Below are 56578 nucleotides of genomic sequence, written 5' to 3'. Positions count from 1 at the left end.
CGCGCCGGACGCCCTCGCCGACCGCGCCCTGGAGGGCGCCGAGGGCGTCGCCGCGGTGCGCGCCGAGCTCGGCCTCGGCGCCGTCGACCTCACCCCCGTCCCGCCGCTCACCACCGAGGAGCCCGCCCATGCCGGTTGAGCACGCGCCCGCCGAGCCCGCCCTCGACCCGACCTTCGGCGACCCGGACGCGCGGCGCTTCCAGGCCGCGCTGCGGGCCGGCGACCGCGGCACCGTCCGCGACGTCCTCGCCGCCGCCGGCGCCGACGGCCGCCCCTTCCTGCTGCGCCTGGTGACCGAGCTGCCCGGCCGGCCCTCCTGGCTGGACGCCTGGGTGGACGCCGACGGCACCGCCGACGCCCACCTGGCGCGCGGCGCGCACGGCATCGGCTGGGCGTGGGCGGTGCGCGGCACCGCGCGCGCCGAGCACACCAGCCGCGAGCAGTTCCAGGGGTTCTTCGAGCGGCTCCGCGCCGCCGAGGCCGACCTGGAGAAGGCCGCCGAGCTGGCCCCGGACGACCCGGAGCCGTGGGCCCAGCGGGTCATCACCGCGCGGGGCCTGCAGCTCGGCCACGAGGAGCTCGCCCGCCGCTTCACCCGCGTCATCGAGCGGCACCCCTGGCACCGCCGCGCCCACACCCAGATGGTGCAGGGCCTCGCCGCCAAGTGGAGCGGCTCGGACGAGCTCATGCTGAACTTCGCGCGCGAGCGCGCCGCCGCGTCCCCGCCCGGCCGTGCCGTCGCGGCGTGCGTCGTCGAGGCCCACATCGAGATCAGCCTGACGCTCGACGACGACGACACCGCCCGCTACTTCGCGGCCCCGGCGGTGCTGGACGAGCTGCGCGCCGCCGCCGCGCACTCGGTCGACCACCCGTCCTGGCCGTCCGAACCCGACGCGGTGCGCGCCGACAACCTGTTCGCCTACGCCTTCACCTTCGCCGGCGACAGCGCCGCGGCCGCGCGCCGCTTCGAGGCGATCGCGGGACGCGTCACCGAGGAACCGTGGAACTACGTCGACGACGACGCGGTGAAGGGGTTCCAGCGGTTCGAGAAGCGTGTGGCGCGCAACGTGCGGTGACCGTCAGATCCGGCGCAGGCGGACGCGCTGGACGGCGTGGCCCTCGCCCTTGTGCAGGACGAGGGTCGCGCGGGCCCGCGTCGGCAGGATGTTCTCCACCAGGTTGACCTCGTTGACCTCGCGCCAGACCCGCAGCGCGAACTCCTCCGCCGCGGCCTCGTCCCGCTCGGCGTAGCGGTGGAAGTAGGAGCGCGGGTCGGCGAACGCGGTGCGGCGCAGCGCGAACAGCCGCTCCACGTACCAGCGGCGGACGTCCTCCACCCGGGCGTCCACGTAGATCGAGAAGTCGAAGAAGTCGGCGACGCCGAGCTGCCCCGGCGGCGGGGCCTGCAGCACGTTCAGCCCCTCCACGATGAGGATGTCGGGGCGCCGCACCGTCTGCCGGGCGCCCGGCACGATGTCGTACTCCAGGTGCGAGTACACCGGGATGGTCGCCTGCTCCGCGCCCGCCTTCACCGACGACACGAACCGCACCAGCGCCCGCCGGTCGTAGGACTCGGGGAACCCCTTGCGCTGCATCAGCCCGCGCTCGGCGAGCACCGCGTTCGGGTACAGGAAGCTGTCGGTGGTGACGAGCGCCACGCGCGGATGCTCGGGCCAGCGCGCCAGCAGCGTCCGCAGCACCCGGGACGTCGTGGACTTGCCGACCGCGACGCTGCCCGCCACGCCGATCACGAACGGCGTCGGCTGCACCCGCTCGCCGAGGAAGGCGCCGACGGTGTCGCGCAGGCCGCCGTCGGCCAGGAAGAACAGGTTCAGCAGCCGCGACAGCGGCAGGTAGACCTCCTCGACCTCGGTGATGTCGATCGGGTCGCGCAGGCCGCGCAGCTCGTCCAGCTCGGCGGGCGTGAGCGGCAGCGGAGCGCTCTCGCGCAGCGCCCGCCAGGAGGCGCGGGAGAGTTCCACGTAGGGGCTGGGCACGCTGCTGCATCCGCTCTTGAGGTCGTCCACAATTCACCGGGCGTCCACGTTATAACCCGGCCAAGCGGCCCGTCGCAGGTAGGTCGGCGGGGTGTGGAGCGCATAGGCTGCACGCCATGTGCGGAATCGTGGGTTACGTCGGCTCCAGGCCGGCACTGGACGTCGTGGTCGAGGGCCTGGCGCGGCTGGAGTACCGCGGGTACGACTCGGCCGGCGTGGCGCTGCTCGCCGAGGACGGCACGCTGGCCACCGCCAAGCGCGCCGGGAAGCTCGTCAACCTCCGGGAGGCGCTCGCCGAGGAGCCGCCGCCCGCCGGGACGCTTGGCATGGGCCACACCCGCTGGGCGACGCACGGCGCGCCGAACGACCGCAACGCCCATCCCCACACCGACTGCGGCGGCACGATCGCCGTGATCCACAACGGCATCATCGAGAACTTCGCGGCGCTCCGCGCGGAGCTGGAGGAGGGCGGACACAAGCTGGCGTCCGACACCGACACCGAGACCGTCGCGCACCTGCTGGAGGACGAGCTGAAGTCCGGCGGCACCCTCGCCGACGCGATGCGGGCCGTCTGCCGCCGCCTGGAGGGCGCCTTCACCCTCGTCGCGGTGCACGCCGGCGACCCCGACCTCGTCGTCGGCGCCCGCCGCAACTCCCCGCTCGTCGTCGGCGTCGGCGACGGCGAGAACTTCCTCGCCTCCGACGTCGCCGCGTTCATCGAGCACACCCGCGACGCCCTCGAGCTCGGCCAGGACCAGGTCGTCGAGCTGCGCCCGTCGGGGGTGACCGTCACCGACTTCGACGGCGCGCCCGCGACCGTCCGCGAGTACCACGTCGACTGGGACGTGTCGGCCGCCGAGAAGGGCGGCTACGACTACTTCATGCTGAAGGAGATCGCCGAGCAGCCGCGCGCCGTCGCCGACACCCTGCTCGGCCGCATCGGCGCCGACGGGCGGCTCTCCCTCGACGAGATGCGCATCTCCGACCAGGCGCTCCGCGAGGTCGACAAGGTCGTCATCGTCGCCTGCGGCACCGCCAACCACGCCGGCCTCATCGCCAAGTACGCCATCGAGCACTGGGCGGGGCTGCCCTGCGAGGTCGAGCTCGCGCACGAGTTCCGCTACCGCGACCCGATCCTGTCCCGCAACACCCTGGTCATCGCGATCTCCCAGTCGGGCGAGACGATGGACACCCTGATGGCCGTCCGGCACGCCCGCGAGCAGCACGCCAAGGTCCTCGGCGTCTGCAACGTCAACGGCTCCACGCTGCCGCGCGAGTGCGACGGCGTCCTCTACACCCACGCCGGGCCGGAGATCGCCGTCGCGTCCACCAAGGCGTTCCTCACCCAGCTCGTCGCGGTCTACCTGATCGCCCTCTACCTCGCGCAGGTGCGGGGCACCAAGTGGGGCGACGAGGTCTTCGCCATGATCCAGCTGCTGGCGCAGATGCCGGACAAGGTGGAGAAGGTGCTGGAGACCATGGGCCCGGTCCGCGACCTGGCCCGCTCCCTGGCGGACGCCCCGTCGGTGCTGTTCCTCGGCCGCCACGTCGGCTTCCCGGTCGCCCTGGAGGGCGCCCTGAAGCTGAAGGAGCTCGCCTACATGCACGCCGAGGGCTTCGCCGCCGGCGAGCTGAAGCACGGCCCGATCGCGCTGATCGAGGAGGGGCTGCCCGTCATCGTCGTCGTCCCGCCGCGCGCCCGCGCCGTCCTCCACGACAAGATCGTCTCCAACATCCAGGAGATCCGCGCCCGCGGCGCCCGCACCATCGTCATCGCCGAGGAGGGCGACGACGCCGTCCGCCCGTACGCCGACACCCTGATCGAGGTCCCGGCCGTCCCGACGCTGCTCCAGCCGCTCGTGACGACCGTCCCGCTCCAGGTCTTCGCCTGCGAGCTGGCCACCGCCAAGGGCCACGACGTCGACCAGCCCCGCAACCTCGCCAAGTCCGTCACGGTGGAGTGACCGCACACGGACGCCCTCCCGCACGTGAGCGCGGGAGGGCGTCCGCACGTCCAGGCCGGCTCAGGAGTCGAGCTCGCCGGCCTTGATCTTGCTGAGCAGGCGGTCCCACGAAGTGGAACCGATGGACAGGACGGGCGCGGACTCGCCGAGCCCGCCGTCGCGGACACCGATGTCCGCGCTGTGCAACCGAGTGACCTCGATGCACGCCGTGTTCGAAGCGCAGCGACTGCTCTTCGCCCAAGGGCGTGCGGATGCGTTGCCGACTCGCATCCCACCTCCTATGGCGCGGTGATAGGGGATGGATGGCGCCGGTGCCGCCTAGGGGTGTACCCAGGCGGGGTGAAGAGTATGGGCGGTGCGGGCCTCGAATTGATCAACGGGCCGAAAAAATTCCGGGCCGTCGCCCGGAAAGAGGGAGAAGTGCTACGGTGGTGGCCTTCTCCGGCAATTCGTTCGCTGCTTCGCCCATGTCCATCGGGCGACCGGATCGCGGTCGGCGGATGGCGGGTGAGAAGTAGGTCCTACAGGTCCGCGCTCATGTCGTAGGCGCCCTCTTTCGTGCGCTGGACGAAGGCGTTCCAGGCCGTAGCGCTGAAGCGGAGAATCGGTCCTGTCGTTCCTTGCTTGGTGTCACGGGTGCCGATGCTTCCCGGTGAGAGTGCGGCGACCTCGACGCACGTCGTGTTGCTCCCGCAGCGGGCGCTCTTGCGCCAGTTGGGAGAAGAAGATGTTCCTTCGCGGGGAACGTCGGCTTGCGCGACAAAAGGCAGCACTGCGCACCTAACGCTTTCTGTGTCCGGTTTCGAGCGCGCAGCAGGGATCGCAGTGGGCGTGAGAGTGCCGAAAAGCGAGGAGCCTCCCCTGCGCGCGGCACGAAGAGATGGGCGGAACTGTAGTCCATCAAAGGGTGCTGAGCGAGGTGCCAGGGGATAGTTCCCCGATCCGCCGTGTCATGGCGGATCGTGCCCTCATGTCGCCTTCTGGCTTCTCTCCTGCCATTGGGCGTGCATGTCCTCCAGGAAGGCGAGGGACGGCGCGGGCGGCAGCGCCTTCTTCCTGAGGGCGGTGAAGGAGAGATCGTACTGGAAGGTCTCCTTCTCTTCGTGGACGTAGACGAAGCTGATGCTCTCGGTGTGCACGATATCGGGGAACGACGTTCCGTACTTGCGCTCGAACCTCATCAGCGTGAAAGGGGGGCTGGAGATCGGCTGCACTTCGTCCAGGGGGAAGACCCTGATCTCGATGTTGGGCCGGTTCGCCATTTCCACCAGATGGGCCAGCTGGTCGGTCATGACCTTGTCTTCCCCGACTTTCCGGCGGAGCACGGCCTCGTCGAAAATGACGTCCATGTGCAGGGGGGTTTCACTGTCGAGCACCTTCTGCCGTCGCATCCGCACGTCCACCCAGCGCTGGATCTCCCGTTCGTGCGTGGGTTTCAGGACGTTCCATCCCCGGCTGAGGGAGAGGGCGTACTCCCTTGTCTGGAGCAGGCCGTGCACGACCAGGTTCTCCCAGCACAGGGCGGTGCTGGCATCGCTCTCGATCGCGATGAGCTCGGCGTAGGCCGGGTTGACGGACGGGTAGTCCTCCCACCAGCCGCGCTCCGTGGCGGATTCGGCCAGTTTGACGAGGTCGTCGCGCCGGTCGCCGGTCACGCCGTACAGCTTCAGCAGCTCGACCACGTCGTCGACCCGTGCGCCCGTTCTCGCGTTCTCCAGGCGGCTGACCTTTGCGGTCGACCAGGAAAGGCGGTGCGCCACCTCGTCGCCTTTGAATCGCATGCCCTCGCGAAGCGCGCGCAGCTCGGACCCGAGGCGGCGCTGGCGGACGGTGGGGCCTCGTGAGCTGCTCATGGCTGCCGACCTCTGCTGGAGGGGCTCACAGATTGTGGGGGGTGATGGCCAGGGATCGTCACCAGGGTCACCCTTTGATCCTGGCATGGGCAAGGGGCGCGCACGGACAGGTCAGCGGGAGTGTGAAAGTTGCAGAGCCATTTACGTTAGCGCACCTATGGTGGCAAGGCCATGGTTCTGCGGGGCTGTGCGGGGAGAAGCGCTGTGGTCGGCGACCTGAGAAGCCAGAAAGGTTCTTTTTCTTCGTCTGAGCAGAGGATGGCCGCTCGATCGTCACCTTCGCTCGGGTGCGTTCTGGTTGCTCTCCGTGTTCGCGGGTGGCATGGGTGGCGGGGTGCGTTGGCCGCGGGGCGTCGGTATGGCCTTGGGGATAAGGGTTGTCTGGCTGCGTGAAACTTGCATGGATAGTTGCGTTCGCGCACACTCCTGGTAGCGGCCAGAGCGACTGGAACCCCTGAGCGAACGACCGCGCCGTTCCGCGAGGCGGCGCGGCAGCGGCATGTGCGCGCGGCCCCGACGGTGTGGCGGCGGGCGTTCTCCGGCCACGCGGCGGCGTGGCCTTCTGCTGGCGGCCTGTCCGCGGGACAGGTGGACCGACCCCGGCGGGGGCCGGGAGATTACGGAGGGTCCGGTGGACCTGCTTCCCCTGCACCGGAGCATCATCGCCGTCGACATCGAGGGGTCGACGAGCCCGCTCCGCACCGATCCGATCAGGGGCGACCTGCGGCGGGCCGTCCACGCGATGCTGTGCGCCGCGCTGGAGCGGGCCGGGGTCGGGCCCGCGCGGTGCGAGCCGTTCGAGGACCGGGGGGACGGCGCGCTGGTGCTGGTCCGCCCGAGCGACGAGGTGCCGAAGACCTACCTGCTCAGCCGGTTCGTGCCCGAGCTGCACCGGCTGCTGGCGGAGTACGACCGCGCGCTGCCGGCCGAGGAGTGGCCGAGCCGGGGGCTCCGGCTGCGGGCCGTCGTGCACGCCGGGGAGGTGCACCGCGACGAGTTCGGCTACTTCGGCGAGGCGCTGGACGTGGCGTGCCGGCTGCTGGACGCGCGGCAGCTCAAGCGGCGGCTGCGGTGCGCGGCGGGGCCGCTGGCGGTGGTGGTGAGCGACGAGATCTACCGGTGCGTCGTCCGGCACGGGTACGAGGGCATCCCCTGCGACGGGTACCTGCCGGACGTGCGGGTGCTCGTCGGCGGGCGGCGCCGGCAGGGCTGGGTGCACGTGCCGGAGGCGCGGGCGCTGGAGGCGGCGCCGGTGCTGCGGGCGGTGCCGGCGGGGCCGCCGGCGGCCTGACGGGTGAGCGGCGTGGCACCCTGGGTATGTGATCGTGGGTGTGGGGATCGACGTCGCGGACATCGCCCGGTTCGAGCGGTCGCTGGAGCGCACTCCGGGGCTGCGCGACCGGCTGTTCACCGCGGCCGAGCGCGGGCTGCCCGGACGGTCGCTGGCCGCCCGGTTCGCCGCCAAGGAGGCGCTCGCCAAGGCGCTCGGCGCGCCGCGCGGGCTGCTCTGGACCGACGCCGAGGTGCGGCGCGCGGAGGGCGGCCGGCCGGTCCTGCACGTGCGGGGGACGGTGGCCGCGGCGGCGGCCGCGCGCGGCGTCACCCGCTGGCACGTCTCGCTGAGTCACGACGGCGGCATCGCGACGGCCGTCGTGATCGCCGAGAGCCTTGAGGGGTAGGGCGCGATGCGGTTCGCACACGAGGTCGGCAAGGTCAGGGCGGCCGAGCAGGCCCTGATGGCACGGCTGCCGGACGGCGCGCTGATGCGGCGCGCCGCGGCCGGTCTCGCCGCGGTCTGCGTCAGGCTGCTGCCGCGCGTCTACGGCGCCGAGGTGGTGCTGCTGGTCGGCGGCGGCGCCAACGGCGGCGACGCCCTGTACGCGGGGGCGCGGCTCGCCCGGCGGGGCGCCCGGGTCGGCGTGGTGCGGGCGGCCGACACGGTGCACGAGGGCGGGCTCGCCGCGCTGCGCGCCGCGGGCGGCCGGGTGCTGGACGACGCCGCGGGCGCCGTCGCGCGGGCCGACCTGATCATCGACGGGCTGACCGGCATCGGCGGCACCGGCGCGCTGCGCGAGCCGCACGCGACCCTGGCGCGGCTCGCGTCGGCGGCGGAGGGCACCGTCGTCGCCTGCGACGTGCCGAGCGGCGTGGACGCCGGCACCGGACGCGTGGACGGCGAGGCCGTGCACGCCGACGTCACCGTCACGTTCGGGACCTACAAGCCGGGCCTGCTGATCGATCCGGGCGCCGACCGCTGCGGCGTCGTCGAGCTCGTCGACATCGGGCTCGGCGCCGACCTGCCCGACCCGGACGTCGTCGCGGCGCGGCCGTCGGACGTGCTGGTGCCCGAGCCGGGCGCCGAGTCCGACAAGTACCGGCGCGGCGTCGTCGGCATCGTCGCGGGGAGCGACCAGTACACCGGCGCGGCGGTGCTGAGCACGGGCGCCGCCGTGCACGCGGGCGCCGGGATGGTGCGGTTCGCGTCGGTGGAGCACCCCGTCGAGCTGGTGCGGCGGCGCTGGCCGGAGGCCGTCACGACGGTGATCGAACCGGAGCCGAAGGCGCTGGCGGGCGTCGGGCGGGTGCAGGCGTGGGTCGTCGGCCCCGGCCTCGGGACGGGGGAGGCCGCCGAGGAGCTGGTGACCCAGGCCCTCGCCACCGACGTGCCGGTGCTGGTGGACGCCGACGGGCTGACCGTCCTCGCGCGCCGCCGCGACCTGCTGGCGCGGGACGCCCCGACGGTCCTCACCCCGCACGCCGGGGAGCTGTCCCGGCTGATCGGCGTGGACCGCGACGTGATCGAGGCGCGCCGCCTGGAGCACGCCCGCCGCGCCGCCGCCGAGCTGGGCGCGACGGTGCTGCTGAAGGGCTCGACCACGCTGGTCGCCGAGCAGGACCGGCCGGTCCGGGTGAACCCGACGGGGACGCCGCGGCTCGCGACGGCCGGCACCGGCGACGTCCTGTCGGGGCTGGTCGGGGCGCTGCTGGCGGGCGGCATGGCGGCGCTGGACGCGGCAGCGGCGGGCGCCTACCTGCACGGCCTGGCCGCCCGCATCGCCGCGGCGGGCGGGCCCGAGGAGTACGGGCAGGCGCCGATCAGCGCGTTCGACGTGGTCACCGCGCTGCCGCGGGCGTTCCGCACCCTGGACTGAACCGGGCGGCGCGGCGGGCCGTCCAATCGGGACGAGGCGGCGCCACCGGGCGCTCCCTGCTCCGTGCACCGCCCGCGGGCGGGCACACTGGGTGACCATGAGAAGTCCTGCCGAAGCGCGCGTCGACCTGGACGCCATCGCCCACAACATCGCCCTGCTGCGCGAGCGCGCCGGGGGCGCCGCGGTGATGGCGATGGTGAAGGCCGAGGCGTACGGTCACGGCCTGGCGCCGGCGGCGCGCGCCGCGCTCGCCGGCGGCGCGACCTGGCTCGGCGTCGCCAAGGTCGCCGAGGCGCTGCGGCTGCGCGCCGAAGGCGTGGCGGGCGTGCCGATCCTCGTCTGCATCGGCGTGCCGGGCGAGCCGTACGGGGAGCTGATCGCGCAGGACGTCGACGTCACCGCCGGTTCGGCGGTGCTGCTCGCCGAGGTGGCGGCCGCCGCCCGCGCCGCGGGCCGCCCGGCCCGCGTCCACCTGAAGGCCGACACCGGGATGAGCCGGGGCGGCGCCGGGCCCGCCGACTGGCCCGCGCTGGTGGACGCGGCGCTCGCCGCCGAGGCCGAGGGGACCGTCCGGGTCGCCGGGATCATGTCGCACCTGGCGTGCGCGGACGAGCCCGAACACCCCGCCAACGACGCCCAGCACAAGGTGTTCACCGAGCTGCTCGCGCACGCCGAGCGGGCCGGGCTGCGGCCCGAGGTGCGCCACCTGGCGAACTCGGCGGCCATCCTGACCAGGCCCGACGCGCACTACGACCTGGTGCGGCCGGGCATCGCCACCTACGGCCTCACGCCGGTGCCGCAGATCGGCGGCTTCGGGCTGCGGCCCGCGATGACGCTGGCGGCCGAGACGGCGCTGGTGAAGCGGGTCCCGGCGGGCAGCGGCGTGTCGTACGGCCACACCTACACGACCGAGGCGGAGACGACGCTTGCGGTGGTCCCCGCCGGGTACGGCGACGGCGTCCCCCGGCACGGGTCGAACCTGCTGGAGGTCCTCGCCGGCGGGCGGCGCCGCCGCATCGCCGGGCGGGTGTGCATGGACCAGTTCGTCATCGACCTCGGGGACGACCGGCTCGCCGCGGGCGAGGAGGTCCTCCTGTTCGGGCCGGGCGACCGGGGCGAGCCGACCGCGCAGGACTGGGCGGACGCGCTCGGCACGATCTCCTACGAGGTCGTCACCCGGATCGGGCCGCGCGTCCCCCGGGTCTACACGGGGCGGCTCGCCGCGGCGGAGCGGGGCGAAGGGAACGGGGATGGACGGCAGGCGTAAGCGGACGATCATCGCGGGGGCGGTCGCGGGCGCCGGCGCGGCCGGCATCGGCGCGGCCGTCGGGCTGCGGCACCTGGCCGTCGGCCGGGTCCGGCTGCGGCCCGACCCCGACCGGGACGAGCCGTTCGGCGAGCTCACCGGGCGGCCCGTCGAGGTCGTCGCCGACGACGGCGTGCCGCTGCACGCGGAGGTCGACGGGCCGGACGACGCGCCGCTCACCGTCGTGTTCTGCCACGGCTACACCCTCACCCGGCACACCTGGCACTACCAGCGGCGCGACCTGCGCGGCGAGCCGGGCCTCCGCGCGGTGTTCTGGGACCAGCGGAGCCACGGCGACTCGGGGCGGAGCGACCTGGCGCACGCCACCGTCGACCAGACCGGCGCCGACCTGGCCGCGGTGCTGCGCGCGACCGTCCGGCCGGGGACGCCCGTCGTGCTCGCCGGGCACTCCATGGGCGGCATGACGATCATGGCGCTGGCCGAGCGGCACCCCGAGCTGTTCGGGACCCAGATCGTCGGGGTGGTGCTGGTGAACACCTCGGCGGGGGACATGCGGGAGATGACGCTCGGGCTGCCGCTCGTGCTCGCCAAGGCGATCCGGCCGTTCACGCCGGGGACGCTGCGCGGTCTCGGCCGCCGGCACGAGCTGGTGGACCGGGCCCGCGGCCTCGGCGCCGACCTGGCGTTCGTGGTGACGCGCAAGATGGCGTTCGCCGACAAGCGCGTCAGCCCGAGCGTGGTCGGGTTCCTGGAGGGGATGATCCGGCGGACGCCGATCGACGTGATCGCCGAGTTCTACCCGACGCTCGTCGCGCACGACAAGGCCGCAGCGCTGCCGGTCGTCGGTAGGGTGCCGGTCAGCGTGCTGGTGGCGGGGCGGGACCGGCTCACCCCGGCCGAGCACGGCCGGCGCATCGCCGCGGCGCTGCCGGACGCCGAGCTCACCGAGATCGACGAGGCGGGGCACGTGCTGCCGCTGGAGTATCCGGGCGTGGTGACCGGGGCGGTGCGGCGGATGGCGGAGCGGGTCCGGCCGGGCGCCCGGGAGCGGACGGCGTGACGGGCCCGGCGGAGCGGGAGCGGGGGGAGCGGCCGGTGGAGCGCGAGCGGGGGGAGTGGCCGGTGGAGACGACCGTGCCGACGGCGGAGGACATGCGGGCGCTCGGCGTCCGGCTGGGCGGGCTGCTGCGCGCCGGGGACCTGGTGGTGCTGACCGGCGACCTCGGCGCCGGCAAGACCACGCTGACGCAGGGGATCGGGGAGGGGCTGAAGGTGCGCGGGCCGGTCACCTCGCCGACCTTCGTCATCGCGCGGGTGCACCCGTCGCTGGCGGGCGGCCCGGCCCTCGTGCACGTGGACGCCTACCGGCTGGGCGGCCACGCCGAGCTGGACGACCTCGACCTGGACGCCTCGGTGGACGCGTCGGTCACCATCGTGGAATGGGGGGAGGGCCTCGCCGAGGCCCTCACCGAAGATCGTCTGGAGATCGTCATTTCGCGGGGCGGGGCGGACGCGGGCGAGGAGCGCACCGTCCGGCTGACCGGTGTCGGTCAGCGCTGGGCCGGCGCGGCCGCCGACCTGCGGTAGAAGACGAAAGTTCTTCGTAAATTTACGTAAGTGTGATCCGACCAGATTACGGCGACATGTCGTACTCTTTGCCGGAGCGAACCTCACCTTCGCGGCATAACTGATTGCTCTAGGCATAGGAGTGCAATCCGGTGAGTGGCAGCCACCGCGGCGGGAGCGACCGCACGGACAGCTACGGCGGTCGTCCCCTCTCGGGCGGCGGCCCCTCGGCGGGTGGGCCGGGCAGCACGGAGGGGTACCGAATGGACGAGGGCGACCGCGGGCGTCCCCGCGACACCGGACCGTACTCCGGCGGCCCCTACTCCGGCGGCCCCTACACCGGCGGCTACGGCGACCCGCTGACGTCGGGCCCGCAGGAGCCCTACCGCCCCGCCGGGTACCGCACCGGCGAGTACCGGTCCAGCGACGACCGGGTGTCCGGCGGGTACCGGGCCGGCCGCGACCCGGGCGCCGCCGCGGGCGCCGGGCGGAGCGACGCCTACCGGGCGAGCCCCTACGGCGCCGGGTACGACAGCGGCGAGCACGCCTCCGGCGGGTACCGGACGGGCGAGCGCCGCGCCGGCGGGCCCCCGCGATCGGGCGGGCGCCGGAGCGCGTCCGGCAGCCACCGGGTGCGCGAGCGGCGCCGCGGCGGCGGCCTGTTCGTGCTGCTCGGCGGCCTCGTCGCGGCGGTCGGCGTGTGCGTGCTCGCGGCGTTCGCGATCCTGCGCGGCGTCGGCGGCACGGGCGGGCACGACGCGGGCCAGGTCGTCGGCACCGGCGCCGCCGAGAGCAGCCCGTCGGCCAAGGGCGAGCGGTCGCTGATGCCGGACGCCTGCGCGACGCTGCCGGCCGCGATCGCGGGCCGGCTCGCGCCGGGCGCCGACCGCACCCAGGCCGACAACTACCAGAGCAACGACCGGCAGAACCAGTGCGTGTGGGGCGCCTACACCGGCGACCACAAGCGGCAGCTCACCGTGGAGCTGCGCTCCGTCGCGGGCACCTCCGCCGACACCCCGACCGAGGCGGCCCGCAAGGCGTTCACCGGCGAGCGGACGGCCGACGAGTCGGGCAAGGCGCTGCTCGCCGGCCAGGAGATCGCCGAGAAGAAGCCCCTGGACGGCCTCGGCGACGAGGGCTACGTCGTCTACAGCGTGGACCGGGGCGAGGAGTCGGGCGAGGCCGTCGCCAACGTCCGGCTGGCCAACGTGCTGATCACCGTGCACTACTCGGGCGGCGACGGCGGCGAGGACGGCACCCCGCTGAGCGCCGGGAAGGCCATCGGCGGCGCCACCGAGGCGGCCCGCGGCATGGTGGACGCGCTGAACAGGTCCTGACCGGGCGGTAGCACGCCCGCACTCGGCTAGGCTTCCGTGGCGTGCTGGTCTTGGCTTTCGACACCGCTACGGCGGCCGTCACGGTGGCGCTGTACGAGTGGACCCCCGGCGAGGGCGTGCGCTGCCGCGGCGCCGTCGAGGAGGCCCGCACCCGCAAGCACACCGAGCTGCTGGTGCCCGCCGTCGCGGGCGTGCTCGCGGACGCGGGCGCGGTCCCCGGCGACCTGTCGGCCCTCGTCGTCGGCACCGGTCCCGGCCCCTACACGGGCCTCCGCGTCGGTCTCGCCACCGCGCGCGCGATGGGCGACGCGCTCCGCGTCCCGGTGCACGGCGTCTGCTCGCTGGACGTGATCGCCTGGGCGTCCGGGCGGGACGCGCCGTTCGCCGTCGCGACCGACGCGCGCCGCAAGGAGGTCTACTGGGCGCGCTACGCCTCCGCCGCCGTCCGCACCGCCGGCCCGGCCGTCGGCCCGCCCGCCGACGTCCGCGCGGGCGTGCCGGACGGGCTGCCGGTCATCGGCGAGGGCGCGGCGCTCTACCCGGAGGTGCTCGGCGGCACCGGGGACGGCTTCGCGCCGCTGCTGCCGTCGGCGGCGGCGCTCGCCGAGCTCGCGATCGTCCGGCTGTCGGGCCGCAAGGGCCCCGACCTGACCGCGCCCGAGCCGCTCTACCTGCGCCGGCCCGACGCCAAGGAGCCGGGCCCCCGCAAGAAGGTCACGCCCGCGTGAGCGGCGACGGGCCGCGCCTGCGCGCGATGACCGAGGCCGACCTCGCCGAGGTGCACGCCCTGGAGACGCGGCTGTTCCCCGAGGACGCCTGGAGCCTCGGCATGCTCCAGGACGAGCTGGCCGACCAGCCCCGCACCCGGCACTACGTGGTCGCCGAGCTGGGCGGGGAGATCGTCGGGTACGCGGGGCTCGCCGCCGCCGCCGACCAGGCCGACGTGCAGACGATCGGCGTCCGCGCCGACGTGCGCGAGGCCGGGATCGGCACGCTGCTGCTGACCGACCTGGTCGAGGAGGCCGGGCGGCGCGGCGCGGACGAGGTGTTCCTGGAGGTCCGCGCCGGCAACGACCCGGCGATCCGGCTCTACGAGCGGTTCGGGTTCGAGCGCGTCGGCCTCCGCAAGCGCTACTACCAGCCGTCCGGCACGGACGCGATCGTGATGCGCCGCCGCCGCGCGCCGCGCGCCGCCGGGTTCGGCTTCACCGGGGGGAACTCGCAATGATCAAGGATTCGGTGCCGCTCGTCCTCGGGATCGAGACCTCCTGCGACGAGACGGGCGTCGGGATCGTGCACGGGCACACGCTGCTCGCCGACGCGATCGCCTCCAGCGTCGACCAGCACGCCCGGTTCGGCGGCGTGGTGCCCGAGGTGGCGTCCCGCGCGCACCTGGAGGCGATGACCGCGACGGTCGACCGGGCGCTGGCCGACGCCGGCGTCGCCCTCGCCGACGTGGACGCGTTCGCCGTCACGGCGGGCCCCGGCCTGCCCGGCGCGCTGATGGTGGGCGTCGCGGCGGCGAAGGCGTACGCGCTCGCGCTCGGCAAGCCGCTGTACGGGGTGAACCACCTCGCCGCGCACGTCTGCGTCGACCAGCTCGAGCACGGGCCGCTGCCGAAGCCGTGCGTGGCGATGCTGGTGTCGGGCGGGCACTCCTCGCTGCTGCTCGTCCCCGACGTCGCGACCGACGTGCGGCCGCTCGGCTCGACCGTGGACGACGCGGCGGGCGAGGCGTTCGACAAGGTCGCCCGGGTGCTGGACCTCGGCTTCCCCGGCGGCCCGGTCATCGACCGGCGGGCCCGCGAGGGCGACCCGGCCGCGATCGCGTTCCCGCGCGGCAAGTACGCCGACGGCACCTACGACTTCTCGTTCTCGGGCCTGAAGACGGCCGTGGCGCGCTGGGTGGAGGCCCGGGAGCGGGCGGGCGAGCCCGTCCCGGTCGCCGACGTCGCCGCGTCCTTCCAGGAGGCCGTGGTGGACGTGCTGACGCACAAGGCGCTGAAGGTCTGCAAGGACAGCGGCGTCGACCACCTGCTGATCGGCGGCGGCGTCGCGGCGAACTCGCGGCTCCGCGCGCTCGCGCAGGAGCGCTGCGACGCGGCGGGCGTGACGCTGCGGGTGCCGCGGCCGAAGCTGTGCACCGACAACGGCGCGATGGTCGCGGCGCTCGGCGCCGAGCTCGCCGCGGCGAACCTGCCGCCGTCCGACCTGGCCCTGCCCGCCGACTCCAGCCTCCCGGTCGACCTGGTCACCCTCTGACCGGGTGGTCATGAGAGGTCGAGATGCGGCGTGTTGGCCTGTTGAATCGATTCAACAGGCCAACACGCCGCATCTCGACGGATGGTGACCGGGTGGTCATGGGGCGAGGTCGGCGAGCAGCCCGGCGAGGTAGTCCTCGTAGAGGGGGACGTGGACCTCGTCGAGGGTGCGGCCGCCGGTCTCGGGGAGCAGGTCGAGCAGGGCCCGCAGGTCCCAGTACGGGTCGTGCTCGTAGCCGCCGGACACCTGGTCGAAGCAGCGCAGGAAGGCGTCGGCGGCGGGCGGGCCGTACAGCAGCGCGAGGCTGAGCCGCATCGCGGCGATGTCGACGGCGGCCGGGCCGTAGGAGGCGTCCGACCAGTCCACGACGCCGGTCAGCCGCCCGTAGGACCAGAGCGTGTTGTCCGGCTGGTAGTCGCGGTGCACGAAGCAGGACCGCGCGGGCGGCGCGGGCCGCGCGGCGGCCTCGAACGCCCGCTCCCACAGTCCCGGACGGAGCGCGTGGCGCGGCGGGACGCGCACGTCGAGCCGGTTGTAGGGCATGTACGGCGGCATCGACGCCGCGCCGCGCAGGCCGTGCACCGACAGCAGCGCCGCGGCGAGCTGGATCAGGTACTCGGGCAGGTCGTCGCGGGACGGCCGCGGCGGGTGCCCGTCGAGCTTGGCGATGAGCAGCGCGGGCGCGTCGCAGTAGGCGCCGGCCGGGTCGGCGGCGACGAGCGCGGGCGTGCGGACCTCGGCGCCGGCGAGCAGCGCGAGCGCGGCGATCTCGCGCTCGGGCGAGAACTCGGCGGCGGCGAGGCTGTGGTCGCCCGGCAGCCAGCGGCGCAGCACGAGGTGGTGCGGGCTGCCCGCCCGGCTCTCCACCAGCACCTCGTGGTTGGCGTGCGCGGTGCCGCCCGCGAGCGGCCGCACCGTCCGGACCCGCGCGCCCTTGCCGAAGCACTCCTGGACCCAGCGCAGCGCGGACGCGGCGGGCGGGGTCGCGGGGGCGGGGGCGGAGGCGGGCGCGGCGGCCGGGAAGGGTGCGGGCGAAGTGGTCACGACCAACATCCAAACCGATCGGAACGGCGATTGAGAGTGATTTTACGAAGACCGAACGTAACGAAGAGCACGTCATCGCCGTCGTTCCGACGGTCGCGAGGGGGGCGGGACAGGCGGAAAGGGGCGCCCGGCGAGACCGCCGGGCGCCCCTTTCCGACGACCGCTCCTACTCCTTGCCCTCGCGGCGCGGGCGCAGCAGCGCCTCGGCGAGCGCGAGCATGGTCTCCTCCAGCGTGGACAGCCGCTTGAGCACGTCCTCGTGCACCGCGGTGACCTGCTTGGAGACGTCGTCGTGGACCGCGTCCACGCGGCGCCCGACCTCGTCCTGCACGTCGTCGAAGCGGCCGCCGAGCGCGGCCTGCACGGCCTCGGCGCGGCGCGCGACCTCGTCCTGCACGTCGTCCACGCGGCGCCCGAACTCCTCCTGGATGCGGCCGAACTCCTCCTGGACGCCGCCGACCTGGCGGGTGACGTCCTCCTGGAGCCCGCCGACCTGGCGGGACACGCTCTCGCTGAAGGTGTCGACCTGCTTGGTGACGTCGCCGTGGACCTCGCCGATGCGCTTGGACATGTCGTCGTGCACGCCGTTGACCTGGCGGGACACCTCGTTGTGCACCGACTCGACCTGCTTGACGACGTCGACGTGCACCGACTCCACGCGGCGGGAGACGATGTCGACCTGGGTGGTGAACTCCTCCAGGGCGTCGTCGACCTTGCGGGTGACCTCCTCGTGGATGCCCTCGATCCGCTGGCGGACGGTGTCGTGCACGTCCTCGAAGCGGCGGGAGAACTCCGCCATCCGCTGGGCGACGTCGCCGGCGGCCGACTCGGCGATCAGCGCCATGGTGGCCTGCACCTCGTCGCGGTCGGGGCGGGCGCGCAGCTCGGTGACGAGCGGCTCGACGGCCTCGCCGACCCGGCGCTCCAGCGCGTCGAACCGGTCGCTGTGGTCGATCTGCGGGCGCTCGGCGATCTCGGTGAGGCGGTCGCGCAGCGCGTCGATCTCCAGGGTCGCGGGCAGCTCGCCGACGCGGCCGTCCAGCGCGGCGAGGCGGTCGCGCAGGTCGGTGATCTCCAGCGCGGCCGGGAGCTGGCCGATCCGCTCCTCCAGCGTGGAGAAGCGGCCGTCCATGCCGCTCAGCCGGCGGTGCAGCTCGCTGATCTCCAGCGTGGCGGGGAGCTGGCCGATGCGGTCGTTGACCCCGTCGATGCGGTCGTCGACGCCCTCGAAGCGGCCGTCCAGGCCGTCCAGCTTGCCGGCGAGGCCCTCCAGCCGCCCGTCGAGGCCGTCCAGCCGGCCGCCGACGCCCTCGACGCGGCCGTTGACGGCCTCCAGGCCCTGCTCGACGCGCTCGGCCATCTCGCCGAGCGACTGGTCGACCCGGGTGGTGATGCCGTTGACCGAGTGGTCCAGCTTCTCCGAGCGGTGCCCGAGCTCGGCGAGCGACTTGTCCAGCCGGTTGAAGCGGACCGACGCCGCCTCCATGCTGCCCTGCAGCTTGTCGAGGCGCTTGGCCATCTCCGCCATGCGCTGCGACGCCTGCGCGGTGGCGTCGGTGATGTGCTGCGCGGAGTCCAGGACGAGCTGGATCCGGTTGAGGCCCTCGTCGACGTGCTCCGAGACGACGCCGACGTCGGCCCACAGCGCGGGCAGCTCGGCGACGGGCTTCACCCGGTCGCTCACCGCGTCGATGTGCTCGGCGAGGCTCTCGGCCCACTCCGGGGGCTTGCCCGACAGCTCGTCCACCACGCCCCGGACGCCGTCGAGCTGGCCGGTGAGGCCGGTGAGCTCGCGCTCCCGCACCTCGCGCAGCAGCCACTCCATGCCCTCCAGCCGCTGGCGGATCTCGTCCAGCACCTGGCCCTGGGAGCGCTGCTCATAGACGTGGTCCTGCGCCGCACGGGCGAGCAACTCCCGCATCCGGTCCGAGACCGGTTGACCCCCCGTCTGCAGGAAGTTGTGATTCGTTTCCACCCGATGCTCCTTCGTGTGCCGACGCGTCGAAATGGCGTGCGGCATTGAATCGTGAACGCCTCACTGTAGACGCTCCCGGGAGCGCCATAAGTCGGAACAGGGAACATGACGAGTTCTGCGGAATGCGCTTGATATCCCACAGGTGCGGGACGTGGGCGATGGTCCGCCGGGGCGGTGATCTGCCGGTTTCGGCGGTGATCGAAGCTCTTGGGGGCGGGCGTCCGTCCGGTCCCCGCGGCGCCGCGCCGGACCGGCCCGCGCGGGCCGCCCGAACTGCCGGTACATGTCCCGCGAGATGGGCAGTTGGCGACCGGGGGACGGCGCCGGGCGCGGCGCCCGCCGGCAAGATCGCATTTCTCCGCCGCGCCATTTCCGCGACGAATTTCGGCAGCCGCCGGTCACCCGGGCACCGGGTGGAGGTCATGTTCGGCAGATCATTTCAGGGATTGCCGGAGGCGGCCGAACGGAGGCCGCGGATTGGTGCCGGGGATACGACCTTGCCGGACCGCCGGAATCTGTGGTGAAGGCAATGCCGAAAGGCGGCGCGATTTACGCGGACGTGGCGCGCGGCGCCCGTCCCCTTGGGATCCGGGCGGTCAGGGGAGATCTTTGGAATCGGCGGCCGGGGACCGGCGCAGCGGGGTCGCCAGCAGCGCCACCGGGGCGTCCCCGACGCGGGTGAGCAGCAGCGTCAGCGGCGGGGCTCCGCGCGGCGCCCGCCGCGCGTAGCCGAGGTCGCGGCGGACCTGGTCGACGTCCAGCGCCGATCCGCGCTTCTTCACCGTCAGCGCGCCGACGCCGCGGCGGCGCAGCTCGGCCTTCAGCCGCTTCAGCGAGAACGGCAGCACGTCCTCGATCTCGTAGCCCGCCGCGAACGGCGTCTCCACCGGCGCGTCGGACGTGACGTAGGCGATGCGCGGGTCGGCGAGGCCGCCGCCCACCGCCGCGGCGACCTCGGCGACCAGGTGCGCGCGGATGACGGCGCCGTCCGGCTCGTACAGGTAGCGGCCCCAGCCGCGCACCGGCGGATCGCCGAGCCCGGGATCGGGCACGAGGGTGCGGACGGCGCCGCCGTCGATCAGGGTGGCGCGGCGCCGGACGTCACCGGCGAGGCCGCCGAGCCAGAGCGCGGCCTCCTTCACCTCGCCGCCCGCCGACACCCACTCGGCCTCCGCGCCGTCCGGGACCGCCTCGTGCGGGATGCCCGGCGCGACCTTCACGCACGCCGCCGGGGCGCGCCCGGCGAGCGCGAGGACGGTGTCGAGCGGCGGCTCGTAGGAGCGCGGGTCGAACACCCGGCCGCGCGCGGTGCGCCGCCCCGGGTCGGCGAAGACGGCGCCGTGCCCGGCGGGATCGGCGCGGGTCGCGTCGCCCTCGCGGACCCGCACGGACGCGTCCAGGCCGAAGGCGGCCACGTTCGCGCGGGCGACCTCGGCGGTCAGCGGGTCCAGCTCGACGCCGGTGCCGCCGAGCCCGGCCCGGCCGCGGGCGAGGAGGTCGCCGCCGACGCCGCAGCCGAGCTCCAGCACCGTCCCGGTCACGCTCTCGGCGAAACGGCGGGCCCGGTGGGCGGCGACGGGGGCGCGGGTGGACTGCTCCAGGCCGGCCGGGGTGAAGAACATGCGGGCGGCGTCGTCGCCGAACTTGGCGCGGGCCCGCTCGCGCAGCCTCACCTGCGTGAGCGCGGCGTTCACGAGCTCGGCGGGGTACCGCCCGCGCAGCCGCGACGCGGTCGCCAGCAGGGCGTCCTCGCCGACGTCGGAGCCCGCCGCCTCGGCCAGCGCCGCGCGCCCCCGCTCCGTCAGCAGTCCCCGGAACCCCTCGATGTCCATACGCTGGAAGTTATCCACCGCGAGAGAGCGCGCGGGACGGCCGCCGGAGCCGGTCGTGTCCGTGTTGACGGGGCACCGGACGCGGCATAGTGTCCATGACTGGCACTCTCCACGGTAGAGTGCCAACCACGCGACAAAGGTTCGGTCTGGCACCCGCGACGACAGGCCGGTCCAGGGTCGCCTTCTCTGTCACAGTGCCGGCCGGCCTGAAGGCCGGCCGAGGACCAATCGAAGGGGAGGTCAGATCATGACGACCGCCACCAAGGTTGTTCTCAAGCCGCTCGAGGACCGCATCGTGGTCCAGCCGCTTGAGGCCGAGACCACCACCGCGTCGGGTCTGGTGATTCCCGACACCGCCAAGGAGAAGCCCCAGGAGGGCACCGTCCTGGCCGTCGGGCCGGGCCGCGTCGACGACAAGGGCGACCGCGTGCCGCTCGACGTCGCCGTCGGCGACGTCGTCCTGTACTCCAAGTACGGCGGCACCGAGGTCAAGTACAACGGCGAGGAGTACCTCGTCCTCTCGGCCCGCGACGTGCTCGCGGTCATCGAGAAGTAATCACCGAGACGTGATGCGCCGCCCCGGCTCCGCCCACCGCATGGGGGCGGGTCCGGGGCGGATCGCGTGAACAAGGAGTTTCCTCTCATGGCGAAGATCCTGGAGTTCGACGAGGGTGCCCGCCGCTCCCTGGAGCGCGGCGTCAACGCTCTCGCGGACGCGGTCAAGGTGACGATCGGCCCGCGCGGCCGCAACGTCGTCATCGACAAGAAGTTCGGCGCGCCGACCATCACCAACGACGGCGTCACCATCGCGCGCGAGGTGGAGCTGGAGGACCCCTACGAGAACCTGGGGGCCCAGCTCGCCAAGGAGGTCGCGACCAAGACCAACGACATCGCGGGCGACGGCACCACCACCGCGACGGTCCTGGCGCAGGCGCTGGTCCGCGAGGGCCTGCGCAACGTGGCCGCCGGCGCCTCGCCGCTCAGCCTGAAGCGCGGCATCGACCAGGCCGCGCAGTACGTCTCCGACCAGCTGCTGAAGTCGGCCCGCGAGGTCGGCGAGAAGAGCGACATCGCGGGCGTGGCGACCATCTCCGCGCAGGACGCCCAGATCGGCGAGCTCATCGCCGAGGCGTTCGACAAGGTCGGCAAGGACGGCGTCATCACCGTCGAGGAGGCCCACACCATGGGCCTGGAGCTGGAGTTCACCGAGGGCCTCCAGTTCGACAAGGGCTACCTGTCCCCGCACATGGTGACCGACGCCGAGCGCATGGAGGCCGTCCTGGAGGACGCCTACGTGCTCATCGTCGACGGCAAGATCGGCAACGTGCAGGAGTTCCTGCCGATCGCCGAGAAGGTCGCGCAGACCAAGAAGCCGCTGCTGGTCGTGGCCGAGGACGTCGAGGGCGAGGCGCTGGCGCTGCTGGTCGCCAACAAGATCCGCGGCACCTTCGTGTCGGTCGCGGTGAAGGCCCCCGGCTTCGGCGACCGCCGCAAGGCGATGCTCGGCGACATCGCCGTCCTCACCGGCGCGCAGGTCGTCTCCGAGGCCATCGGCCTGAAGCTCGACGGCGTCTCGCTGGACGACCTCGGCCAGGCCCGCCGCATCACCGTCACCAAGGACGCCACCACCATCGTGGACGGCGCCGGCGAGCAGGCGGAGATCGACGGCCGGGTCAACCAGATCAAGGTCGAGATCGAGAACAGCGACTCGGACTGGGACCGCGAGAAGCTCCAGGAGCGCCTCGCCAAGCTGGCCGGCGGCGTGTGCGTGCTGCGCGTCGGCGCCGCCACCGAGGTGGAGCTGAAGGAGAAGAAGCACCGCCTGGAGGACGCCATCTCGGCGACCCGCGCGGCCATCGAGGAGGGCATCGTGTCCGGCGGCGGCTCCGCCCTGGTGCACGTCGCCAAGGAGGGCTTCGACGCCCTCGGCCTGTCCGGCGACGAGGCCACCGGCGCCGAGGCCGTCCGCCGCGCGCTGGTCGAGCCGCTCCGCTGGATCTCCGAGAACGCCGGCCAGGAGGGCTACGTCGTCGTCTCCAAGGTCCAGGAGCTGGACGCCGGGCACGGCTACAACGCCGCCACCGGCGAGTACGGCGACCTGGTCGCGCAGGGCGTCATCGACCCGGTCAAGGTCACCCGCTCGGCGGTCACCAACGCCGCGTCCATCGCGGGCATGCTGCTGACCACCGAGGCGCTGGTCGTGGAGAAGCCGGAGGAGCCCGAGGAGGGCGCCGCCGGCGGCCACGGCCACGGGCACGGCCACGGCCACTGACCCGTCAGGGCGCCGGTCGGGCCCCCGCTCCCCGGTCCGCCGGGGGCGGGGGCCTTTTCCGTTCCGCGGGCCGAGCCGGAAAGGAACTTTCGCGATCCAGCGGGCCTTATATAGCCCTTTGGTGCGCGATGTCGCTGTTCCTGGGAGCGTTGGGGGACGGTCCGGTCGCAGCGCGTCATCTCCGGGGCCGCCGGCGGGCACTGTGACCATTCCGTGTCCGAGTACGGTGCAGACAGGCCCGGTGGCGCTGGGCATCATGCATTCGTGACCGAGGGACTTTTTGTCGGGACGACGGCGACCGCGACCGACCCCTCGGAGGGGCACGATCCTCCGAAGCCGCCGGACGCGCGCCGGGTGCGGCTGCTCCGCTCCGCCGAGCGGGAGCGCGCGGGCGGGGACGGCGGCGGCGACCTGAAGGAGCTCGCCCGCCTCGCCGTCGCCGGCGACGGGGACGCCGTCGAGGTGCTGATCGGGCACGTGCGGCCCATGGTGGTGCGCTACTGCCGGGCCCGGCTCGGCCGCGTGTCGGGGCAGTACCACATCGCCGACGACGTGGCGCAGGAGGTCTGCATCGCCGTCCTGTCGGCGCTGCCCCGCTACCGCGACATGGGCCGCCCGTTCGCGGCGTTCGTGTTCGGCATCGCCGCCCACAAGATCGCCGACGCGCTGCGCAGCGCGGTGCGCGCGGCCGTCCCCACCGAGGACCTGCCCGACGGCCCGGACGACCGGCCCGGCCCGGAGGAGACGGTGGTCCGCTACATCGAGGCGCAGCGCGCCCGCGACCTGCTGACCCGGCTGCCCGAGCACCAGCGCGAGCTCGTGCTGCTGCGGGTGGTGGCCGGGCTGTCGGCGGAGGAGACCGGTAATGTACTGGGCATGTCCGCGGGGGCGGTACGGGTCGCGCAGCACCGGGCGCTCGCCCGGCTCCGGGCGATGGCCGGAGAGGAGTCGATCGCTTGACGGAGCGGAGCCACGGGGCCCCGGATCCGGCCGGGCGCGCGCACTCCGGAACCGGGCCCGAGCCGGCGGACCCCGCCCCGGACCCGGCGGAGCTGTCCCGCACCGATGCGCTCTTGGACGCCCTCGCGGCGGGGCGGCCGGTTGAGCAGGACGCGGGCGACCCCGCCGTCCACCTGCTGCGCGCCCTGGTCGCCGACACCTCGGCGGCGCCCGCGCTGCGGCTGCTGAAGGGCGGCGGCGACGACCCCGGCCCGTCCGGCGGCGCCCGCCGGCGGCGCGGCCCGCGCACCATCGTCGCGCTCGGCGTGGTCGGCGCGGTGCTCGCCACGACCGGTGTCGCGGCGGCCGGCAGCGGCCTCGTCGCGACGGACGCGGCGTCCCCGCGCCCGGCCGCCGAGGACCGGCACCCCACCCCAGTCGTCGTCACCCACCCCGCCGGCGGCGCGCCCGAGCGGACCGTCGCGCGGCCCAGCGCGCCCGAGCCGCGCCGCGGCCCGGCGCGGGCGTCGCGGCAGCGGCGCCCGGAACGCCCGGACGACCCGGTGGACGAGAGCATCCGCGAGCTGCGCAAGCGGCTGGACGGCCTGCTGCCGACGCGGCGGCCGGCGCGGCCGCGCCCGCCCGCCGTCCCGCCGCGGTTCAAGATTCCGCGGCCGCCCTCGGCGCAGTCGCTGCCGGGCGCCACCGCGCAGGCGGCGGAGCCGGCGGTGGAGGGCGCGGAGGGAACGGCCGGGGAGGAGACGGGCACCGAGCGGCGCATCGCCGAGATCGAGCGGCGCGCGCACGGCTACCTGGACCGCTACGGCCCCTGACCGGGGCCGGGACGGCTCAGACGCCGTCCCGGCCCTCCTCGCTGTCGATCACGCCGTCGACGTAGCCGCGGGCGTACTCCCAGCTCACGTAGTCGACGGGGTCGGGGGCCATCGCGGGCTCGTGGACGCGGGGCAGGCCCTCGTCGAGCAGGTGGCGCAGGTTGCCGTGCAGCAGGTCCCAGTCGATGTAGTGCATCTTGCCGCAGTCGCCGCAGTCGACGGTGAGGCCGCGGACCCCGAGCGGCTCCAGGAGGGCGCGGAAGACCTCCAGGTCGGCCAGGTCGGCCAGCACGTCCTCCCGCTCGGCCACGCTGAGCGGCGCGGTGTCGTCCGCAGGGTCGCCGAGCGACGCCGCGGGATCCTCCGGATCTCCGGCGAACGGGTCGAGCGGGGCGTCATCGTGCACACCCCCACGCTACTGCGGGTCGTCCGGGCAGGTGCACCCCTGGGGGCGTTCTGTACGCGAACAGCAGACAGCCATGGCCTTCCGGTGGGCCCGTAACCCCGGCCGGGCGGGGGAATGCGGGGCGCCGGGGGCGCGTTACGCCCTGTCACACGGCGCCCACGGCGCGCGCGGCCCGGGTGTCGGCAAGACCACTCCCGCGGCTCCGCGAACCGGCCGCCCCGCCGGCCGGGCACCCCCTACCATGGGGACGAGGTCGCTGTGACCTGGTCCGATGCCACCACCTCGTCGGAAGGCAACCATGAACCCCGCAGCCGAGCCCGCCAAGATCCTCCCGCCGGGCCTCACCTTCGACGACGTGCTGCTGCTGCCCGGCTACTCCGACCTGCAGCCGGGGGAGGCCGACACCACCACCCGCCTCACCCGCAACGTCTCGCTGCGCATCCCGCTGCTGTCGGCGGCCATGGACACCGTCACCGAGTCCCGCACCGCCGTCGCGATGGCCCGGCAGGGCGGCATCGGCGTGCTGCACCGCAACATGTCCGCGGCGGAGCAGGCCGAGCAGGCCGACCGGGTGAAGCGCTCGGAGGCCGGGATGATCACCAATCCGGTGACCTGCCTGCCCGACGCCACCCTCGCCGACGTCGAGGAGCTCTGCGCCCGCTACCGGATCTCCGGCGTGCCGGTCACCGACGTGCGCGGCGTGCTCGTCGGCATCGTCACCAACCGCGACATCCGCTTCGAGACCGACCTCGCGCGCCCGGTCCGCGAGGTGATGACGCCGCTGCCGCTGGTCACCGCGCCGGTCGACGTCGCCAAGGACGAGGCGTTCGCGCTGCTGGCCACCAACAAGATCGAGAAGCTGCCGCTGGTGGACGCCGAGGGCCGGCTGCGCGGCCTCATCACCGTCAAGGACTTCACCAAGAGCGAGCAGTACCCCCTCTCCACCAAGGACGCCGACGGCCGGCTGCTCGTCGCCGCCGCGGTCGGCGTCGGCGAGGACGCGATCCACCGCGCCAAGCTGCTGGTCGAGGCCGGCACCGACGTGATCATCGTGGACACCGCGCACGGCCACTCCAAGGGCGTCGCCGACACCATCGCGCAGATCAAGGCGGGCGCCGAGGTCGAGGTCGTCGGCGGCAACGTCGCCACCTACGCGGGCGCCCGGATGCTGGTCGAGGCCGGCGCGGACGGCGTCAAGGTCGGCGTCGGCCCCGGCTCGATCTGCACCACCCGGGTCGTCGCCGGCGTCGGCGTCCCGCAGATCACCGCGATCCTGGAGGCGGCCCGCGGCGCCCGCGAGGGCGGCGTCCCGGTCATCGGCGACGGCGGCATCCAGTACTCCGGCGACATCGCCAAGGCGCTCGTCGCGGGCGCCGACACGGTGATGCTCGGCGGCCTGCTCGCCGGCATCGAGGAGTCGCCCGGCGAGCTGATCTTCGTGCACGGCAAGCAGTACAAGTCCTACCGCGGCATGGGCTCGCTCGGCGCGATGCGCAACCGCGAGCGCGGCAAGTCCTACTCCAAGGACCGCTACGCGCAGGGCGACGTCAGCAGCGAGGAGAAGCTGATCCCCGAGGGCGTGGAGGGGCAGGTGCCCTACCGCGGCCCGCTCGCGGCGGTCGCGCACCAGCTCGTCGGCGGCCTGCACCAGTCGATGTGGTACGCCGGGGCGCGCACCATCCCCGAGCTGCAGGAGCGCGGGCGGCTCATGCAGATCACCAGCGCGGGCCTGAAGGAGAGCCACCCGCACGACATCCAGATGACCGTCGAGGCCCCCAACTACCAGGGGCGCTGACCGGACTCGTACCCTTTCCGGGGCTTGTTCGCGCCGCCGCGCGGGAACACTGCCGTCCGTGCGCCGCCCGAGCGGCGCCGAGGTCACCGAGGTAGAGGAAGAAGCGCAGTGGCTGCTGAGGTTGAGATCGGCCGGGGCAAGAGCGGGCGCCGGGCGTACGCGTTCGACGAGATCGGCATCGTGCCGTCCCGCCGCACGCGCGACCCCGAGGAGGTCAGCGTCGCCTGGCAGATCGACGCCTACCGGTTCGAGATGCCGCTCGTCGTGGCGCCGATGGACAGCGTGGTCTCGCCGGCCACCGCGATCGCCGTCGGCCGGCTCGGCGGGCTCGCCGTCCTCGATCTGGAGGGCCTCTGGACGCGGTACGAGAACCCCGAGCCGCTGCTCGCCGAGATCGCCTCGCTGGACGACGTGCGCGCCACCCAGCGGCTCCAGGAGATCTACACCGCGCCGATCCGGGAGGAGCTGATCGGGCGGCGCATCCAGCAGATCCGCGACGCCGGGGTGACGGTCGCGGCGCGGCTGTCGCCGCAGCGCACCGCGCAGTTCCACAAGGCCGTCATCGACGCCGGCGTCGACCTGTTCGTGATCCGCGGCACCACCGTGTCGGCCGAGCACGTGTCGGGGCGGGCCGAGCCGCTGAACCTCAAGCAGTTCATCTACGACCTGGACGTGCCGGTCATCGTCGGCGGCTGCTCCACCTACACCGCGGCGCTGCACCTCATGCGCACCGGCGCGGCCGGGGTGCTCGTCGGGTTCGGCGGCGGGTCGGGGCACACCACCCGCACCGTCCTCGGCGTCGCGGTGCCGATGGCGACGGCGGTCGCCGACGTCGCCGCGGCGCGCCGCGACTACATGGACGAGTCGGGCGGCCGGTACGTGCACGTCATCGCCGACGGCGCGATGACCAACTCCGGCGACATCGCCAAGGCGTTCGCCTGCGGTGGCGACGCGGTGATGGTCGGCTCACCGTTCGCGCGGTCGACCGAGGCGCCGGGCCGCGGCTACCACTGGGGCAGCGAGGCCCACCACGGCGACGTCCCCCGCGGCACCCGCCTGGACCTCGGCACGATCGGCACGATGGAGCAGATCCTGCACGGCCCCTCGCACGTGGCCGACGGGTCGATGAACCTCATCGGGGCGCTCCGCCGCGCGATGGCGACGTCGGGCTACACCGAGCTGAAGGAGTTCCAGCGCGTGCAGGTCGTCGTCGCGCCGCACCCGCACTGAGCCGCGCCGGGCGGCGTCCGGCCGGCCGGGTGACCCGGACCCTACTGTTGGGTAGGTAAGCGGGGACCGCAACCGAACGTGGGGAGTTCGCGATGACGGGATCACCGGTGACCGGCCTCGGCAGCTCGCGCCTCGGCCCGGCCGAGCGGGCGGCGGCGCTGGACCGGATGGCGGCCGAGGAGTTCGACGTCGTGGTGGTCGGCGCCGGCATCGTCGGCGCCGGCGCCGCGCTGGACGCGGCGACGCGCGGCCTGTCGGTCGCGGTGGTCGAGGCGCGCGACTTCGCGTCCGGGACGTCGTCGCGGTCGTCCAAGCTGGTCCACGGCGGCCTGCGCTACCTGGAGCAGTACAACTTCGACCTGGTGCGCGAGGCGCTCACCGAGCGGGGCCTGCTGCTCCAGCGGATCGCGCCGCACCTGGTGCGGCCGGTGCCGTTCCTGCTGCCGACGACGCACCGGGTGTGGGAGCGCGGCTACCTCGGCGCCGGCGTCGCCCTCTACGACGCGCTCGCGTTCCAGATGGGCAGCACCCGCGGCGTCCCGCACCACCGGCACCTGACGCGGCGCGGCGCGCTGAAGCTGGCGCCGTCGCTGCGCAAGGACTCCTTCACCGGCGCGATCCAGCTCTGGGACGCGCAGGTCGACGACGCCCGCTACGTCATGATGGCGCTCCGCACCGCCGCCGAGTACGGCGCGCAGATCGCCTCGCGCACCCAGTGCACCGGGTTCCTGCGCGAGGGCGAGCGCGTCACCGGCCTGCGCGTCCGCGACCTGGAGTCGGGCGTGACGAGCGAGGTCCGCGCCAAGCAGGTGGTGAACGCGACCGGGGTGTGGACCGACGACATCCAGCAGCTCGTCGGCGGGCGCGGGCGGATCCACGTGAAGGCGTCCAAGGGCATCCACCTGGTGGTGCCGAAGGACCGCATCCACTCGGCGACCGGGATCCTGCTGCGCACCGAGAAGTCGGTGCTGTTCGTCATCCCCTGGGGCCGGCACTGGATCATCGGGACGACCGACACCGCCTGGGACCTGGACAAGGTGCACCCGGCGGCGTCGCGCGCCGACATCGACTACGTGCTGGAGCACGTGAACGCGGTGCTGACGACGCCGCTCACGCACGAGGACGTCGAGGGCGTGTACGCGGGGCTGCGGCCGCTGCTCACCGGGGAGTCGGAGGAGACGTCCAAGCTGTCGCGCGAGCACGTGGTGGCGCACCCGGTGCCGGGCCTGGTGCTGGTGGCGGGCGGCAAGTACACCACCTACCGGGTGATGGCCAAGGACGCGATCGACGCGGTCGCGCACGGCCTGGACGGCCGGGTCGCCGAGTCGTGCACCGACCGGGTCGCGCTCGTCGGCGGCGAGGGCTTCCAGGCGATGTGGAACGCCCGCCACCGGCTGGCCGCCCGCTCCAAGCTGCACGTCGCGCGGATCGAGCACCTGCTGCGCCGCTACGGGACGCTCGTGGACGACCTGCTCGCGCTGGTCGCCGAGCGGCCCGACCTCGCCAAGCCGCTCGCCGGCGCGGAGGACTACCTGCGCGCCGAGATCGTCTACGCGGCCTCGCACGAGGGCGCCCGGCACCTCAACGACGTGCTGGCCCGCCGCACCCGCATCTCCATCGAGACCTGGGACCGCGGCGTCGGCGCGGCGCAGGAGGCCGCCGACCTCGTCGCGCCGGTGCTCGGCTGGTCCAAGAAGCAGCGCGACCGGGAGATCGAGTACTACCGCAAGCGGATCGAGGCCGAGCGCGAGTCGCAGACGCAGGACGACGACCAGACGGCGGACGCGCGGCGCCGCGGCGCCCCCGACATCGTTCCCACGGCGGCGCCCTGACCAGCCGGTCGACACCGATCGAGCAGCTTGTGATGAAAGTGACGTAGGGGAGTGAAGAAAAATTAGCGTCTGATGTCCGAATGGTTGCTAATCTCACCTTCTTGATCACCGGGGGGCCGGTGGCGGGAGGGCGGGGAACGTGCGGCGGGCGACGATCGTGTCCGGAGGAATGGCGGGGGCGCTGGCGCTCGTGCCGCTCGGTGCGCAGGCGGCGGGGGCCGACCCGAAGCCCGTCTCGGCGGCGGCCAAGACCAGGTGGGGCACCGCGAAGATCGCACCGCCGGCGGGAGCGGGCGGCCCCGTCCGCGTGACGCAGGGCGTGCGCTTCAACAAGCCGGGCGGGACCACCGCGCAGGCCGGGGCGATCGACCTCTACCTGAAGAAGCTGATCCGCAACTCGCCCAAGGGCTCGGAGATCGACGTCGCGCTGTTCCGGCTGCAGACCCAGGGCATGGCCAAGGAGCTCGTCCGGGCCAAGGACCGCGGCGTCAAGGTGCGGATCGTCCTGGACTCCGACAGCCTCAACTACCGGCGCTACATCTACGACTACCTGAAGCAGCACCTCGGCACGAGCACCGCCAAGCCGTCGTGGATCCTGCTGTGCGGGACGAACCGGGGCTGCATCGCGCCGGCCGTCGCGGGGCACTGGAGCAAGAACCACAACAAGTTCTACGCCTTCTCGCACACCTACGACTCCAGGAAGGTCGTCGTCCAGACGTCCGGGAACGCCACCGGCGGCATGTACAACCAGTACAACGACGCCTACACCGCCGTCGGGAACCTCTACGACTACTACCGCACGTACTTCTACGACCTGGCGAAGCGGAAGCCGAACGCGAACTACTGGCGGACCCGCACGAGCGGCAACCGGTCGGTCAGCTACTTCCCGAAGGCGTCCGGCGACCCGATCGTGGACATCCTGCGCGGCGTCGGCTGCACCGGCGGCACGAGGATCCGGCTGTCCAGCGGCATGTTCACCCGCAGCGGCGTCGCGGGCGAGCTGGCGCGGCTCGACAACGCCGGCTGCGACGTGAAGGCCGTCAGCGGGTCGCTCGGCGAGAGCGCCGTCAAGAAGCTGACGGGCTCGGCCGTCCACGGCGGCCCCGAAGTGCACTACTTCCCCGGCAGCGGGGTGCAGGCGCACTCCAAGTACCTGCTCATCGACGGCTCGTACCAGGGCAGGAAGCGCAAGCTCGTCTACACCGGCAGCCACAGCTACACGACCGAGGCGCTCCGCTACAACGACGAGTCGATGCTGACGATCGACGACAGGGCCACCTTCGACGCCTACGCCGCCAACTTCGCCACGGTGTTCGCCGCCGCCAGGGGCCGCCTGTCGCCGAGCCCGCTGCTCGCCACGCCGGTGGTGCCCGACGACGCGACCGACCACGACGGCGAGACCGCGCCGACCGGCGGCACCCCGTCCGCCGGCGCCCCGTCCGCCACGCCCGCCCCGGCCGCGACGCCCACCGCGGCCGCCCCGGCGGACGGCGGCGCGGCGCAGCCCGGCGACGACACCCCCGACACCGCCCTGGAGGGCGGGCCGGGCGTGCCCGACGGCGGCGGCGCCGTCCAGGCGGGCACCGACGCCGCCACCGGCGTCCCGCCGGACGACGGCGAGTGACGGAAGGCCGCCGGGCCCGCGCCCGGCGGCCTCCGCGTGCGCTCAGGACAGGCCGGAGCCGAGGATGAGGCGCATGCCCTTCTCGTAGAGGGCGGGGGAGACCCGGGCGGGGTCCAGCAGGTACTGGAAGGTCAGCCCGAAGTCGACCGCCATCGCGAGGGCGGCGCGGTCCTCCGCGCTCACCTCCGCGCCGTCGCCCGCGCCGTCGCCGCCCGCCGGGGCGCCGGCGGCGTCGCCGTCCGGGCCGGGGACGTGCGCGGCCAGGTGGGTGCGGCGCTCGGCGTACCAGTCGGCGATGCGCCAGCCCGCCGCGTAGTCGCGCATGCCGAAGAGCCAGAACTCCACCAGCAGCAGGTGCAGCAGCCGCGCCCGGTCGCCCTCCACCCGCTGCTCGTACGCCCGGGACGCGCGCCGGACCCGCTCCTCCAGGGGGCGCGCGGTGTCGCAGAGCTCCGCGCACGGCTCGCCGCCCGCCCGGTCGGCGGTGTAGCGCTCCAGCAGCGCGAGCAGGAGGTCGGTCTTGCCCGCGAAGTTGGAGTAGACCGCCCCCTTGGTGAGGCCCGCCGAGGCGGCGATGTCGTCCAGGGACGCGCCGTGGATGCCGCGCTCGGCCCAGAGCCGCTCCGCCGCGGCGAGCAGCGCCCGCCGCGTCTGCTCCCGGCGCTCCTGCCGGCTGCCGCCCCTCCTCGTGGCCACCGCCCGCCCGCCCGGTCTGCCCGCCGCTCCCGGCCGGCCGTCGCGCGGTCCGCCGGTGCCTCCGCCGAGGCCGTGCTGGGCGTCGACCATGTGGGGTCCTCCCTCGCTCGTCAGGGTGCCGAGGACGACGGCACCCCCGGACGGGCGGCAGCGTGCGTCCGGAAGCGGCGGCGGGTTTCGGCACCTCTCAACTCATGCTGTGTCCGGAATACACCGCCAGGGCATGGTCAATCCCCAACTTGTGGAACTCGGTGAGCGGTGGAACGTTTCAAGTGCGGCCCGGATGCGCGATCGGTGACAAGGATGCACGGAACGTGAGTGGCGTCACTGTCAGTGACTCGTTACTGTTGGGTAGTCAAGCATGGCCGCCTGGTCATATTCTGCGGCCATGGCATCTCCGACGATCCCGGCCAAAAGCGCCAGAGAGCTCGCGCTCCCCGCGCGCGTGACCGAGCAGCTGGTCTCGCACATCGCCGCCGGCGGTGCGGAGACCACCACGATCCCCGCCCCGTTCACCGGCGAGCCGCTCGCCACCGTCCCGGTCTCCGGGCCGGGCGACGTGGCCGCCGCCTACGAGCGCGCCCGCGCCGCGCAGCGCGCCTGGGCCGCGCTGCCGGTCCGCGAGCGGGTGAAGCCGTTCCTGAAGCTGGCCGAGGCGATCAGCGACCGGCGCGAGGAGATCCTCGACATCATCCAGCTGGAGACCGGCAAGGCCCGCCGGCACGCGCTGGAGGAGGTCCTGGACGTCGCGCTCTGCTCGCTCTACTACGCCCGCCGCGCGCCGAAGCTGCTGAAGGCGCAGCGCCGCCAGGGCATGATGCCGGGCCTCACCCGCGTCCAGGAGCTGCGGCACCCCAAGGGCGTCGTCGCGCTGATCTCGCCGTGGAACTACCCGTTCTCGCTGAGCGCGAGCGACATCGCGCCCGCCCTCATGGCCGGCAACGCCGTCGTGCACAAGCCCGACACCCAGACCTGCCTGTCCAGCCTGTGGATCCTGGACCTGCTGACGACCCTCGGGCTGCCCGAGGATCTCTGGCAGATCGTCGTCGGCGACCCCGCCGAGATCGGCGACCCGCTGCTGGAGCAGGCCGACTACGTGTCGTTCACCGGCTCCACCCGCGGCGGCCGCGCCATCGCCGCCAAGGTCGCGCCGCGCCTGGTGAACTACTCGCTGGAGCTCGGCGGCAAGAACCCGATGATCGTCCTCGCCGACGCCGACGTGGAGCGCACCGCGCACGGCGCGCTGCGCGCCTGCTTCACCAACGCGGGCCAGCTCTGCATCTCCATCGAGCGCCTCTACGTGCACGAGGACATCTACGACCGGTTCGTGCCGCGGTTCGCCGAGCTCGCGGGCAACATGAAGCTCGCCGCCGGGCTGGACTTCTCCGCCGAGATGGGCTCGATGACCTACGAGCGGCAGCTGGACAACGTCGTCGCGCACGTCGACCAGGCCGTCGCGGCGGGCGCGACCGTCCTCGCCGGCGGCAAGGCCCGGCCCGACGTCGGCCCGCTGTTCTTCGAGCCGACCGTGCTGGAGAACGTCACCACCGACATGGACCTCTGCGCGAACGAGACGTTCGGGCCGGTCGTGTCGGTGTACAGGTTCCGGTCCGAGGACGAGGTCGTCGAGCGCGCCAACGACACCGAGTACGGGCTGAACGCCTCGGTGTGGACCAGGGACGTGGCGCGCGGCCGCCGGCTCGCCGCCCGCATCCAGGCCGGCACCGTCAACATCAACGACGGCTACGGCGCCGCGTTCGCCTCCTACGACGCCCCGATGGGCGGGTTCAAGCAGTCGGGCGTCGGCCGCCGCCACGGCACCGAGGGCCTGCTGAAGTTCACCGAGGTGCAGACGGTCGCGAGCCAGCACCTGATGGACCTGGAGCCGCCCGGCTCGATGGCCTACGAGACCTTCGCCAAGCTCATGCTCGACGGCGTCAAGACCATGAAGAAGCTCCGGATCAAGTAGAGGACCGGCCATGGTGGACTTCGATTACGACGTGCTCGTCGTCGGCTCGGGATTCGGCGGCAGCGTCACCGCGCTCCGCCTCACCGAGAAGGGCTACAAGGTCGGGGTGATCGAGGCGGGGCGCCGCTTCGACACCGCCCCGGGCGCCGAGCCCGGCGGCCGCTACCCCGAGCTGCCGAAGACCAACTGGCGGGTGGCGCGCTACATCTGGGCGCCCGCCCTCGGCCTCACCGGCATCCAGCGCATCCACCTGGTGCGGGGCGCCAAGTCCAGCCGGGTGATGGTGCTGGCGGGCGCGGGCGTCGGCGGCGGGTCGCTGAACTACGCCAACACCCTGTACGTGCCGCCCGCGCCGTTCTTCCAGGACCGCCAGTGGGCGCACATCACCGACTGGCAGGCCGAGCTCGCGCCCTACTACGACCAGGCCAAGCGGATGCTCGGCGTGGTGCGCAACCCGACGATGACCGCCGCCGACAAGGTGATCAAGAAGGTCGCGGACCGGATGGGCAAGGGCGACACGTTCGTCCGGACGCCCGTCGGCGTGCACTTCGGGTCCGGGCCGGGGGAGCGGGCCGAGGACCCCTACTTCGGCGGCGCCGGCCCGGCCCGGCGCGGCTGCATCGAGTGCGGCGAGTGCATGGTCGGCTGCCGGCACGGCGCCAAGAACATGCTGACGGAGAACTACCTCTACCTCGCCGAGCGGGCCGGCGCGCGGATCATGCCGCTCAGCCGCGTCACCGACGTGGCGCCGCGGCCGGACGGCGGCTACGCGGTGAAGATCGTGCGGACCGGCTCGTTCGGCCGCAACCGCACGACCCTGACCGCCGCGCACGTGGTCTTCGCGGCCGGCACCTACGGCACCCAGAAGCTGCTGCACAAGCTGAAGCGGACCGGGCGGCTGCCGCACCTGTCGGACCGGCTCGGCGCGCTCACCCGCACCAACTCCGAGGCGATCCTCGGCGCGGGCCGCCGCAACGGCGTGCCGGGCGAGGACTTCTCCCGCGGCGTGGCGATCACCTCCTCGTTCCACCCGACGCCCGACACCCACATCGAGCCGGTCCGCTACGGCAAGGGCTCCAACCTCATGGCGGGCCTGCAGACGCTGCTGGTGGACGGCGACCGGCCGGGCGCGCGGCACGTCCCGCGCTGGGCCAAGTTCCTCGGCGAGGTCGCCCGCAGCCCGCAGGACCTCGTCCAGCTCTTCGACATGCGGACCTGGTCGGAGCGGACGGTCATCGCCCTGGTCATGCAGACCCGCGACAACTCGATCACCCTGCGCGGCAAGCGCGGCCCGTTCGGCTGGGACGTGCGCGCGTCGGAGGGGCACGGCGAGCCGAACCCGACGTGGATCCCCGAGGGCCACGAGGCGACCCGGCTGCTCGCCGAGGAGACCGGCGGCATGCCCGGCGGCTCGTGGGGCGACCTGTTCGACGTCCCGCTGACCGCGCACTTCCTCGGCGGCTGCGCGATCTCCGACAGCGCCGACGGCGGCGTCATCGACCCCTACCACCGGGTGTTCGGCCACGCCGGCCTGCACGTGGTGGACGGGTCGGCGGTGTCGGCCAACCTCGGCGTGAACCCGTCCCTGACGATCACCGCGCAGGCCGAGCGGGCCGCGTCGCTCTGGCCCAACAAGGGCGAGGAGGACCCGCGCCCGGCGCTCGGCGCCGCCTACCGGCGGATCGAGCCGGTCGCGCCGAAGCACCCGGTCGTCCCGGCGAACGCCCCGGGCGCCCTGCACCTGCCGATCGTCGGCGTCGGCTAGCGCGTACCCTGTCCCGGGCCGGGCGCTCCGGCCCGGGAGGGGGGACCGTGGACCGCGCCGACCTGCGCGCCGACTGCGCCCGCTGCGCCGGGCTCTGCTGCGTCGTCCCGGCGTTCGGGCGGTCGGCGGACTTCGCGCTCGACAAGCCCGCCCGGACGCCTTGCCCGAACCTGCTGGCCGACTCCCGCTGCGGGATCCACGCCTCGCTGCGCAAGCGCGGCTTCCCCGGCTGCACCGTCTACGACTGCTTCGGCGCCGGCCAGCGGCTCACCCAGCGGACGTTCGGCGGCCGCGACTGGCGGGACGACCCGGCGACGTCGTCCGCGATGTTCGACGCCTTCCCCGCCATGCGCGACCTGCACGAGCTGCTCGCCTACCTGGCGGAGGCGGCCGAGCGGGCGCCGTCGCCCGCCCTCGACGCCGCCTTGGCGGAGGTCGACGCGCTCGCGGACGCGCCCCCGGACGTCCTGGCGGGGCTGGACGTGGACGCCCGCCGCCGCGCGGTGAACGTCCTGCTGGTGGAGGCGAGCGACCGGATCCGCGGCAGTGACTCCGACCACCGGGGCCCCGACCATCGGGGCGCCGACCTCACCGGCGCCCGGCTCCGCGGCGCCGGGCTGCGCGGGGCGAGCCTGCGCGGCGCGCTGCTGATCGGCGCGGACCTGCGCGGCGCCGACCTGCGGCGGGCCGACTTCACCGGCGCGGACCTGCGGGGCGCCGACCTGCGCGGTGCGGACCTGCGCGAGGCGGCCTTCCTCACGCAGGCCCAGCTGGCGGCCGCCCGCGGTGACGCCGCGACGCGCGTCACCGCGCCGCTGGCACGCCCGGCGCACTGGCGACCGCCGCCCGCGGGCGGGTGAGGGCGAGGGCGAGCGCGGCCGCCGCGAGCAGCGCGACCGGCAGCGCCATCGCCAGGTGGATGCCGGCGAGCGGGGACGTCCCGGCCGCCATGAGCGCGGTCGTCGCGGCGGTGCCGAGCACCGAGCCGAGCTGGCGGACGGTGTTGCTGACGCCGGCGGCGGCCCCGGCGAGGTGCGGCGGGACGCGGCGCATCGCCTCGGTGGACAGCGGCGCGATCATGCAGCCGGTGCCGAGGCCCATCAGCACGAGCGCGGGGACGAACGCGGCGGCGTGCCCGTGCGGCGTCGCGAGGACGATCGCCAGGGCGAGGCCGAGGACGTAGGACGCCAGGCCGGCGAGCAGGACGCGGCGGCCGCCGATGCGGTCGCTCAGCCGCCCGGCGAGCGGCGACACCAGCAGCGACACGAGCGGCGAGGGGGCGAGGGCGAGCCCGGCCCGCACGGCGCTCAGCCCGAGCCGGTCCTGGAGGTAGAACACCAGCGGCACCACGGCCGCGATCAGCGCGGCGCCGAGCACGCCCATCAGGGCGGTCATCACGGTGAAGCCGCGGTCGCGGAACAGCGCGAACGGGACGAGCGGCTCGGCGTCCTGGCGGCGCGCCTGCATCCGCCAGAACAGGGCGCCGAGCGCGATCCCGGCGGCGCCGAGCGCCTGGATCCACCAGGCCCAGCCGTAGCGGTCGCCCTCCATCAGGGCGAAGGTGACGGCGGCGAGGGCAGCGGCGGACACGAGCACGCCGGGCAGGTCGAAGCGGTGCGCGCGCCCGGTGCGCAGGTCGGGGACGAGCGCGAACGTCAGCGCGAGCACGAGGACGCCGACCGGGACGTTGACGAAGAACACCCAGCGCCAGCCGGGGCCGCTCACCAGCAGCCCGCCGAGCGTCGGCCCGGCGAGAGTGGCGACGCCCGCGACCGCGCCCCAGATCCCGAGCGCGGTGCCGCGCCGGTCCGCCGGGAACACCGCCACGATCATCGCCATGGTCTGCGGGGTGAGCAGCGCCGCGCCGAGGCCCTGCACGAGCCGGGCGGCGATGAGCGCGGCGCCGCCGGCGGCGAGGCCGCAGCCCGCGCTCGCCAGGGTGAAGACGGCGACGCCCGCCGCGAACAGCGTCCGCTGCCCCCACAGGTCGCCGAGCCGGGCGGCGGTGACGAGCAGCACGGCGAGGACGAGGGCGTAGCCGCTGACGGTCCAGAGGACCTGGTCGAGGCCGGTGCGCAGGGAGCGCATCACGTCGGGGACGGCGATGTTGACGACGGTGAGGTCGAGCAGGGTCATGAAGAAGCCGAGGGACAGGGTCACGAGGACGGCCCAGGGGTTGCCGCGCAGTCGGTCCATGCCGCCGACGGTAATGCATCTTCCAGAGATGCATCAAGAGGAGATGCATCTGAATCTGATGTAACCTGGGGGCGTGAACACCACCGAGCTCTACCTGCTGGGGCACCGCCTCCAGAAGCTCGCCGAGGCCGCCATCCCGACCGAGGGCGTCGGCGAGCACCCGACCAGCACCCGCACCGTCCTGCTCGTCGCCGCCGACGTCCGCGAGCACCCCGGCACCACCGTCACCGAGATCGCCCGGCGGACCGGCCTCGTGCAGAGCCAGGTGTCCAACGCCGTCGCCCGGCTGCGCGGCGCCGGCGGCCTCGCCGCCGCGCCGGACCCCGCCGACCGCCGCCGCACCCTCCTGCGGCCCGGCCCCGACGACGCGCCGCGCGTCGTCGCCGCCCGCGAGGCCCCGCTCGGCCCCGTCCTCGCCGCCGCCACCACCGACCCCGAGCGCGCCGCCGTGCTGCTGGAGGAGCTCGTCGGGTTGTTCCGCACCGTCGAGTAACGGAAGTATGGCGATCATGGTCGACGGTCCGAAGGCGACGCTGCGGCGCTACCTCCAGAACGCGCGCGGCGCGCTGCTCTGGAAGCTGGAGGGGCTCTCCGAGCACGACGCCCGCCGCCCCCTCACCCCGACCGGCACCAACGTGCTCGGCCTGGTCAAGCACCTGTCCGGCGTCGAGCTGGTCTACTTCGGCGACACCTTCGGGCGCCCTTCCGGCGAGCCGCTGCCCTGGGAGGCGCGCTTCGCCGACGACCCCAACGCCGACATGTGGGCGACCCCCGACGAGACCCGCGCCGAGATCGTCGACCGTTACAAGCGGGCCTGGGCCTACGCCGACGCCACCTTCGACGCGCTCCCCCTGGACGCCCCGGGCCGCGTCCCGCACTGGCCCGCCGGCGAGGACGAGGTGACGCTGCACCAGATCCTCGTCCACGTCGTCGCCGAGACCCACCGCCACGCCGGCCACGCCGACATCGTCCGCGAGCTGATCGACGAGCGGGCCGGGATGCGCGAGGGCAACGACAACCTGCCCGCCGCGGGCGCCGTCGACTGGGCCGCCCACCGCGCCCGCGTGGAGCGCGCCGCCCGCGAGGCGGGCGGATCGGCCGGTGCGCGACGCCGCCACGGCGTAGTTTGACCTTCATGGACGTCGCGGAGGAGGCCGCCCGGATCGAGGCGGAGCTGCGGGCGCTGGCCGACCCCGACCGGGCCCGGTACGAGCGCCGCTACCTGAAGAGCGACCTCGCGCACCTCGGCGTCCCCGTCCCCGCCATCCGCAAGATCGCGCTGCCGGCGGTGCGGGACGTCCCGCCGCGCGCGGACCTGCGCGCCCTCGCCAACGTGCTGTGGGCGGCGCGGGAGGGCGGCCGGCCGCTGCACGAGACGCGGGTCGCGGCCATCGAGGTGCTGGTGCGGCGCGCCGAGATCCTCGACACCCGCGACCTCGGCTTCGCCGAGCGCCTCATCCGCGACTCGGCGACCTGGGCCCACGTCGACGGCCTCGCCGAGAAGGTCGTCGGCGTCCTGCTCTCCCGCCACCCCGAGACCGGCACCGCCCTGGACGGGTGGGTCGCCGACCCCTGCATGTGGATCCGGCGGAGCGCGCTGCTCGCGCTGCTGCCCGGCGTCCGGCGGGGGACGCCCGACCTCGCCCGCCTGTCGCGCTACGGGGACGCGGTCCTCGCCGAGAAGGAGTTCTTCATCCGCAAGGCCCTCGGCTGGCTGCTCCGCGAGCAGGCCCGGCACGACCCGGCCTGGGTGCGGGACTGGACGGCGGCGCGGATCGGCGCGGTCTCCGGGGTGACGTTCCGGGAGGCGGTCCGGCGGCTGCCGAAGTCGGACGCGGCCGCGCTGACGGCCGCCTACCGGGCCCGGTAGGCGGCCCAGACGGCGTGCATGCGGGCGCCCTGCCCGGCGGTGAACGACGTCATGCACGAGTCCCAGCCGTAGTCCATGAAGTTGTGCACCGGGTCGGCGCCGGGCGCCGGGCAGGTGTCCTTGGCGGCGGGGCAGCCGTTGGTCGGGTCCCGCTCGGGCGGGGTGTCGGCGACCCGGTCGCCCTTCTCCCCGCAGCCGTCCTGGAAGGTGTGGTAGAGCCCGAGCCAGTGGCCCGTCTCGTGCACCGCGCTGTACCCCTTGTCGAAGTGCTCGATCGGGCCGCCCGGCAGGCTGTCGGCGTGCACGACCACCCCGTCCAGCGCCGGCTCGTCGGCGGCCTTCCACGGGAAGGTGGACCAGCCGAGCAGCTCGCCGCCGACGTCGGCGGTGTAGAGGTTCAGGTCGCCCGCGCCGCCCCGGTGCAGCCGCGTCTTGATCGCCTTCTCGTTGGCCTGCGGGTCGGCGTACCAGGCCGCGTCGTCGGTGCGGGTGACCTCCTTCAGCGCGAACGCGAAGCCGGTGTCGGCGCCGCCGCCCTTGCCGCCGTAGGCGTCGTTCATCGCCGCGAGCTGCCGGTCGATCATGGCGTCGGGCACGTCGCCCTTGGCGCCGCTGTGCAGCACGTGCACGTAGACCGGCACCGTCACCTTGTCGTCGGCGCGCCGCCGGCGCTCCCCGGCCGGGCGGAGGGAGCGCAGGGCGAGCATCCGCTCGGCGGCGGCGACCTGCGGCGCCGTCAGCGCGTCCGGGTCGAGGACGGCGGGCAGGCCGGGCACCCGCGGCCGGGCCCGCGCCGCGTCGCACGCGTTCCCCGCGGCGGCGGCGCGGACCGCGGGCGGCGCGGCGGCGGGCGCGGCGGGGGTGAGGGCGGCGACGGCGAGCAGGACGGCGGCGGCGAGGGGCTTCACGGCACTCCCGGAGGGCGGCGGGGCCGGAGGGTACCGGCGCGGATGATACGGAGCGTCATCAACACGTATCAGAGCGGAGCGGCCCTGGTGGGGGAGTTGCCGGAAACGAGAAGCGTTCCGTTACCGCCCGAGGGCGCTGCGTGGCGGCCGTCACGCCGCCCGGCCGCCGTCCGCCGCGTCCGCGCAGGCAGCCGCCCCCTAGACTGGAAGGGCCCCCGCCCGGTCCATGACCCGTATCCGTGAAAGGCGCTGTTGGTGACGGTAGACCAGTCCTTCGACACCGTTCTCGTCGTCGACTTCGGCGCGCAGTACGCGCAGCTGATCGCCCGGCGGGTGCGCGAGTGCCACGTGTTCAGCGAGATCGTGCCGTCGACCATGCCGGCCGCCGAGATGCTCGCGAGGAACCCCAAGGCGATCATCCTGTCCGGCGGCCCGTCCTCGGTGTACGAGCCGGGCGCGCCCGCCGCGCCCGCCGGCCTGTTCGACCTCGGCGTCCCCACCTTCGGGATCTGCTACGGCCACCAGGTGATGGCGCAGGCGCTCGGCGGCACCGTCGCCAACTCCGACATCGCCGAGTACGGCGGCGCGACGGTCGCCGTCACCAGCCCCGGCATGCTGTTCGAGGGGCTGCCCGGCGAGCAGGCGGTGTGGATGTCGCACCGCGACTTCGTCAGCGAGGCGCCGGCGGGCTTCACCGTCACCGCCAGCACCGACGTCACCCCCGTCGCCGGCATGGAGGACCGCGCCCGCGGCCTCTACGGCGTGCAGTTCCACCCCGAGGTGCTGCACACCGCGCACGGCATGGAGATCCTCCGCCGCTTCCTCTACGAGGGCGCCGGCTGCCGCCCGAACTGGACGATGGTCAACATCGCCGAGGAGTCGATCGACGCGGTCCGCGCGCAGATCGGCGCCAAGCGCGCCATCTGCGGCCTGTCGGGCGGCGTCGACTCCGCCGTCGCCGCCGCGCTCGTCCAGCGCGCCGTCGGCGACCAGCTCACCTGCGTGTTCGTCGACCACGGCCTGCTGCGCAAGGGCGAGGCCGAGCAGGTGGAGAAGGACTTCGTCGCCGCGACCGGCGTCAACCTGCACGTCGTGGACGCCCAGGAGCGCTTCCTCGACGCGCTCGCCGGCGTCACCGACCCGGAGGAGAAGCGCAAGATCATCGGGCGCGAGTTCATCCGGGTGTTCGAGGGCGCCGCCCGCGAGATCGCCGCCGCGGGCGCCGCGGACGACGCGCCGGTCGAGTTCCTCGTCCAGGGCACCCTCTACCCCGACGTCGTCGAGTCCGGCGGCGGCACCGGCGCCGCCAACATCAAGTCGCACCACAACGTCGGCGGCCTGCCCGACGATCTCCAGTTCGCGCTGGTCGAGCCGCTCCGCACGCTGTTCAAGGACGAGGTGCGCGCGCTCGGCGAGCAGCTCGGCCTGCCCTCGGAGATCGTCTGGCGGCAGCCGTTCCCCGGCCCCGGCCTCGGCATCCGCATCATCGGCGCCGTCGACCGCGAGCGCCTCGACATCCTGCGCGAGGCCGACGCCATCGCCCGCGAGGAGCTGACCCGCGCCGGCCTCGACCGCGACGTCTGGCAGTTCCCCGTCGTGCTGCTCGCCGACGTCCGCTCGGTCGGCGTGCAGGGCGACGGCCGCACCTACGGCCACCCGATCGTGCTGCGCCCGGTGACCAGCGAGGACGCCATGACCGCCGACTGGGCGCGGCTGCCCTACGAGGTGCTGCAGCGCATCTCCACCCGCATCACCAACGAGGTCCGCGAGATCAACCGGGTGACCGTCGACATCACCTCCAAGCCCCCGGGCACCATCGAGTGGGAGTGAGCCCGCGCGGCCCCCGCTGATCACGGAGCCCGGACGGCGTCCCCGGCGAGCGCCGCGCAGGTGGGGGTGCCGTGCCCGGTGTAGGCCGCCGGCGGGCCGGCGTACAGCATCCGCCCGCCGTGACGGCCGGGCCCGGGACCGAGGTCGATGAGGTGGTCGGCGCGCCGCATCACCACCGGGTCGTGCTCGACGACGACGACGGTGCCGCCCGCGTCCACCAGGGCGTCGAGGACGCCGAGCAGGACGGCGACGTCGGCGGGGTGCAGGCCGGTGGTCGGCTCGTCCAGCACGTACAGGCCGGACGCGCCGCCGTCCAGCGGCTCCCTGGCGATCTTGAGGCGCTGGCACTCGCCGCCCGACAGGGTCGCCAGGGACTGGCCGAGCCGCAGGTAGCCGAGGCCGACGGCCGACAGCCGGCCGAGGGCGCGGGCGATGCCGGGGGCGGGCAGCCGCCGGGCGGCCTCGTCGCAGGTGAGGGCGTCCACGTCGGCGATCGACAGGCCGTCCACGGTGTGCGCGAGCACCTCGGGGGTGAAGCGGCGGCCGCCGCACGCCTCGCAGACCGTCTCCTGCCCGCCCAGGAACGCGAGGTCGGTGCGCACCGCGCCGAGGCCCCGGCACTCCGGGCAGGCCCCGGCGGAGTTGGCGCTGAACAGCGCGGCCGGGACGCCGTTCCGCTCGGCGAACAGGCGGCGGACGGCGGGCGCGATCCCGGTGTAGGTGAGCGGCGTCGACCGCCGGTGCGCGGCGACCGGCCGCTGGTCGACGACGGTCGCGGCGTGCCGCTGGGCGAGCTCGGCGGCGAGGCTGGACTTGCCCGACCCGGCGACGCCGGTCAGCACCGTCAGCACGCCGGTCGGGACGTCCACGGTGACGTCGCGCAGGTTGTTGCGGGTCGCGTTCGCGACGGTGAGCGCGCCCGTCGCGGGCCGCGGCGCGGCCTTCACCGGCGGCCGCCGGGCGAGGGCGCGCGCCGTCGCCGTCCCGGCGGCGCGCAGCTCGGCGAAGGAGCCCTGGAACACCAGGCGGCCGCCGTCCGCGCCCGCCCCGGGACCGATCTCCACGACCTGGTCGGCGGCGGCCATGACCGCCGGGTCGTGCTCGACGACGAGGACGCTGTTGCCGCGGTCGCGGAGCCGGCCGAGCAGCCGGACGAGCGCCCCGACGTCGGCGGGGTGCAGCCCGGCGGTCGGCTCGTCCAGCACGTAGGTCATCGAGGTGAGGCTCGACCCGAGGTGCCGCACCAGCTTGATCCGCTGGGCCTCGCCGCCCGACAGCGTCCCCGCCCGGCGGCCGAGCGACAGGTAGCCGAGCCCGATCGCGTCGAGCGCCTCCAGCCGCGCGGCGAGCGCCGCGACGGCGGGCGCGACGCGGGCGGAGGCGAGCGCGCCCGCGAAGCGGCGGAGCGTCCCGATCTCCTCGCGGGCCAGGTCGCCGATCGTCCGGCCGCGCACGGTGGCGGTGCGGGCGGCCTCGTTCAGCCGGTCGCCGCCGCACGCGGGGCAGGGCGCGGAGCGGGTGAAGCGGCGGACGGCCTCCTGCTTGCGCTCCGACAGTTCCCCGGAGGCGCGCAGGTGGATGCGCTCGAACCGCTCGACGACGCCCTCGTAGTCGCGGGGCGGCGCGGCGCTCCGGCGGGCGGCGAGGCGGGCGAGGGCCGCGCCGCCGTGCAGCAGGGCGTCCCGCTCGTCCGCGGTCCACTCGCGCAGCGGCCTGGCGGTGTCGAAGACGCCGATGTCGGCGTACTTGGCGTACCAGTAGCCGCCCCCGCCGAAGCCGGGCGGCAGGACGGCGCCGCCCGCGAGGGACCGGTCCGGGTCCAGGAACCGGTCGACGGCGCTCACCACCACCTCGCCGAGGCCCGAGCAGGACGGGCACATCCCGGCCGGATCGTTGAAGGAGAACCGGTTCGACTCCCCGACGTGCGGCTCCGACAGCCGCGAGAACACCAGGCGCAGGTACGTCCAGGCGTCGGTGACCGTGCCGACGGTCGAGCGGGCGTTGCCGCCGAGGCGGCGCTGGTCGACGACGACGACGGCCGACAGGCCGCCGATCTCCGCGGCCTCCGGGCGCGACCACTTCGGCAGCCGGTCGCGCGCGAACGGCGGGAAGGTCTCGTTCAGCTGGTATCCGGCCTCGGCGGCGATCGTGTCGAACACCAGGGACGACTTGCCCGACCCCGACACGCCCGCGAAGACCACCAGCCGCCCGCGCGGGATCTCGACGTCGAGATCGGCCAGGTTGTTGGCGCGGGCTCCCTTGACGGTGATGCTGCGCTGCTCCATGTCTCCGACGCTACGAGCGGACGCGGCCGGATCCTGGCCGCGTTTCCGGGCATGCTGGCGGCATGGCGGACGTGACCGAGCGGATGCTGGCGCTCCTGGCGACCCTGCAGACGGGCCGCGCCTTCGGCGGCGCCGAGCTGGCGCGGCGGCTGGACGTCAGCCCCCGCACCCTGCGCCGCGACATCGACCGGCTGCGCGGCTACGGCTACCCCGTCGAGACCCGGCCCGGCCCCGGCGGCCACTACCGGCTGGCGGGCGGCCGCACCCTTCCGCCGCTCGTCCTCGACGACGACGAGGCCGTCGCGACGCTGGTCGCGCTCGCCGCCCTGACCTCGTCCGGACCCGCCGACGGCGGCGGGATCGGCGACGCGGCGGCCCGCGCCTACGGCAAGCTCGACCAGTTCCTGCCCGCCCGGCTGCGGCCGCGCGCGGCGTCGATCCGCGCCAGCCTGGAGACGGCCCCGCGGCCCGATCCGGGCGTCGCGGCCGGGCACCTCGGCCTGCTCGCCGAGGCGATCGCGCACCGCGAGACGGTGACGTTCGGCTACACCGGCGCGGGGGGAGCCGCCACCGAGCGGCACGTCGAGCCCTACCGGCAGGTCCACCACCTGCTGCGCTGGTACCTGCTCGCCTGGGACACCGGACGCGGCGACTGGCGGGTGTTCCGCATCGACCGGATCGCCGGCCCGGCGCGCACCGGCCGCCGCTACGAGCCGCGCCCGCTGCCCGACGGGTCGGCGCTCGCCCACCTGCGGCGCGGCCTCCGCCGGGAGCGGCGGCCCGTCCGCCTGTCGGTGGCCGCGCCCGCCGCCCGCGTCGCCGACGCGCTGCGCCACGAGGACGCCGAGATCGCACCGGCCGGGCCCGGCCGCACGGACGTCGTGCTCGCCCTCGACTCCTGGCGGTGGCTCGTCCTGCACCTGGCGTTCCTGGACGCCGACTTCACCCTGGACGCCCCCGCGGACCTCGCCGCGCCGCTCCGCGCCTTCGGCCGGCGGCTGCTGGCGGCCGCACCCCCGCGGAAAGATGGTCCTGCCAACGATCCGCCGGGCGGCGCCCGCGACCCGTCCCGAAACCGCCGATGACCGGGACCATCGCCACCGCCGCCCGGTGGAACGCGCCGGAGCCCGGCCCCCACCGGGGACCGGGCTCCTACCGCTTCAGGGGGGTCAGACGGTGGCGGGGGCCAGCGCGGCCTCGCCCTCCAGCGTCAGCGCCGCCGCGTGCACCACCGCGGCGATCTTCAGCGCCTCCTGCACCAGCTCGCGCGAGAACCCCGCCTCGCGCAGCACCCGCTCGTGCGAGTCCAGGCACATCCCGCACCCGTTGATCGCCGACACCGCCAGGCACCACAGCTCGAAGTCGGCCTTGTCCACGTTCGGCTTGCCGATGATGTTCATCCGCAGCCCGGCCCGCAGCGTCCCGTAGGTCTCGTCGCTCAGCAGGTGCGTCGACCGGTAGTAGACGTTGTTCATCGCCATGATCGACGCGGCGCCCTTGGCCGCCTCGAACGCCTCCGCCGACAGGTGGTCCCCGGCGTCCTCGGCCAGCTCCCGGATCACCTGCGGGTTGCGGCTCGCGAGCGCGCAGGCGAGCACGGTCCCCCACAGCTGCTGGTCGGTCAGCTGCGAGGTCGAGGTCACCGAGCCGAGGTTCAGCTTGGTGTCCTTGGCGTAGCCCGGCAGGGCGTCCTTCAGCGCGTCAACGCTCATCGCTCGGTCCTTCCATGCGAACGGCCGGCCGCGACGCCGCGCGGCCGGCCGCGATCGGTACTGCTCGGGGGGCGTCCGGCCCGGCTCAGGCGCCGGCGCCGGCCATCAGCTTGGCGGCGTCCAGCGTGCCCTCGCCCTTGTTCCAGTTGCAGGGGCACAGCTCGTCGGACTGCAGCGCGTCGAGGACCCGCAGGACCTCCTTGACGTTCCGGCCGACCGAGCCCGCGGTCACCATCGAGAACTGGATCTCGTTGTTCGGGTCCACGATGAACGTGGCGCGCTGCGCGACGCCGTCCTCGGTGAGGATGCCGAGGGCCGTCACGAGCTCGCGGTTCAGGTCCGACAGCATCGGGAACGGCAGCTCGCGCAGGTCCGGGTGGTCCTTGCGCCAGGCGTAGTGCACGAACTCGTTGTCGACCGAGGCGCCGAGGACCTGCGCGTCGCGGTCGGCGAACTCCTCGTTGAGGCGCCCGAACTCGGCGATCTCGGTCGGACAGATGAACGTGAAGTCCTTGGGCCAGAAGAAGATCACGCGCCACTTGCCCTCGTAGGACTTGTGGTTGATCGTCTCGAACGCGTTGTCGGCGTCGAGCGAGACGCAGGCGGTGAGCTCGTACTCGGGGAACTGGTCACCGACGGTAAGCACTCGGGGCTCCTTTGGATTCGCGCTGCCGCCGCCCGGACGCGGACCGGACCGGGGGCGGGGTGGAGGAGGCCGGCGGGCGCGCGGAACGCGCGGCGGCCTCACGGGACAACAGTGCCGCAGGGCCATTGAGAAGAGAAATCAACCGGCCGCATCACACTGATAAGGATTCCCTATGGGCGCTGGCCGGGAGGCTCTTCCGGCCGCTGCCCGCGAGTCGCGATGACCGAGATCACAGCGGGTCGGCCTTTTCCGTGAAGGGCGGCCGACGCCGGAAACACAATATTAACGTCCCGTTCCGCTATTCAAAAGACATAAAGCGCAGAAAACATATTATGCCGGTTCTTCCGTGCGTCCTCGTAGGCTGATCACGACGACCGCCCGGAGGAGGGCGCGTGGAGGTTCTCGGGGAGCCGGCCGACGAGCAGGACGGGTTCGGGGCGGTGCCGGCGCGCTCGGCCTTCCGGCGGCCGGCACCGTGCGGCCGCGGCACGTCGCGCGGCTCGCGCACCGCATGCCGCCGTACGCGTTCGGGCCGGACGGGGCGGCCGCGCTGCGCGCCGTGCGGACCTGCGCGGCCTGAGCCGCGGCCGGTTACGGCTTGCGGCCCACGCCGCCGGTCATGAAGCGGACGTCGACGGTGGTCGCGTCGGTCACCACCTCGTCGGGGCGCCAGAGGGGGAGCGGGACGAGGCCGGGCGGCAGGATCTCCAGGCCGTCGAAGAACGCGGCCAGCTCGGCGGGGGTGCGGACGCGGCCGGTGCCGAGCTGCTGGAGGAGCTGCTTCTCCAGCTCCGCCGACTCGGGGGCGTCGCCGAGCCGGGTGAAGTTGGTGATGAAGAAGAACGAGCCGGCCGGCACGGCGTCGCGGAGCGCCGCGACGATGCGGCCCGGCTCCTCGTCGTCGTTCAGGTGGTGCAGGATGCCGCACAGCATGACCGCGACGGGCTGCGAGAAGTCGATGAGCCGCCGCACGTCGGGGTGCGCCAGCACCGCCTCGGGGTCGCGGATGTCGGCGGTCACGACCGTGGTGCCGGGGTTGTCGGCGAGGATCGCGCGGCCGTGCGCGAGCACGATCGGGTCGATGTCCACGTAGACGACGCGCGCCTCCGGGTTCGCCTCCTGCGCGACCTCGTGGGTGTTGCGGGCGGTCGGCAGGCCGGAGCCGAGGTCCAGGAACTGGACGACGCCCTCGTCGGCGGCCAGGTGGCGGACCACCCGGTGCAGCATCGCCCGGTTGTGCAGGGCGATGTCGCGCAGCTCCGGCATGATCGCCAGGCTGGCGTGCGCGACCTCGCGGTCCACGGCGAAGTTGTCCTTGCCGTTCAGCATCACGTCGTAGACGCGGGCGGCGGTCGGGACACCGGTCGGGACGTCCGGGGGAAGATCGGCCATGGCGTACCTCGCTCGCTCGGTGGATCTTCTGGGAGGGTAGCTCCCCGGGCCGGGCGGAGAGGCCGAAAACCCTTATTCAGTAGGGCTTTCGGGCATCTCGCGCAGGGGGGGACCCGGAGGTGCCTTCTTTCGGGCGGCGGCGGATCCGGCGACGATCGTCGGATGCAGAGCATCGAGATCGGCGGGGTGGCGGTCGAGCCGCTCGTCCACTTCGCCAACCGTCCCCTCGCGCCCGCGGCGTTCTTCCCCGGCCACGACCCCGCCGTCTGGCGGGCGCACCGGTCGTGGCTGGCGCCCGACCACTGGGATCCGGACGCCGACCGCGTCGGGATCACCGTGCAGAGCTGGCTGCTGCGCGACGCCGGGACGACCGTCCTCGTCGACACCGGCCTGGAGCCGGGCGTCCCCGCCGGCCTGGACCCCGCCGGGGTGGACCTGGTGGTGTGCACGCACCTGCACGGCGACCACATCGGCGGCAACGTCCTCGCCGGCGGCGCCCCCGCCTACCCGAACGCCCGCTACCTGTTCGCCGCGGCCGACCTGGCCTTCTTCGACCCGGCGACGCTCGTGGAGGAGCCGGGCCGCTCGGCGGCCGCGTACCGGCGCTCGATCGCGCCGATCCTGGACGCCGGGCTGGCCGAGGTGTGGGACGGGCGGCGCGCGCTGACGCCGTCCCTGACCCTGGTGGCCGCACCCGGCCACACCCCCGGGCACGGGGTCGTGGAGCTGGCGTCGGGCGGCGAGCGGGCGCTGTTCGCCGGCGACGCGCTGCACTCCCCGGCGCAGATCCTGCACCCGGAGGTGTCGAGCTGCTTCTGCCACGACCCGGCGGAGGCGGCGCGCACCCGCCTGCGGCTGCTGGGCTGGGCGGCCGACCATCGCGCGCTGGTCGTCCCCGCGCACTTCGGCGGCGGCCGCGCGGTCGAGGTGCGGCGCGCGGGCGACGGCTACGCCGTGCACCGCTGGGCGTTCCCGGCCGCCGCCGGCGGGGGCCGCGTTACCGGGCGCGGCGACGGGGTAGTCGGGGCTCGTCGGCCGAGGGGAGAGGACCCGGAATGATCACTGTGGAGCATGTGGAGCGGCTGCTGGACAGCGCCGACCCGGACGCGGCGCTCGTCGTGGTGGGCGGGGCCGCGAAGGTGGTGAGCGGGGCCGGTGACGACGCCGGGTACGTCGTCACCGACCGCGCGGACCTGGTGGAGAGCCTCGCCGGCCGCGAGCGCACCCCCGAGGTGCTGGAGGTGCTGGCGCGCGAGCTGGACACCGCGGTCGGCGAGCTGGGCGGCTAGTCCTCCTGCTCCGGGGCGGCGAGGCGTTCCAGGGCGGCGAGGATCGCCGCCTCGGCGCCGTCCTTGGTGACGCCGAGTCGGGCCAGGGGGCCGTCGCCGTCCTCCATCTCCAGCAGCGCGAGCAGGATGTGCTCGGTGCCGACGTAGTTGTGGCCGAGCCGGAGCGCCTCGCGGACGGTGAGCTCCATCGCCTTGCGGCCTTCGGTCGAGTAGGGCGCGACGCTGGGCGGCTCCTCCAGCGGCGGCGGCAGCGTGACGGCCTCGCGGACGGCGTCCGGGCTCGCGCCCTGCTCGCGGACGGTGCGGGCGGCGAGCGCCGCGGGCTCGCTGAGCAGGCCGAGCAGCAGGTGGGCGGGGGTGACCTCGGCGTTGCGGGCGGCGAGCGCCTCGTTGTGGGCGGCGGTGACGACGTTCTTCGCGCGCAGCGTGTAGCGGCCGAAGGGGTTGGCGTCGGCGGCGGGCGCCTTCGGGACGAAGCGCTTCTGCGCGGCCTGCTTGGTGACCCCCATGCTGCGGCCGATGTCGGTCCAGGACGCGCCGGAGCGGCGGGCCTGGTCGACGAAGTGGCCGATCAGGTGGTCGGCGACCTCGCCGAGGTGGTCGGCGGCGAGGACGGCGCTGGCCAGGCGCCGCAGGGGGTCGTCGTCGGTGCGCTGGACGGCCACGATCAGGTCGTCCAGCCGGGCGCTGGTGAGGGTGGGTTCCGTCATGCGTCAACCCTAGGTTGACCACCCCGAGGGGGTCAACCCTTGGTTGACGTGATAGGAAAGACCGATAGGTCATCCCATCGCTCGCAGGAGACGGTTATCAGCAGGCCCACCCTGGCCCAGCTCCGGGCCTTCCGCGCGCTCGCCGAGCACCTGCACTTCCGGGAGGCCGCGGCCGCCCTCAAGATGAGCCAGCCCGCGCTGTCGGGCGCGGTCGCCGCCTTGGAGGACGCGCTCGGCGCCCGGCTCGTCGAGCGCACCACCCGCCGGGTGCTGCTCACCCCGGCGGGCGAGCGCGCCGCGCGCCGCGCCGAGACGATCCTCGCCGAGGTGGACCGGCTGGCGGAGGAGGTGCGGGCGGTCCGCGGGCCGCTCGTCGGGCCGCTGCGGGTCGGCGTGATCCCGACCGTCGCGCCCTACCTGCTGCCGGTCGTGCTGCCCCGGCTCGCCGCCGGCTTCCCCGACCTGGAGCTCAGCGTGCACGAGGAGCAGACCGAGCAGATCACCGCCGAGCTCGTCGCCGGGCGCCTGGACGTCGTGCTGCTCGCGCTGCCCGTCGCGGCCCCCGGCGTCACCGCGCTGCCCCTCTACGACGAGGACTTCGTGCTCGCCGCCCCCGAGGCGGCCGGGCTCGCGCCGGTGCTGCCCCGCGCGTCCCTCGCCGGCCTCGACGTCATCCTGCTGAACGAGGGCCACTGCCTGCGCGACCAGGCGCTGGACGTGTGCCGCGAGGCGGGAGCCCGCGCCGCCGCCGCCACCTACGCGACGAGCCTCGCCACGCTCGTCCAGCTCGTGTCGGGCGGCCTCGGCGTCACGCTGGTCCCCGAGACCGCGCTCGCGGTCGAGACGCGCCGCGCCCGCGGCCTCGCCCTGCACCGCTTCGAGGCGCCCGCGCCGTCCCGGCGCATCGGCCTGGGGTTCCGGGCGGCCTCGCCGCGCGCCGCCGGGTTCGGCGTCCTCGCGGGCGCCCTCCGCGAGGCCGTCGCGGCGGCGGGCGTGGGCGTCCGTCCCGTCGCCTGACGGGCGACGACACCCGCCCGGCCGGGTCAAAATTGCGTAATCGAGCTGACCGCCGAACGCGGTCCGCGCCCACGATTGACCCCGTCACCATCAGGATGCCCCGCGCGCGAGCGCGGGCGTCGCGGAGAGGGAAGGCGGGGGTGCGTCGTGACGCCCAAGGTCAGTCTGGTGGTGTCGCCGGCCGCCGGGGAGCGCGCGCTGGACGCCCTGGCGTACTCGCTGACCGGCGCGTACACCGTGGGGGACGGGGTGGAGGCGGTCACCGGCGCCGCCGCGGCCGCGGGCGAGTACCTCTTCTTCGCCGACGAGCCGATGATCTTCCTTCCGGGCGGGCTGGAGAACCTGGTCGCCTCCCTCGACGAGACCGGTTCCGATTTCGCCCTCGGCCCCGTCGGGACGCTCCGCGGGAACGCGGCGGAAAGGGCGCACAAGCGCCTGTACGAGAAGCCGCTGAAATGCGTGTCCGTCCACGACCACGACCTCCTCCTCGGCGACGGCTCGCCCGCCGGGAAGCTCTGGCGGCGCCGCTTCCTCACCGGCCACGGCCTGACCTGGGAGGCCGGCGGCCCCGACACCGACGTGCCGCCGATGCTGCGCGCCCACTGCCTCGCCACGGGCGTCGACGTCGTCACCGGCCCCGTCTGCCTGCGGCGCCCCGCCGAGGAGGACGCGGCGCCGGCGCGCGAGCCCGGCGCCGCCCTGCGCGAGCTGGAGGGGCGCGCCGTGCGGGCCCTCGCCGGCGCCGAGTTCCTCGACCGGCTGCCCGCCCTGCGCGACGAGTGGGACCGCCGCGCCCTCACCGGGGGCCTGAAGGACGTCTTCGCGCTCGTCGCGGCCGGCGACGACGACACCGCCGCGCGGGCGATCGCCGCCGCCGGGTCCTACGCCCGCACCGTCGGCCCGCACGTCCTCGACCGGCTGCCCGTCCTCACCCGGCTGAAGTGGCACCTGGTGCGGCGCGACATGCCGGCCGAGCTGCGCGAGGTCCTCGCGGACGAGCGGCCCCCGCACCGCAAGGGCCGCGGCCGGGTGCTGCGCCGCGGCGGCCGCTTCTACCACGCCGGCTACCCGCTCTTCGAGGACCCGGCGGTCCCGCCGGAGATCCACCGCCTGCACGACGAGCTCGCCGTCCGCCACACCGTGACCGCCGCCCGCTGGGAGGACGGCCGCCTCGCCGTGGAGGGCACCGCGATGATCCGCGGGCTGCGGCCCCGGCGCCGCTGGCAGCAGTGGACGCTCGCCTGGCTGGTCTGCGCCGAGACCGGCCGCCGCGTCCGGCTGCCCGTCACCGCGACGCCCGTGCAGGGGCCGCGCGCCGACTGGAGCGGGTTCCGCTTCACCGCCGACCCGGCGCGGCTCCCGGCCGGGGCGGGCCGCCGCGGCTGGCTGGTCGAGCTCTGCGTGTTCGGGCAGGGCGTGCTCCGCACCGCCCGGCTGAAGGCCCCCGACCCGCTGGAGGAGCCCGCCCCCCGCCGCGCGGCGGGCGGCACCTGGACGCGCGCCGAGCGGACGGCGTCCGGGCTGCTCGCGCTGTTCGCCGACCACGCCCCCGTCGACCTCACCGCGCACCGGCGGGACGGCGACGAGCTGGAGATCACCGGGCGGCACCCCGGCGGCGTCCCCGCCGACGCCCGCCTCGCGCTCGTCCTCGACCCCGGCGGGCCGCGCCGCCCGCTGCCGTTCACCCGCACCGGCGGCGACGGGTTCACCGCCCGCGTCCCGCTCGCCCTGCTCCGCGAGGGCGCCCCGCCGCCCTACCCGCCCGGCGGCGCCGAGGACCGCGCGCTCGACGACGGCGCGACCTGGCGGCCGGTGCTGACGGCCGGCGGCGCCGACCGCGAGCTGCGCCTCACCGCCGGACCGGGGCGCCACCCCGGCGGGGACGCCGGCGACCTCGTCGTCTGGGCGCAGCCCGACGGCCGCGCCCGGCTCCGCTGGTGCCCGGACGCCGCCGTCGTGCGCGACGCCGCCCCCGCCGGCGCGGGCCTCCGCCTGGCCGGGACGCTGCCGGCGGCGCTGCCGGACGGGCCCGCCGAGCTGGTCCTGCGCCCGCACCGCGGCGGCCGCGACCGCCGCTTCCCGATGCGGCGGACCGGCGACTCCTTCACGGCCGAGTTCGACCCCGCCGCCGTCGCGTCCCTCGCCGGGACGCTCCCGCTGCCGTGGGGCGCCTACGACCTCTGCGCCGCCGCCGGCGACGCGCTCGTCCCGCTGCGGCTGGACGCGGCGCCGCTCGGGCCGCCGCCGCCCGAGTGGGAGGCCGCCGGGCGCACCTTCGCGCTGCGCCGCGCCCCCGGCGACCGCGTCCGGCTCGCCGTCTCCACCGACCACCCCGAGGCCGAGCGGACCGCCGCCGCCCGCCGCGCCCTCGTCGAGGAGCGCTACCCGCTGCTGCGCGCCGAGCCGCTCCGCGACGCCGTCCTGTTCGACAGCTACTTCGGCCGCCAGTACTCCGACAGCCCGCGCGCGATCCTGGAGGAGCTGCGGCGCATGGACGCGCCGCTGGACCTGCTCTGGGCCGTGCAGGACGGCCAGGTCGCCGTGCCGGACGGCGTCACGCCCGTCCGGCGGCTCGGCGGCGAGCACATGGAGGCCCTCGCCCGGTCCCGCTACGTCGTCACCAACACCCACCTGCCGATGTGGTTCCGGCGCCGCGAGGGGCAGCGCGTCCTCCAGACCTGGCACGGCGCGACGCTGAAGCGCATCGGCTTCGACGTCGACGCCGCGAACGTCCCCTTCGTCAGCGACGGCTACCGGGCCGAGATGGCCGAGGCCATCGCCCAGTGGGACCACCTGGTCTCGCCGTCGCCCTGGTGCACGCCGATCCTGCGGAAGGCGTTCCGCTACGAGGGCGAGATCCTGGAGACCGGCTACCCGCGCAACGACGTCTTCCACGCCCCCGACCGCGACGAGCGCGCCGACCGCGCCCGCGCCGCGCTCGGGCTGCCGCCCGGCAAGAAGGTCGTGCTGTACGCGCCGACGTGGCGCGACGACCGCTTCCACGGCCGCGGCCGCTGGCGCCTCGACCTGCGCCTGGACCTCGCCGCGGCGCGGCGGAGCCTCGGCGCCGACCACGTGCTGCTGGTGCGCTGCCACTCCAACGTCGTGGACCCGGTGCCCGGCGCCGGCGACGGCTTCGTCTTCGACGCCACCGACTACCCCGAGATGCAGGAGCTGCTGCTCGTCACCGACGTCCTCATCACCGACTACTCGTCGGTGATGTTCGACTTCGCCGCGACCGGCCGCCCGATGCTGTTCTTCACCTACGACCTGGAGCACTACCGCGACCGGGTGCGCGGCTTCTACCTCGACCTCGAGGCCGAGGCGCCGGGACCGCTGCTGCGCACCTCCGACGACGTGATCGACGCCGTCCGCGACATCGACCGCGTCGCCGCCCGGTACCGCGACGCCCACGCCGCGTTCGCCGCGCGCGCCTGCCCGCTCGACGACGGCAAGGCGACGCTCCGCGTCGTCGAGCGCGTCTTCGACCTCTGACCCGCTCCCCGCCGCCCGCGCCCGCGCCCGCCCCGCCCCGCACGTTCCCGGAGGAACCCATGGCCCCGTCCCCACCCGACGTCACCGTCGTCGTCATCGTCCACAACGACGCGGCCCGGCTCCCGGCCGCGGTCGCCTCGGTGCTGGACCAGTCGCTCGCCGGCGTCGAGGCCGTCGTCGTCGACGACGCCAGCACCGACGGGTCCGGCGACGTCGCGCGGGCCCTCGCCGCCGAGCACCCTGGCCGGGTGCGGGCGGTGGTGCTGCCGGAGAACTCCGGCGGCTGCGGGCGCCCCCGCAACGTCGGCGTCCGGCACGCCCGCGGGGCCCACGTGATGTTCCTCGACAGCGACGACACCCTCGACCGGCACGCCTGCCGCAACATGCTGGAGGCCGCCGAGCGCACCGGCGCCGACGTCGTGTCCGGCCGCTGCGTCCGCGTCTTCCTGGACGGCCGCACCGGCGCCGCCAAGGGCGAGCGCGCCTGGATGCCGTGGCTGTACAAGGAGACGGCGGTGTACCGGACGCTCGCCGACAAGCCCGAGCTGCTGTTCGACACCCTGTCCACCAACAAGTGCTACCGGCGCGGCTTCCTGGAGGAGCACGACCTGCGCTTCCGCGAGGACCTGCACTACGAGGACCTGCTGTTCTCGGCCACCGTCTACCTGGCCGCGCGGCGCATCGCGCTCATCCCGCACCGCGTCTACAACTGGAACGTCGCCGTCGGCGGCGGCGCGCCGTCCATCTCCAACCGGCGCGGCGAGCTCGCCAACGTCGAGGACCGCCTCGCCATCCACCGCCAGATCGACGCGCTGCTCGCCGCGCACGGCGACCCGGACCTGAAGACGGCCAAGGACGTCAAGTTCCTCAAGCACGACCTGAAGCTGTACATGTCCGAGTACGCCCTGCGCGACGCCGCGTACCGCAAGGGCTTCCGCGCGCTGCTCGCCGGCTACCTGCCCGCCCTGGACCCCGCCGCCGCCGACCGGGTCGACCCGTTCCTGCGGATGGCCGCCCACCTCGTCACCGCCGACGACGACGCGGCGCTGCTCACCGTCTCCGAGCGCATCGGCGGCAAGGGCCGCATCGCGTCCCCGCTCAGCCTGCGCAACGGCCGCGTCTACTGGTGCGACCGGCACCTGGACACCCCCGAGGGCCGCCGCGTCCTCGACGTCACCTCGCTCGGCCTCGACACCCGCCCGCTCGCGTCGATGAAGCTGGCCGCCCACGTCACCGGCCACCGCGCCGAGCGCGGCGCCCAGCCCGCCGAGCTGCGCGGCCGCGTCGTCAACCCGCTCGGCCGCATCCCGCGCGGCGAGCTGCCCGGCCACCTGGAGTTCACCTCCCGCGCCGACGCGGCGCACACCTTCACGGTCCCGGTGCGGGCGTCGGCGAACCGCACCGAGGTCGCCTGGACGGCGGAGTTCCCGCCCGCCCCGCGGACGCTGCCGATCGGCGTCCGCGACACGCTCTGGAACGTCCGGCTGCACCTCGCCGCCGGCGGCACCGACCTGGTCTGCCCGGTGCTCGTCCCGGCCGGCACCGCGATCGACCTGAAAGTGCCGGTGCGGCCCGCGTTCGCGCTGTTCACCACCACCTGGCTGCGCGCCTACGCCAC

The 56578-nt window shown here is 74.6% G+C and carries 50 protein-coding genes (1 of these 50 cut by a window edge); 34 read left to right on the top strand and 16 right to left on the bottom strand.

Going from position 1 to position 56578, the window contains the following annotated elements; translation table 11 throughout:
• Together K1Y72_RS34165 and K1Y72_RS34160 are read left to right on the top strand one after the other, a co-directional pair.
• A protein-coding gene (locus K1Y72_RS34165) for a M48 family metallopeptidase (protein WP_220170671.1) crosses the window boundary here: on the top strand, nucleotides 1–139 show its 3' portion. The gene continues 1418 nt to the left of window position 1, outside the view; 139 of the gene's 1557 nt are visible here — the last part of the coding sequence; its start codon lies beyond the left edge, outside the window; its stop codon occupies nucleotides 137–139.
• On the top strand, nucleotides 129–1076 hold the full coding sequence (locus K1Y72_RS34160; RefSeq protein WP_220170670.1) for a hypothetical protein: 948 nt from the start codon (nucleotides 129–131) through the stop codon (nucleotides 1074–1076). The genes K1Y72_RS34165 and K1Y72_RS34160 overlap by 11 nt, the downstream gene beginning before the upstream one ends.
• 3 nt (nucleotides 1077–1079) lie before the next feature.
• Here K1Y72_RS34160 and coaA read toward each other — a convergent pair whose 3' ends face one another.
• A complete protein-coding gene (coaA, locus tag K1Y72_RS34155) occupies nucleotides 1080–1997 on the bottom strand; it encodes a type I pantothenate kinase (protein WP_308287361.1) in 918 nt (305 codons plus the stop codon).
• Nucleotides 1998–2113: 116 nt separating this feature from the next.
• Here coaA and glmS point away from each other — a divergent pair, with 116 nt between their 5' ends.
• A complete protein-coding gene (gene glmS / locus K1Y72_RS34150) occupies nucleotides 2114–3961 on the top strand; it encodes a glutamine--fructose-6-phosphate transaminase (isomerizing) (protein WP_220170669.1) in 1848 nt (615 codons plus the stop codon).
• A gap of 60 nt (nucleotides 3962–4021) precedes the next feature.
• Here glmS and K1Y72_RS34145 read toward each other — a convergent pair whose 3' ends face one another.
• The 3 genes from K1Y72_RS34145 to K1Y72_RS34135 all read right to left on the bottom strand — a co-directional run bounded on the left by K1Y72_RS34145 (nucleotide 4022) and on the right by K1Y72_RS34135 (nucleotide 5814).
• The gene (locus K1Y72_RS34145) at nucleotides 4022–4231 is read right to left on the bottom strand and encodes a DUF397 domain-containing protein (RefSeq protein ID WP_220170668.1); all 210 of its coding nucleotides are present in this window, start codon (nucleotides 4229–4231) and stop codon (nucleotides 4022–4024) included.
• A 251-nt stretch (nucleotides 4232–4482) separates the two neighbouring features.
• Nucleotides 4483–4734, bottom strand: coding sequence for a DUF397 domain-containing protein (locus tag K1Y72_RS34140; RefSeq protein WP_308287360.1), 252 nt, complete (start codon nucleotides 4732–4734; stop codon nucleotides 4483–4485).
• A gap of 195 nt (nucleotides 4735–4929) precedes the next feature.
• On the bottom strand, nucleotides 4930–5814 hold the full coding sequence (locus K1Y72_RS34135; protein ID WP_220170667.1) for a helix-turn-helix domain-containing protein: 885 nt from the start codon (nucleotides 5812–5814) through the stop codon (nucleotides 4930–4932).
• 631 nt (nucleotides 5815–6445) lie between these two features.
• Here K1Y72_RS34135 and K1Y72_RS34130 point away from each other — a divergent pair.
• From K1Y72_RS34130 to tsaD, 10 genes are all read left to right on the top strand, one after another.
• Complete coding sequence (locus K1Y72_RS34130) at nucleotides 6446–7105, top strand: hypothetical protein (protein ID WP_220170666.1); 660 nt, start codon at nucleotides 6446–6448, stop codon at nucleotides 7103–7105.
• A 28-nt stretch (nucleotides 7106–7133) separates the two neighbouring features.
• On the top strand, nucleotides 7134–7493 hold the full coding sequence (locus K1Y72_RS34125; RefSeq protein WP_220170665.1) for a holo-ACP synthase: 360 nt from the start codon (nucleotides 7134–7136) through the stop codon (nucleotides 7491–7493).
• A 6-nt stretch (nucleotides 7494–7499) separates the two neighbouring features.
• On the top strand, nucleotides 7500–8966 hold the full coding sequence (locus K1Y72_RS34120) for an NAD(P)H-hydrate dehydratase (protein ID WP_220170664.1): 1467 nt from the start codon (nucleotides 7500–7502) through the stop codon (nucleotides 8964–8966).
• 97 nt (nucleotides 8967–9063) lie between these two features.
• Nucleotides 9064–10233, top strand: a complete 1170-nt coding sequence (gene alr / locus K1Y72_RS34115) for an alanine racemase (protein ID WP_220170663.1) — start codon at nucleotides 9064–9066, stop codon at nucleotides 10231–10233.
• A complete protein-coding gene (locus K1Y72_RS34110; protein ID WP_220170662.1) occupies nucleotides 10217–11293 on the top strand; it encodes an alpha/beta fold hydrolase in 1077 nt (358 codons plus the stop codon). Before alr ends, K1Y72_RS34110 begins: the two co-directional genes overlap by 17 nt.
• 92 nt (nucleotides 11294–11385) lie before the next feature.
• A complete protein-coding gene (gene tsaE, locus K1Y72_RS34105) occupies nucleotides 11386–11820 on the top strand; it encodes a tRNA (adenosine(37)-N6)-threonylcarbamoyltransferase complex ATPase subunit type 1 TsaE (protein WP_220170699.1) in 435 nt (144 codons plus the stop codon).
• Nucleotides 11821–12062: 242 nt separating this feature from the next.
• Complete coding sequence (locus K1Y72_RS34100) at nucleotides 12063–13136, top strand: hypothetical protein (RefSeq protein ID WP_220170661.1); 1074 nt, start codon at nucleotides 12063–12065, stop codon at nucleotides 13134–13136.
• 41 nt (nucleotides 13137–13177) lie between these two features.
• Nucleotides 13178–13864, top strand: a complete 687-nt coding sequence (tsaB, locus tag K1Y72_RS34095) for a tRNA (adenosine(37)-N6)-threonylcarbamoyltransferase complex dimerization subunit type 1 TsaB (protein ID WP_220170660.1) — start codon at nucleotides 13178–13180, stop codon at nucleotides 13862–13864.
• Nucleotides 13861–14364, top strand: a complete 504-nt coding sequence (rimI, locus tag K1Y72_RS34090) for a ribosomal protein S18-alanine N-acetyltransferase (RefSeq protein WP_372453062.1) — start codon at nucleotides 13861–13863, stop codon at nucleotides 14362–14364. Before tsaB ends, rimI begins: the two co-directional genes overlap by 4 nt.
• Nucleotides 14361–15398, top strand: coding sequence for a tRNA (adenosine(37)-N6)-threonylcarbamoyltransferase complex transferase subunit TsaD (gene tsaD / locus K1Y72_RS34085; protein WP_220170659.1), 1038 nt, complete (start codon nucleotides 14361–14363; stop codon nucleotides 15396–15398). The genes rimI and tsaD overlap by 4 nt, the downstream gene beginning before the upstream one ends.
• Before the next feature lie 96 nt (nucleotides 15399–15494).
• Here the strand turns inward: tsaD and K1Y72_RS34080 are convergent, their stop codons facing one another.
• The 3 genes from K1Y72_RS34080 to K1Y72_RS34070 form a co-directional block, all read right to left on the bottom strand.
• The gene (locus K1Y72_RS34080) at nucleotides 15495–16442 is read right to left on the bottom strand and encodes a phosphotransferase family protein (RefSeq protein WP_308287359.1); all 948 of its coding nucleotides are present in this window, start codon (nucleotides 16440–16442) and stop codon (nucleotides 15495–15497) included.
• A 166-nt stretch (nucleotides 16443–16608) separates the two neighbouring features.
• Nucleotides 16609–18417, bottom strand: coding sequence for a hypothetical protein (locus tag K1Y72_RS34075; protein ID WP_308287358.1), 1809 nt, complete (start codon nucleotides 18415–18417; stop codon nucleotides 16609–16611).
• Between the two features lie 596 nt (nucleotides 18418–19013).
• Nucleotides 19014–20249, bottom strand: a complete 1236-nt coding sequence (locus tag K1Y72_RS34070) for a THUMP-like domain-containing protein (RefSeq protein ID WP_220170657.1) — start codon at nucleotides 20247–20249, stop codon at nucleotides 19014–19016.
• Nucleotides 20250–20496: 247 nt separating this feature from the next.
• On the opposite strand from K1Y72_RS34070, the gene groES reads away from it, so the two are divergent.
• The 4 genes from groES (at nucleotide 20497) to K1Y72_RS34050 (ending at nucleotide 24293) form a co-directional block, all read left to right on the top strand.
• Complete coding sequence (groES, locus tag K1Y72_RS34065) at nucleotides 20497–20805, top strand: co-chaperone GroES (protein ID WP_153537401.1); 309 nt, start codon at nucleotides 20497–20499, stop codon at nucleotides 20803–20805.
• 87 nt (nucleotides 20806–20892) lie between these two features.
• Nucleotides 20893–22521: a chaperonin GroEL gene (gene groL, locus K1Y72_RS34060; protein WP_220170656.1), complete on the top strand. Its 1629-nt coding sequence runs from the start codon at nucleotides 20893–20895 to the stop codon at nucleotides 22519–22521.
• Nucleotides 22522–22875: 354 nt separating this feature from the next.
• Nucleotides 22876–23481 carry a sigma-70 family RNA polymerase sigma factor gene (locus K1Y72_RS34055; protein WP_372453064.1) on the top strand — a complete coding sequence of 202 codons (606 nt, stop codon included), beginning with the start codon at nucleotides 22876–22878 and terminating at the stop codon, nucleotides 23479–23481.
• Nucleotides 23478–24293, top strand: a complete 816-nt coding sequence (locus tag K1Y72_RS34050) for a hypothetical protein (RefSeq protein ID WP_220170655.1) — start codon at nucleotides 23478–23480, stop codon at nucleotides 24291–24293. The genes K1Y72_RS34055 and K1Y72_RS34050 overlap by 4 nt, the downstream gene beginning before the upstream one ends.
• Nucleotides 24294–24309: 16 nt before the next feature.
• Here K1Y72_RS34050 and K1Y72_RS34045 read toward each other — a convergent pair whose 3' ends face one another.
• Nucleotides 24310–24699, bottom strand: a complete 390-nt coding sequence (locus K1Y72_RS34045; RefSeq protein WP_220170654.1) for a DUF5319 domain-containing protein — start codon at nucleotides 24697–24699, stop codon at nucleotides 24310–24312.
• Between the two features lie 298 nt (nucleotides 24700–24997).
• On the opposite strand from K1Y72_RS34045, the gene guaB reads away from it, so the two are divergent.
• The 4 genes from guaB to K1Y72_RS34025 all read left to right on the top strand — a co-directional run bounded on the left by guaB (nucleotide 24998) and on the right by K1Y72_RS34025 (nucleotide 31180).
• Entirely contained in the window at nucleotides 24998–26494 is a 1497-nt protein-coding gene (gene guaB, locus K1Y72_RS34040; RefSeq protein ID WP_220170653.1) for an IMP dehydrogenase, read from the top strand.
• A gap of 108 nt (nucleotides 26495–26602) precedes the next feature.
• On the top strand, nucleotides 26603–27724 hold the full coding sequence (locus tag K1Y72_RS34035; RefSeq protein ID WP_220170652.1) for a GuaB3 family IMP dehydrogenase-related protein: 1122 nt from the start codon (nucleotides 26603–26605) through the stop codon (nucleotides 27722–27724).
• Nucleotides 27725–27816: 92 nt separating this feature from the next.
• Complete coding sequence (locus K1Y72_RS34030) at nucleotides 27817–29556, top strand: glycerol-3-phosphate dehydrogenase/oxidase (RefSeq protein ID WP_220170651.1); 1740 nt, start codon at nucleotides 27817–27819, stop codon at nucleotides 29554–29556.
• Between the two features lie 139 nt (nucleotides 29557–29695).
• On the top strand, nucleotides 29696–31180 hold the full coding sequence (locus tag K1Y72_RS34025) for a phospholipase D-like domain-containing protein (RefSeq protein ID WP_308287357.1): 1485 nt from the start codon (nucleotides 29696–29698) through the stop codon (nucleotides 31178–31180).
• Nucleotides 31181–31222: 42 nt separating this feature from the next.
• Here K1Y72_RS34025 and K1Y72_RS34020 read toward each other — a convergent pair whose 3' ends face one another.
• On the bottom strand, nucleotides 31223–31966 hold the full coding sequence (locus K1Y72_RS34020) for a TetR/AcrR family transcriptional regulator (protein WP_220170650.1): 744 nt from the start codon (nucleotides 31964–31966) through the stop codon (nucleotides 31223–31225).
• A 298-nt stretch (nucleotides 31967–32264) separates the two neighbouring features.
• Between K1Y72_RS34020 and K1Y72_RS34015 the strand changes: the two genes are divergently transcribed.
• The 3 genes from K1Y72_RS34015 to K1Y72_RS34005 are packed head-to-tail and all read left to right on the top strand — an operon-like array spanning nucleotide 32265 to nucleotide 36470.
• Nucleotides 32265–33845 (top strand): succinic semialdehyde dehydrogenase, encoded by a 1581-nt coding sequence (locus K1Y72_RS34015; RefSeq protein WP_220170649.1) that lies wholly within the window; start codon nucleotides 32265–32267, stop codon nucleotides 33843–33845.
• Nucleotides 33846–33855: 10 nt separating this feature from the next.
• On the top strand, nucleotides 33856–35610 hold the full coding sequence (locus tag K1Y72_RS34010; RefSeq protein WP_258574464.1) for a GMC oxidoreductase: 1755 nt from the start codon (nucleotides 33856–33858) through the stop codon (nucleotides 35608–35610).
• A gap of 47 nt (nucleotides 35611–35657) precedes the next feature.
• Nucleotides 35658–36470: a pentapeptide repeat-containing protein gene (locus K1Y72_RS34005; RefSeq protein ID WP_220170648.1), complete on the top strand. Its 813-nt coding sequence runs from the start codon at nucleotides 35658–35660 to the stop codon at nucleotides 36468–36470.
• Here K1Y72_RS34005 and K1Y72_RS34000 read toward each other — a convergent pair.
• On the bottom strand, nucleotides 36415–37806 hold the full coding sequence (locus K1Y72_RS34000) for a DHA2 family efflux MFS transporter permease subunit (RefSeq protein WP_220170647.1): 1392 nt from the start codon (nucleotides 37804–37806) through the stop codon (nucleotides 36415–36417). The two genes, K1Y72_RS34005 and K1Y72_RS34000, sit on opposite strands and share 56 nt — an antisense overlap.
• Nucleotides 37807–37879: 73 nt before the next feature.
• Between K1Y72_RS34000 and K1Y72_RS33995 the strand changes: the two genes are divergently transcribed.
• From K1Y72_RS33995 to K1Y72_RS33985, 3 genes are read left to right on the top strand one after another with little or no spacing between them, the layout of a single operon-like run.
• A complete protein-coding gene (locus K1Y72_RS33995; protein WP_220170646.1) occupies nucleotides 37880–38299 on the top strand; it encodes a MarR family transcriptional regulator in 420 nt (139 codons plus the stop codon).
• A 16-nt stretch (nucleotides 38300–38315) separates the two neighbouring features.
• Entirely contained in the window at nucleotides 38316–38936 is a 621-nt protein-coding gene (locus tag K1Y72_RS33990; RefSeq protein WP_220170645.1) for a DinB family protein, read from the top strand.
• 5 nt (nucleotides 38937–38941) lie between these two features.
• Nucleotides 38942–39676, top strand: coding sequence for a DNA alkylation repair protein (locus tag K1Y72_RS33985; protein WP_220170644.1), 735 nt, complete (start codon nucleotides 38942–38944; stop codon nucleotides 39674–39676).
• On the opposite strand, the gene K1Y72_RS33980 is transcribed toward K1Y72_RS33985, so the two are convergent.
• Complete coding sequence (locus K1Y72_RS33980; RefSeq protein ID WP_308287356.1) at nucleotides 39661–40584, bottom strand: zinc metalloprotease; 924 nt, start codon at nucleotides 40582–40584, stop codon at nucleotides 39661–39663. The two genes, K1Y72_RS33985 and K1Y72_RS33980, sit on opposite strands and share 16 nt — an antisense overlap.
• A 255-nt stretch (nucleotides 40585–40839) precedes the next feature.
• On the opposite strand from K1Y72_RS33980, the gene guaA reads away from it, so the two are divergent.
• Nucleotides 40840–42414: a glutamine-hydrolyzing GMP synthase gene (gene guaA, locus K1Y72_RS33975; protein ID WP_308287355.1), complete on the top strand. Its 1575-nt coding sequence runs from the start codon at nucleotides 40840–40842 to the stop codon at nucleotides 42412–42414.
• Between the two features lie 20 nt (nucleotides 42415–42434).
• Here guaA and K1Y72_RS33970 read toward each other — a convergent pair whose 3' ends face one another.
• Nucleotides 42435–44699, bottom strand: a complete 2265-nt coding sequence (locus tag K1Y72_RS33970; protein WP_220170643.1) for an ATP-binding cassette domain-containing protein — start codon at nucleotides 44697–44699, stop codon at nucleotides 42435–42437.
• Between the two features lie 62 nt (nucleotides 44700–44761).
• Between K1Y72_RS33970 and K1Y72_RS33965 the strand changes: the two genes are divergently transcribed.
• Nucleotides 44762–45784, top strand: a complete 1023-nt coding sequence (locus tag K1Y72_RS33965; protein ID WP_220170642.1) for a helix-turn-helix transcriptional regulator — start codon at nucleotides 44762–44764, stop codon at nucleotides 45782–45784.
• An 84-nt stretch (nucleotides 45785–45868) separates the two neighbouring features.
• Here K1Y72_RS33965 and K1Y72_RS33960 read toward each other — a convergent pair whose 3' ends face one another.
• The 3 genes from K1Y72_RS33960 to K1Y72_RS33950 all read right to left on the bottom strand — a co-directional run bounded on the left by K1Y72_RS33960 (nucleotide 45869) and on the right by K1Y72_RS33950 (nucleotide 48449).
• Nucleotides 45869–46411, bottom strand: coding sequence for an alkyl hydroperoxide reductase (locus K1Y72_RS33960; RefSeq protein WP_220170641.1), 543 nt, complete (start codon nucleotides 46409–46411; stop codon nucleotides 45869–45871).
• Between the two features lie 85 nt (nucleotides 46412–46496).
• On the bottom strand, nucleotides 46497–47057 hold the full coding sequence (locus K1Y72_RS33955; protein ID WP_220170640.1) for a peroxiredoxin: 561 nt from the start codon (nucleotides 47055–47057) through the stop codon (nucleotides 46497–46499).
• A gap of 591 nt (nucleotides 47058–47648) precedes the next feature.
• Nucleotides 47649–48449, bottom strand: a complete 801-nt coding sequence (locus tag K1Y72_RS33950) for an SAM-dependent methyltransferase (RefSeq protein ID WP_220170639.1) — start codon at nucleotides 48447–48449, stop codon at nucleotides 47649–47651.
• Nucleotides 48450–48611: 162 nt separating this feature from the next.
• On the opposite strand from K1Y72_RS33950, the gene K1Y72_RS33945 reads away from it, so the two are divergent.
• Together K1Y72_RS33945 and K1Y72_RS33940 are read left to right on the top strand one after the other, a co-directional pair.
• On the top strand, nucleotides 48612–49508 hold the full coding sequence (locus tag K1Y72_RS33945) for an MBL fold metallo-hydrolase (RefSeq protein WP_220170638.1): 897 nt from the start codon (nucleotides 48612–48614) through the stop codon (nucleotides 49506–49508).
• A complete protein-coding gene (locus K1Y72_RS33940) occupies nucleotides 49505–49738 on the top strand; it encodes a hypothetical protein (RefSeq protein ID WP_220170637.1) in 234 nt (77 codons plus the stop codon). The genes K1Y72_RS33945 and K1Y72_RS33940 overlap by 4 nt, the downstream gene beginning before the upstream one ends.
• Here K1Y72_RS33940 and K1Y72_RS33935 read toward each other — a convergent pair.
• Nucleotides 49735–50448 carry a Clp protease N-terminal domain-containing protein gene (locus K1Y72_RS33935; protein WP_220170636.1) on the bottom strand — a complete coding sequence of 238 codons (714 nt, stop codon included), beginning with the start codon at nucleotides 50446–50448 and terminating at the stop codon, nucleotides 49735–49737. The genes K1Y72_RS33940 and K1Y72_RS33935 overlap by 4 nt on opposite strands.
• 48 nt (nucleotides 50449–50496) lie before the next feature.
• Between K1Y72_RS33935 and K1Y72_RS33930 the strand changes: the two genes are divergently transcribed.
• The 3 genes from K1Y72_RS33930 to K1Y72_RS33920 all read left to right on the top strand — a co-directional run.
• Nucleotides 50497–51465 carry a LysR substrate-binding domain-containing protein gene (locus K1Y72_RS33930; protein WP_308287354.1) on the top strand — a complete coding sequence of 323 codons (969 nt, stop codon included), beginning with the start codon at nucleotides 50497–50499 and terminating at the stop codon, nucleotides 51463–51465.
• A 147-nt stretch (nucleotides 51466–51612) separates the two neighbouring features.
• Nucleotides 51613–54960, top strand: a complete 3348-nt coding sequence (locus K1Y72_RS37480) for a CDP-glycerol glycerophosphotransferase family protein (RefSeq protein WP_220170635.1) — start codon at nucleotides 51613–51615, stop codon at nucleotides 54958–54960.
• Between the two features lie 59 nt (nucleotides 54961–55019).
• On the top strand, nucleotides 55020–56578 hold a 1559-nt coding region (locus K1Y72_RS33920; RefSeq protein ID WP_220170634.1), incomplete at its 3' end, for a glycosyltransferase family 2 protein.

The organism is Actinomadura parmotrematis, assembly GCF_019458805.1.
GTDB lineage: Bacteria > Actinomycetota > Actinomycetes > Streptosporangiales > Streptosporangiaceae > Spirillospora > Spirillospora parmotrematis.
The sequence above is the reverse complement of the archived record's forward strand: the minus strand, read 5'-3'. Positions and strand labels throughout refer to the sequence as shown.

What these genes read in the sequence shown, in the direction of transcription:
- K1Y72_RS33960 (WP_220170641.1), bottom strand. Translation starts at nt 46,411, where the DNA reads ATGAGCGTTGACGCGCTGAAGGACGCCCTGCCGGGCTACGCCAAGGAC.
- K1Y72_RS33990 (WP_220170645.1), top strand. Translation starts at nt 38,316, where the DNA reads ATGGTCGACGGTCCGAAGGCGACGCTGCGGCGCTACCTCCAGAACGCG.
- tsaE (WP_220170699.1), top strand. Translation starts at nt 11,386, where the DNA reads ATGCGGGCGCTCGGCGTCCGGCTGGGCGGGCTGCTGCGCGCCGGGGAC.
- K1Y72_RS33940 (WP_220170637.1), top strand. Translation starts at nt 49,505, where the DNA reads ATGATCACTGTGGAGCATGTGGAGCGGCTGCTGGACAGCGCCGACCCG.
- groES (WP_153537401.1), top strand. Translation starts at nt 20,497, where the DNA reads ATGACGACCGCCACCAAGGTTGTTCTCAAGCCGCTCGAGGACCGCATC.
- K1Y72_RS34110 (WP_220170662.1), top strand. Translation starts at nt 10,217, where the DNA reads ATGGACGGCAGGCGTAAGCGGACGATCATCGCGGGGGCGGTCGCGGGC.
- K1Y72_RS34145 (WP_220170668.1), bottom strand. Translation starts at nt 4,231, where the DNA reads ATGCGAGTCGGCAACGCATCCGCACGCCCTTGGGCGAAGAGCAGTCGC.
- K1Y72_RS33945 (WP_220170638.1), top strand. Translation starts at nt 48,612, where the DNA reads ATGCAGAGCATCGAGATCGGCGGGGTGGCGGTCGAGCCGCTCGTCCAC.
- K1Y72_RS33985 (WP_220170644.1), top strand. Translation starts at nt 38,942, where the DNA reads ATGGACGTCGCGGAGGAGGCCGCCCGGATCGAGGCGGAGCTGCGGGCG.
- K1Y72_RS33950 (WP_220170639.1), bottom strand. Translation starts at nt 48,449, where the DNA reads ATGGCCGATCTTCCCCCGGACGTCCCGACCGGTGTCCCGACCGCCGCC.
- tsaD (WP_220170659.1), top strand. Translation starts at nt 14,361, where the DNA reads ATGATCAAGGATTCGGTGCCGCTCGTCCTCGGGATCGAGACCTCCTGC.
- alr (WP_220170663.1), top strand. Translation starts at nt 9,064, where the DNA reads ATGAGAAGTCCTGCCGAAGCGCGCGTCGACCTGGACGCCATCGCCCAC.
- K1Y72_RS34160 (WP_220170670.1), top strand. Translation starts at nt 129, where the DNA reads ATGCCGGTTGAGCACGCGCCCGCCGAGCCCGCCCTCGACCCGACCTTC.
- K1Y72_RS34020 (WP_220170650.1), bottom strand. Translation starts at nt 31,966, where the DNA reads ATGGTCGACGCCCAGCACGGCCTCGGCGGAGGCACCGGCGGACCGCGC.
- K1Y72_RS33935 (WP_220170636.1), bottom strand. Translation starts at nt 50,448, where the DNA reads ATGACGGAACCCACCCTCACCAGCGCCCGGCTGGACGACCTGATCGTG.
- K1Y72_RS33970 (WP_220170643.1), bottom strand. Translation starts at nt 44,699, where the DNA reads ATGGAGCAGCGCAGCATCACCGTCAAGGGAGCCCGCGCCAACAACCTG.
- K1Y72_RS34015 (WP_220170649.1), top strand. Translation starts at nt 32,265, where the DNA reads ATGGCATCTCCGACGATCCCGGCCAAAAGCGCCAGAGAGCTCGCGCTC.
- guaB (WP_220170653.1), top strand. Translation starts at nt 24,998, where the DNA reads ATGAACCCCGCAGCCGAGCCCGCCAAGATCCTCCCGCCGGGCCTCACC.
- K1Y72_RS34010 (WP_258574464.1), top strand. Translation starts at nt 33,856, where the DNA reads ATGGTGGACTTCGATTACGACGTGCTCGTCGTCGGCTCGGGATTCGGC.
- K1Y72_RS34070 (WP_220170657.1), bottom strand. Translation starts at nt 20,249, where the DNA reads ATGGACATCGAGGGGTTCCGGGGACTGCTGACGGAGCGGGGGCGCGCG.
- K1Y72_RS34000 (WP_220170647.1), bottom strand. Translation starts at nt 37,806, where the DNA reads ATGGACCGACTGCGCGGCAACCCCTGGGCCGTCCTCGTGACCCTGTCC.
- K1Y72_RS34120 (WP_220170664.1), top strand. Translation starts at nt 7,500, where the DNA reads ATGCGGTTCGCACACGAGGTCGGCAAGGTCAGGGCGGCCGAGCAGGCC.
- glmS (WP_220170669.1), top strand. Translation starts at nt 2,114, where the DNA reads ATGTGCGGAATCGTGGGTTACGTCGGCTCCAGGCCGGCACTGGACGTC.
- K1Y72_RS34135 (WP_220170667.1), bottom strand. Translation starts at nt 5,814, where the DNA reads ATGAGCAGCTCACGAGGCCCCACCGTCCGCCAGCGCCGCCTCGGGTCC.
- K1Y72_RS34030 (WP_220170651.1), top strand. Translation starts at nt 27,817, where the DNA reads ATGACGGGATCACCGGTGACCGGCCTCGGCAGCTCGCGCCTCGGCCCG.
- K1Y72_RS33965 (WP_220170642.1), top strand. Translation starts at nt 44,762, where the DNA reads ATGGCGGACGTGACCGAGCGGATGCTGGCGCTCCTGGCGACCCTGCAG.
- K1Y72_RS34100 (WP_220170661.1), top strand. Translation starts at nt 12,063, where the DNA reads ATGGACGAGGGCGACCGCGGGCGTCCCCGCGACACCGGACCGTACTCC.
- groL (WP_220170656.1), top strand. Translation starts at nt 20,893, where the DNA reads ATGGCGAAGATCCTGGAGTTCGACGAGGGTGCCCGCCGCTCCCTGGAG.